At 71.4% G+C, this 57,671-nt stretch carries 53 protein-coding genes (1 of these 53 running past the window's edge); 44 read left to right on the top strand and 9 right to left on the bottom strand.

Translation table 11 applies throughout. The annotated features are described in order from the left end of the window. The 11 genes from pdxS to ACFYX4_RS19575 form a co-directional block, all read left to right on the top strand. Positions 1-783: the 3' portion of a pyridoxal 5'-phosphate synthase lyase subunit PdxS gene (gene pdxS / locus ACFYX4_RS19625; protein WP_389334383.1), read on the top strand. 123 nt of this gene lie to the left of the window's left edge; only the last 783 of its 906 coding nucleotides appear in the window; its start codon lies off the left edge, out of view; its stop codon occupies positions 781-783. A 6-nt stretch (positions 784-789) separates the two neighbouring features. After that, positions 790-1,398: a pyridoxal 5'-phosphate synthase glutaminase subunit PdxT gene (gene pdxT / locus ACFYX4_RS19620; protein ID WP_389334380.1), complete on the top strand. Its 609-nt coding sequence runs from the start codon at positions 790-792 to the stop codon at positions 1,396-1,398. A gap of 48 nt (positions 1,399-1,446) precedes the next feature. Further along, entirely contained in the window at positions 1,447-2,199 is a 753-nt protein-coding gene (locus ACFYX4_RS19615) for a YebC/PmpR family DNA-binding transcriptional regulator (RefSeq protein WP_389334377.1), read from the top strand. Positions 2,200-2,335: 136 nt separating this feature from the next. Then, the gene (gene ruvC, locus ACFYX4_RS19610; RefSeq protein WP_389334374.1) at positions 2,336-2,875 is read left to right on the top strand and encodes a crossover junction endodeoxyribonuclease RuvC; all 540 of its coding nucleotides are present in this window, start codon (positions 2,336-2,338) and stop codon (positions 2,873-2,875) included. Continuing rightward, positions 2,872-3,477: a Holliday junction branch migration protein RuvA gene (ruvA, locus tag ACFYX4_RS19605; RefSeq protein WP_389334371.1), complete on the top strand. Its 606-nt coding sequence runs from the start codon at positions 2,872-2,874 to the stop codon at positions 3,475-3,477. The genes ruvC and ruvA overlap by 4 nt, the downstream gene beginning before the upstream one ends. A 49-nt stretch (positions 3,478-3,526) precedes the next feature. Continuing rightward, positions 3,527-4,597, top strand: a complete 1,071-nt coding sequence (ruvB, locus tag ACFYX4_RS19600; RefSeq protein ID WP_389334368.1) for a Holliday junction branch migration DNA helicase RuvB — start codon at positions 3,527-3,529, stop codon at positions 4,595-4,597. A 220-nt stretch (positions 4,598-4,817) separates the two neighbouring features. Beyond that, entirely contained in the window at positions 4,818-5,360 is a 543-nt protein-coding gene (gene yajC, locus ACFYX4_RS19595; RefSeq protein ID WP_389334365.1) for a preprotein translocase subunit YajC, read from the top strand. A 135-nt stretch (positions 5,361-5,495) separates the two neighbouring features. Then, positions 5,496-7,283, top strand: a complete 1,788-nt coding sequence (gene secD / locus ACFYX4_RS19590; protein WP_389334362.1) for a protein translocase subunit SecD — start codon at positions 5,496-5,498, stop codon at positions 7,281-7,283. Positions 7,284-7,286: 3 nt separating this feature from the next. Next, the gene (gene secF, locus ACFYX4_RS19585) at positions 7,287-8,399 is read left to right on the top strand and encodes a protein translocase subunit SecF (RefSeq protein ID WP_389334359.1); all 1,113 of its coding nucleotides are present in this window, start codon (positions 7,287-7,289) and stop codon (positions 8,397-8,399) included. After that, entirely contained in the window at positions 8,396-8,935 is a 540-nt protein-coding gene (locus tag ACFYX4_RS19580) for an adenine phosphoribosyltransferase (protein ID WP_389334356.1), read from the top strand. The genes secF and ACFYX4_RS19580 overlap by 4 nt, the downstream gene beginning before the upstream one ends. Before the next feature lie 194 nt (positions 8,936-9,129). Next, positions 9,130-11,661: a RelA/SpoT family protein gene (locus ACFYX4_RS19575; protein WP_389334353.1), complete on the top strand. Its 2,532-nt coding sequence runs from the start codon at positions 9,130-9,132 to the stop codon at positions 11,659-11,661. 111 nt (positions 11,662-11,772) lie between these two features. On the opposite strand, the gene ACFYX4_RS19570 is transcribed toward ACFYX4_RS19575, so the two are convergent. After that, a complete protein-coding gene (locus ACFYX4_RS19570) occupies positions 11,773-13,002 on the bottom strand; it encodes a DUF349 domain-containing protein (RefSeq protein ID WP_389334350.1) in 1,230 nt (409 codons plus the stop codon). Between the two features lie 142 nt (positions 13,003-13,144). Then, complete coding sequence (locus tag ACFYX4_RS19565) at positions 13,145-13,960, bottom strand: peptidylprolyl isomerase (protein ID WP_389334346.1); 816 nt, start codon at positions 13,958-13,960, stop codon at positions 13,145-13,147. Between the two features lie 180 nt (positions 13,961-14,140). On the opposite strand from ACFYX4_RS19565, the gene ACFYX4_RS19560 reads away from it, so the two are divergent. Both ACFYX4_RS19560 and hisS read left to right on the top strand, forming a co-directional pair. Further along, positions 14,141-14,851, top strand: a complete 711-nt coding sequence (locus ACFYX4_RS19560; RefSeq protein WP_389334343.1) for an MBL fold metallo-hydrolase — start codon at positions 14,141-14,143, stop codon at positions 14,849-14,851. A gap of 13 nt (positions 14,852-14,864) precedes the next feature. Beyond that, entirely contained in the window at positions 14,865-16,127 is a 1,263-nt protein-coding gene (gene hisS, locus ACFYX4_RS19555) for a histidine--tRNA ligase (protein ID WP_389334340.1), read from the top strand. Between the two features lie 112 nt (positions 16,128-16,239). Here hisS and ACFYX4_RS19550 read toward each other — a convergent pair whose 3' ends face one another. Genes ACFYX4_RS19550 through ACFYX4_RS19535 form a run of 4 tightly spaced genes read right to left on the bottom strand, consistent with a single transcriptional unit; the run spans position 16,240 to position 19,773 of the window. After that, positions 16,240-16,863, bottom strand: a complete 624-nt coding sequence (locus tag ACFYX4_RS19550; RefSeq protein ID WP_389334337.1) for a response regulator — start codon at positions 16,861-16,863, stop codon at positions 16,240-16,242. After that, positions 16,860-18,068 (bottom strand): sensor histidine kinase, encoded by a 1,209-nt coding sequence (locus ACFYX4_RS19545; protein WP_389335194.1) that lies wholly within the window; start codon positions 18,066-18,068, stop codon positions 16,860-16,862. Before ACFYX4_RS19545 ends, ACFYX4_RS19550 begins: the two co-directional genes overlap by 4 nt. Then, entirely contained in the window at positions 18,065-18,910 is an 846-nt protein-coding gene (locus ACFYX4_RS19540; protein WP_389334334.1) for an ABC transporter permease, read from the bottom strand. Before ACFYX4_RS19540 ends, ACFYX4_RS19545 begins: the two co-directional genes overlap by 4 nt. Continuing rightward, positions 18,907-19,773, bottom strand: a complete 867-nt coding sequence (locus ACFYX4_RS19535) for an ABC transporter ATP-binding protein (RefSeq protein ID WP_389334331.1) — start codon at positions 19,771-19,773, stop codon at positions 18,907-18,909. The genes ACFYX4_RS19540 and ACFYX4_RS19535 overlap by 4 nt, the downstream gene beginning before the upstream one ends. Positions 19,774-19,918: 145 nt before the next feature. Between ACFYX4_RS19535 and ACFYX4_RS19530 the strand changes: the two genes are divergently transcribed. From ACFYX4_RS19530 to nusB, 17 genes are all read left to right on the top strand, one after another. Beyond that, on the top strand, positions 19,919-20,578 hold the full coding sequence (locus ACFYX4_RS19530) for a vitamin K epoxide reductase family protein (protein ID WP_389334328.1): 660 nt from the start codon (positions 19,919-19,921) through the stop codon (positions 20,576-20,578). 55 nt (positions 20,579-20,633) lie between these two features. Further along, positions 20,634-21,998: a replication-associated recombination protein A gene (locus ACFYX4_RS19525; protein ID WP_389334325.1), complete on the top strand. Its 1,365-nt coding sequence runs from the start codon at positions 20,634-20,636 to the stop codon at positions 21,996-21,998. Between the two features lie 300 nt (positions 21,999-22,298). Then, positions 22,299-22,913: a 30S ribosomal protein S4 gene (rpsD, locus tag ACFYX4_RS19520; RefSeq protein WP_123987943.1), complete on the top strand. Its 615-nt coding sequence runs from the start codon at positions 22,299-22,301 to the stop codon at positions 22,911-22,913. Positions 22,914-23,076: 163 nt separating this feature from the next. Further along, the gene (locus ACFYX4_RS19515; RefSeq protein ID WP_389334321.1) at positions 23,077-23,562 is read left to right on the top strand and encodes a DUF948 domain-containing protein; all 486 of its coding nucleotides are present in this window, start codon (positions 23,077-23,079) and stop codon (positions 23,560-23,562) included. A 9-nt stretch (positions 23,563-23,571) separates the two neighbouring features. Then, a complete protein-coding gene (locus tag ACFYX4_RS19510) occupies positions 23,572-23,934 on the top strand; it encodes a hypothetical protein (protein WP_389334318.1) in 363 nt (120 codons plus the stop codon). Then, a complete protein-coding gene (gene alaS, locus ACFYX4_RS19505; RefSeq protein WP_389334315.1) occupies positions 23,934-26,603 on the top strand; it encodes an alanine--tRNA ligase in 2,670 nt (889 codons plus the stop codon). Before ACFYX4_RS19510 ends, alaS begins: the two co-directional genes overlap by 1 nt. A 35-nt stretch (positions 26,604-26,638) precedes the next feature. Then, entirely contained in the window at positions 26,639-27,103 is a 465-nt protein-coding gene (ruvX, locus tag ACFYX4_RS19500) for a Holliday junction resolvase RuvX (RefSeq protein ID WP_389335191.1), read from the top strand. Between the two features lie 121 nt (positions 27,104-27,224). Next, positions 27,225-29,102, top strand: coding sequence for an endolytic transglycosylase MltG (gene mltG / locus ACFYX4_RS19495; RefSeq protein WP_389334312.1), 1,878 nt, complete (start codon positions 27,225-27,227; stop codon positions 29,100-29,102). Positions 29,103-29,106: 4 nt separating this feature from the next. Then, a complete protein-coding gene (locus ACFYX4_RS19490) occupies positions 29,107-29,958 on the top strand; it encodes a shikimate dehydrogenase (protein ID WP_389334309.1) in 852 nt (283 codons plus the stop codon). Positions 29,959-30,010: 52 nt separating this feature from the next. Then, positions 30,011-30,514, top strand: coding sequence for a hypothetical protein (locus ACFYX4_RS19485; RefSeq protein WP_389334306.1), 504 nt, complete (start codon positions 30,011-30,013; stop codon positions 30,512-30,514). A 172-nt stretch (positions 30,515-30,686) separates the two neighbouring features. Continuing rightward, a complete protein-coding gene (gene aroC, locus ACFYX4_RS19480; protein ID WP_389334303.1) occupies positions 30,687-31,871 on the top strand; it encodes a chorismate synthase in 1,185 nt (394 codons plus the stop codon). Further along, positions 31,868-32,383 carry a shikimate kinase gene (locus ACFYX4_RS19475; RefSeq protein ID WP_389334300.1) on the top strand — a complete coding sequence of 172 codons (516 nt, stop codon included), beginning with the start codon at positions 31,868-31,870 and terminating at the stop codon, positions 32,381-32,383. The genes aroC and ACFYX4_RS19475 overlap by 4 nt, the downstream gene beginning before the upstream one ends. Beyond that, complete coding sequence (gene aroB, locus ACFYX4_RS19470) at positions 32,380-33,471, top strand: 3-dehydroquinate synthase (RefSeq protein ID WP_389334297.1); 1,092 nt, start codon at positions 32,380-32,382, stop codon at positions 33,469-33,471. Before ACFYX4_RS19475 ends, aroB begins: the two co-directional genes overlap by 4 nt. A 584-nt stretch (positions 33,472-34,055) precedes the next feature. After that, the gene (locus ACFYX4_RS19465) at positions 34,056-35,141 is read left to right on the top strand and encodes an AAA family ATPase (protein ID WP_389334294.1); all 1,086 of its coding nucleotides are present in this window, start codon (positions 34,056-34,058) and stop codon (positions 35,139-35,141) included. Between the two features lie 84 nt (positions 35,142-35,225). Continuing rightward, the gene (locus ACFYX4_RS19460) at positions 35,226-36,338 is read left to right on the top strand and encodes an aminopeptidase P family protein (protein WP_389334291.1); all 1,113 of its coding nucleotides are present in this window, start codon (positions 35,226-35,228) and stop codon (positions 36,336-36,338) included. 58 nt (positions 36,339-36,396) lie between these two features. Beyond that, on the top strand, positions 36,397-36,963 hold the full coding sequence (gene efp / locus ACFYX4_RS19455; RefSeq protein WP_389334288.1) for an elongation factor P: 567 nt from the start codon (positions 36,397-36,399) through the stop codon (positions 36,961-36,963). A 2-nt stretch (positions 36,964-36,965) separates the two neighbouring features. After that, on the top strand, positions 36,966-37,400 hold the full coding sequence (gene nusB, locus ACFYX4_RS19450; protein WP_389334285.1) for a transcription antitermination factor NusB: 435 nt from the start codon (positions 36,966-36,968) through the stop codon (positions 37,398-37,400). Positions 37,401-37,461: 61 nt separating this feature from the next. Here the strand turns inward: nusB and ACFYX4_RS19445 are convergent, their stop codons facing one another. The 3 genes from ACFYX4_RS19445 to bldD form a co-directional block, all read right to left on the bottom strand. Further along, on the bottom strand, positions 37,462-38,220 hold the full coding sequence (locus ACFYX4_RS19445; RefSeq protein WP_389334282.1) for a hypothetical protein: 759 nt from the start codon (positions 38,218-38,220) through the stop codon (positions 37,462-37,464). After that, entirely contained in the window at positions 38,220-41,372 is a 3,153-nt protein-coding gene (locus ACFYX4_RS19440) for a CHAT domain-containing protein (RefSeq protein ID WP_389334279.1), read from the bottom strand. Before ACFYX4_RS19440 ends, ACFYX4_RS19445 begins: the two co-directional genes overlap by 1 nt. A 199-nt stretch (positions 41,373-41,571) precedes the next feature. Next, the gene (bldD, locus tag ACFYX4_RS19435) at positions 41,572-42,072 is read right to left on the bottom strand and encodes a transcriptional regulator BldD (RefSeq protein ID WP_009313753.1); all 501 of its coding nucleotides are present in this window, start codon (positions 42,070-42,072) and stop codon (positions 41,572-41,574) included. A gap of 255 nt (positions 42,073-42,327) precedes the next feature. Between bldD and pyrR the strand changes: the two genes are divergently transcribed. From pyrR to ACFYX4_RS19365, 14 genes are all read left to right on the top strand, one after another. Beyond that, positions 42,328-42,912: a bifunctional pyr operon transcriptional regulator/uracil phosphoribosyltransferase PyrR gene (pyrR, locus tag ACFYX4_RS19430; RefSeq protein ID WP_389334275.1), complete on the top strand. Its 585-nt coding sequence runs from the start codon at positions 42,328-42,330 to the stop codon at positions 42,910-42,912. A gap of 81 nt (positions 42,913-42,993) precedes the next feature. Then, complete coding sequence (locus tag ACFYX4_RS19425; RefSeq protein ID WP_389334272.1) at positions 42,994-43,992, top strand: aspartate carbamoyltransferase catalytic subunit; 999 nt, start codon at positions 42,994-42,996, stop codon at positions 43,990-43,992. A gap of 6 nt (positions 43,993-43,998) precedes the next feature. Beyond that, complete coding sequence (locus tag ACFYX4_RS19420) at positions 43,999-45,294, top strand: dihydroorotase (protein WP_389334269.1); 1,296 nt, start codon at positions 43,999-44,001, stop codon at positions 45,292-45,294. Next, the gene (locus ACFYX4_RS19415) at positions 45,291-45,881 is read left to right on the top strand and encodes a hypothetical protein (RefSeq protein ID WP_389334266.1); all 591 of its coding nucleotides are present in this window, start codon (positions 45,291-45,293) and stop codon (positions 45,879-45,881) included. The genes ACFYX4_RS19420 and ACFYX4_RS19415 overlap by 4 nt, the downstream gene beginning before the upstream one ends. Further along, the gene (gene carA / locus ACFYX4_RS19410) at positions 45,878-47,041 is read left to right on the top strand and encodes a glutamine-hydrolyzing carbamoyl-phosphate synthase small subunit (protein ID WP_389334263.1); all 1,164 of its coding nucleotides are present in this window, start codon (positions 45,878-45,880) and stop codon (positions 47,039-47,041) included. Before ACFYX4_RS19415 ends, carA begins: the two co-directional genes overlap by 4 nt. Then, positions 47,034-50,342: a carbamoyl-phosphate synthase large subunit gene (carB, locus tag ACFYX4_RS19405; RefSeq protein WP_389334260.1), complete on the top strand. Its 3,309-nt coding sequence runs from the start codon at positions 47,034-47,036 to the stop codon at positions 50,340-50,342. Before carA ends, carB begins: the two co-directional genes overlap by 8 nt. A gap of 58 nt (positions 50,343-50,400) precedes the next feature. Continuing rightward, positions 50,401-51,507, top strand: a complete 1,107-nt coding sequence (locus tag ACFYX4_RS19400) for a quinone-dependent dihydroorotate dehydrogenase (RefSeq protein WP_389334257.1) — start codon at positions 50,401-50,403, stop codon at positions 51,505-51,507. Beyond that, a complete protein-coding gene (gene pyrF, locus ACFYX4_RS19395; protein WP_389334254.1) occupies positions 51,504-52,355 on the top strand; it encodes an orotidine-5'-phosphate decarboxylase in 852 nt (283 codons plus the stop codon). Before ACFYX4_RS19400 ends, pyrF begins: the two co-directional genes overlap by 4 nt. Before the next feature lie 322 nt (positions 52,356-52,677). Beyond that, a complete protein-coding gene (locus ACFYX4_RS19390) occupies positions 52,678-53,001 on the top strand; it encodes an integration host factor (RefSeq protein WP_130444535.1) in 324 nt (107 codons plus the stop codon). A gap of 60 nt (positions 53,002-53,061) precedes the next feature. After that, positions 53,062-53,655, top strand: coding sequence for a guanylate kinase (gene gmk, locus ACFYX4_RS19385; protein ID WP_389334251.1), 594 nt, complete (start codon positions 53,062-53,064; stop codon positions 53,653-53,655). A gap of 50 nt (positions 53,656-53,705) precedes the next feature. Continuing rightward, a complete protein-coding gene (gene rpoZ / locus ACFYX4_RS19380) occupies positions 53,706-53,978 on the top strand; it encodes a DNA-directed RNA polymerase subunit omega (protein WP_003977348.1) in 273 nt (90 codons plus the stop codon). Positions 53,979-54,101: 123 nt separating this feature from the next. After that, positions 54,102-55,304, top strand: coding sequence for a bifunctional phosphopantothenoylcysteine decarboxylase/phosphopantothenate--cysteine ligase CoaBC (gene coaBC / locus ACFYX4_RS19375; RefSeq protein WP_389334248.1), 1,203 nt, complete (start codon positions 54,102-54,104; stop codon positions 55,302-55,304). Between the two features lie 263 nt (positions 55,305-55,567). Then, complete coding sequence (metK, locus tag ACFYX4_RS19370) at positions 55,568-56,776, top strand: methionine adenosyltransferase (RefSeq protein ID WP_389334245.1); 1,209 nt, start codon at positions 55,568-55,570, stop codon at positions 56,774-56,776. Between the two features lie 180 nt (positions 56,777-56,956). Continuing rightward, on the top strand, positions 56,957-57,671 hold a 715-nt coding region (locus tag ACFYX4_RS19365; RefSeq protein WP_389334242.1), incomplete at its 3' end, for a transposase.

The following is a 57,671-nucleotide window of genomic DNA, read 5'->3' as shown; positions in this document are numbered from 1 at the left end:
GAGGACGCGGGCGCCGTCGCCGTCATGGCCCTGGAGCGGGTCCCGGCCGACATCCGCAAGGACGGCGGCGTGGCCCGCATGTCCGACCCGGACATGATCGAGGGCATCATCGAGGCCGTCTCCATCCCGGTCATGGCCAAGTCCCGCATCGGCCACTTCGTGGAGGCGCAGGTCCTCCAGTCCCTCGGCGTCGACTACATCGACGAGTCCGAGGTCCTCACCCCGGCCGACGAGGTCAACCACAGCGACAAGTTCGCCTTCACGACCCCGTTCGTCTGCGGCGCCACGAACCTCGGTGAGGCCCTGCGCCGTATCGCCGAGGGCGCCGCGATGATCCGCTCCAAGGGCGAGGCCGGCACCGGCAACGTCGTCGAGGCCGTCCGCCACCTGCGCCAGATCAAGAACGAGATCGCCCGCCTGCGCGGCTACGACAACAACGAGCTGTACGCCGCCGCCAAGGACCTGCGCGCCCCCTACGAGCTGGTCAAGGAGGTCGCCGAGCTGGGCAAGCTCCCGGTGGTGCTCTTCTCCGCCGGCGGTGTGGCCACCCCGGCCGACGCCGCCCTGATGCGCCAGCTCGGCGCCGAGGGCGTCTTCGTCGGCTCCGGCATCTTCAAGTCCGGCGACCCCGCCAAGCGCGCCGCCGCCATCGTGAAGGCGACCACCTTCTACGACGACCCGAAGATCATCGCGGACGCGTCCCGCAACCTCGGCGAGGCCATGGTCGGCATCAACTGCGACACCCTCCCCGAGGCCGAGCGCTACGCGAACCGGGGCTGGTAAGCACCCATGAGCGACACCCCCGTCATCGGCGTCCTGGCCCTCCAGGGCGACGTACGGGAGCACCTCGTCGCCCTGGCCGCGGCCGACGCCGTGGCCAGGCCGGTGCGGCGCCCCGAGGAACTCGCCGAGGTGGACGGCCTCGTCCTGCCCGGCGGCGAGTCCACCACCATCTCCAAGCTGGCCGTCCTGTTCGGCGTGATGGAGCCCCTCCGCGCGCGCGTGCGCTCGGGCCTGCCCGTCTACGGCACCTGCGCGGGCATGATCCTGCTCGCCGACAAGATCCTCGACCCGCGCTCGGGCCAGGAGACCGTCGGCGGCATCGACATGATCGTGCGCCGCAACGCCTTCGGGCGGCAGAACGAGTCGTTCGAGGCCGCGGTCGACGTCAAGGGCGTCGCCGGCGACCCCGTCGAGGGCGTCTTCATCCGCGCCCCCTGGGTCGAGTCCGTCGGCGCCGCGGCCGAGGTGCTCGCCGAGCACGACGGCCACATCGTCGCCGTCCGCCAGGGCAACGCGCTCGCCACCTCGTTCCACCCGGAGCTGACCGGTGACCATCGCGTGCACGCCCTGTTCGTCGACATGGTGCGCGCGAACCGGGCGACCGAGTCCTTGTAGGATTCCTGGCGTTCGTATCTGGATGGGTAACGCGAAGGAGACAGGCAGATGTCCGGCCACTCTAAATGGGCTACGACGAAGCACAAGAAGGCCGTGATCGACGCCAAGCGCGGCAAGCTCTTCGCGAAGCTGATCAAGAACATCGAGGTTGCCGCGCGAATGGGCGGCGTCGACCTCGAGGGCAACCCGACCCTGTACGACGCCGTGCAGAAGGCCAAGAAGCAGTCGGTCCCCAACAAGAACATCGACTCCGCGATCAAGCGCGGCGGCGGCCTCGAGGCCGGCGGCGCCGACTACGAGACGATCATGTACGAGGGCTACGGCCCGAACGGCGTCGCGGTGCTCATCGAGTGCCTCACCGACAACCGCAACCGCGCCGCCTCCGACGTCCGCGTCGCCATGACCCGCAACGGCGGCTCCATGGCCGACCCGGGCTCCGTCTCGTACCTGTTCAACCGCAAGGGCGTCGTCATCGTCCCCAAGGGCGAGCTGGCCGAGGACGACGTGCTGGGCGCGGTCCTCGACGCGGGCGCCGAGGAGGTCAACGACCTCGGTGAGTCCTTCGAGGTCCTCAGCGAGGCCACCGACCTGGTCGCGGTCCGCACCGCCCTCCAGGAGGCCGGCATCGACTACGACTCCGCCGAGGCCAACTTCGTCCCGACCATGCAGGTCGAGCTGGACGAGGAGGGCGCGAAGAAGATCTTCAAGCTGATCGACGCGCTGGAGGACAGCGACGACGTGCAGAACGTCTTCGCGAACTTCGACGTCAGCGACGAGATCATGGAGAAGGTCGACGCCTGACCCGGCGTACGGGGGCGTGGCCCACGCACGCCCACGCGTGACACTCGACGGGCCGACGGGACACACCCGTCGGCCCGTCGCTCTGTCAGTGGTACCCGATAGCCTGCGGGAACAGACCAGCGAAGGGAGAGCGTCGGTGCGCGTGCTGGGGGTGGACCCGGGACTGACCCGGTGCGGTGTCGGCGTGGTCGAGGGCGTGGCGGGGCGTCCGCTCACCATGCTCGGCGTCGGCGTCGTCCGCACGCCCGCGGACGCGGAGCTCGGCTCGCGCCTCGTCGTCGTCGAGCAGGGCATCGAGCGGTGGCTCGACGAGCACCGTCCCGAAGTCGTCGCCGTGGAGCGGGTGTTCAGCCAGCACAACGTACGGACCGTGATGGGCACCGCCCAGGCCAGCGCCGTCGCCATGCTCTGCGCCGCCCGCCGCGGCATCCCCGTCGCACTGCACACGCCCAGCGAGGTCAAGGCGGCCGTCACCGGCAGCGGGCGCGCCGACAAGGCCCAGGTCGGCGCGATGGTCACCCGCCTGCTGCGGCTGAGCGCACCGCCGAAGCCCGCCGACGCCGCCGACGCCCTCGCCCTCGCCATCTGCCACATCTGGCGCGCCCCCGCGCAGAACCGACTCCAGCAGGCCGTCGCCCTGCACCAGGCAACAGCACCGAAAGGCCGTACGGCATGATCGCCTTCGTCAGCGGCACGATCGCCGCGCTCGCCCCCGACGCCGCCGTGGTCGAGGTCGGCGGCATCGGCATGGCCGTCCAGTGCACGCCCAACACGCTGTCCACGCTGCGCCAGGGCCGGCCCGCCAAGCTCGCCACCTCCCTCGTCGTCCGCGAGGACTCCCTCACGCTGTACGGCTTCGTCGACGACGACGAGCGCCAGGTCTTCGAGCTGCTCCAGACCGCCAGCGGCGTCGGACCCCGGCTCGCCCAGGCCATGCTCGCCGTGCACAGCCCCGACGCCCTGCGCCTCGCCGTGGCCACCGGCGACGAGAAGGCGCTCATCGCCGTCCCCGGCATCGGCAAGAAGGGCGCGCAGAAACTCCTGCTCGAACTGAAGGACCGGCTCGGCGAACCCGTCGGCGCGCCCGCGATCGGCGCCCCGGTCACCCAGGGCTGGCGCGACCAGCTGCACGCCGCCCTGATCGGCCTCGGGTACGCCACCCGGGAGGCCGACGAGGCCGTGGCCGCCGTGGCCCCGCAGGCCGAGGCCGCCGAGGGCGCCCCCCAGGTGGGACAGCTGCTGAAGGCGGCCCTCCAGACCCTCAACCGAGCCCGCTGACCCGCCGCCTGCTTCCCCCGAGACCCCCGAGACCTCCGAGGCACACTCCATGAACTGGGACGACACGACCGACGCCACCGCCCCCGAGCGGCTGGTGGGCCCTGTCGCCGACCGTGAGGACCAGGCCGTCGAGGCCGCGCTGCGCCCCAAGGACCTGGGCGAGTTCATCGGCCAGGAGAAGGTCCGCGAACAGCTCGACCTCGTCCTGCGCGCCGCACGCGCGCGCGGGGCGACCGCCGACCACGTGCTGCTCTCCGGCGCGCCCGGCCTCGGCAAGACCACCCTCTCGATGATCATCGCCGCCGAGATGGACGCCCCGATCCGCATCACCAGCGGCCCCGCCATCCAGCACGCCGGCGACCTCGCCGCAATCCTCTCCTCCCTCCAGGAGGGCGAGGTCCTCTTCCTCGACGAGATCCACCGCATGTCCCGGCCCGCCGAGGAGATGCTCTACATGGCGATGGAGGACTTCCGCGTCGACGTCATCGTCGGCAAGGGCCCAGGCGCCACCGCCATCCCCCTCGAACTGCCCCCCTTCACCCTGGTCGGCGCCACCACGCGCGCGGGCCTGCTGCCGCCCCCGCTGCGCGACCGCTTCGGCTTCACCGCCCACATGGAGTTCTACGAGCCGGACGAACTCCGGCGCGTCATCCACCGCTCGGCCCACCTCCTCGACGTGGAGATCGACGCCGACGGCGCCGCCGAGATCTCCGGCCGCTCCCGCGGCACGCCCCGTATCGCCAACCGGCTGCTGCGCCGCGTCCGCGACTACGCGCAGGTCAAGGCCGACGGCGTGATCACGCGCGACATCGCCTCGGCGGCCCTCGCGGTCTACGAGGTCGACGCCCGCGGCCTCGACCGTCTCGACCGCGGGGTCCTGGAGGCCCTGCTGAAGCTGTTCGGCGGCGGCCCGGTCGGCCTGTCCACGCTCGCCGTCGCGGTGGGGGAGGAGCGTGAGACCGTCGAGGAGGTCGCCGAACCCTTCCTGGTCCGCGAAGGCCTCCTCGCCCGCACACCCCGTGGCCGCGTCGCGACGCCCGCCGCCTGGACGCACCTCGGTCTCACCCCGCCCCGCCAGGCCACCCCGGGAAACGGGCAGCAGGGCCTGTTCGGGGCCTGACGGCGGGGGCTCCGGGGCCCGAGGGCGAAGGGCTTCGGGTCCCGAGGGCGCGGGCCGGTGCGACGGATCGGGCGGGGCAGGAACCCTGGTGCCATGCTGAGCGTTGTTCCTTGCGCGCGGACTCGCTTAGACTCCGCCGATGCCGCCCTTGCCGGCAGCACACACACCCCCAACCAGCAGGCCGCTCAGCATCGCGGTCGCGTGAAGGAAGTACCGACCCGTGAGTCTCGTGACCCTCCTCCCGTTCATCGTGCTCATCGGGGCCATGTTCCTGATGACCCGGTCGGCGAAGAAGAAGCAGCAGCAGGCCTCGGACATGCGCAACGCCATGCAGCCAGGCAGCGGTGTCCGCACCATCGGGGGCATGTACGCGACGGTGAAGGAGGTCGACGAGGACACCGTCCTCCTTGACGCCGGCCCGGGGGTGGACCTGCTCTTCGCGAAGAACGCGATCGGCGCCGTCCTGACCGACGACGAGTACAACCGCATCGTCCACGGCGTCGAGCACGACCTGAAGTCCGACTCCGACGTCGTCCCCGACGACGCCTCCTCCCTCACCGACACCGACGGCTCCGCCGACGCTGCCGCCGCCACCGACGCCAAGCCCGTCGACTTCGGCAAGAAGGACGAGACCGTCGACTTCGGCAAGAAGGACGAGCCCGCCGAGAGCGGTGAGCCGACCGCCGAGACCGAGACCAAGGCCGGGGCCGGGGCCGACGAAGAGCCGAAGAAGACCGACGGCGACTCCGACGCGAAGAAGTAGTCACGTCCCGGGGTGCGCGGGCAGGACCCGCGCACCCCGGGTGCGCGCATCTCGCACATAGGGGATCCCGACACCATGTCATGGCCGCCGCCGCGCTGACCCGGCGCGAGGCGGCCCGAGAGGGAGTACGAGAAGGTGGCAGCACCTAAGAAGGGCCGGAGCGCGAATGCCCAGAGCAAGCCGGGGCGCTCGCTGGCCCTGATCCTGATCGCCATCGTGGCGCTCACCGGGGGGATGTTCCTCTCCGGGCACACGACGCCGAGGCTGGGCATCGACCTGGCCGGCGGCACCAGCATCACGCTGGCGGCCAAGGCCGACCAAGGGTCCGCGATCAACAAGGCCAACATGGACACCGCGGTCGAGATCATGAACCGCCGTGTCAACGGTCTGGGCGTCACCGAGGCGGAGGTGCAGACCCAGGGCGACAGCAACATCATCGTGAACATCCCCAAGGGCACCGACTCCGAGGAAGCCCGGGATCAGGTCGGCACCACCGCGAAGCTGTACTTCCGTCCGGTCCTGGCCGCCGAGCCCACCGGCCCCGCAGCCGGCGCCTCGCCGACGCCCTCCGCGAGCGGCTCGTCCAGCGCCTCGCCGAGCCCGTCCGCCAGCGCCCCCGCCAGCGGGAAGCCGTCCGCCGGCACGCCGTCGGGCTCGACGTCCCCGTCCGCCTCCGCGACCTCGCAGGGCCGCGCCGTCACCAACGGTCTGAAGGCCGACGCCACCCCGTCCGCCTCCGCGAGCGCGAGCACCGGCGCCTCCGCCAGCCCGTCGGCCCCCGCGAGCGCCGCCGCCGGCGACTCCGCGACGAAGGCGCAGTCCCAGTACGCCTCCCTCGACTGCTCGAAGGGCGCGGTCCGCGCCAAGGCCGGCGAGAACGCCAAGCCCGGCGACACCACCGTGGGCTGCGGCGAGATCCAGGGCGTCTGGTACAAGTACCTGCTCGGCCCGGCCGCCGTGGACGGCACCGAGGTCGACAAGGCCCAGGCCGTCTTCGACACCCAGACCGCCGCCGGCTGGCAGGTCACCATGGAGTTCAACTCCAAGGGCGCGAAGAAGTTCGCCGACATCACCGGCAAGCTGGCGCAGAACCAGGACCCGCAGAACCAGTTCGGCATCGTCCTCGACGGCGAGGTCGTCTCCAGCCCGTACGTCAGCTCCTCCATCACCGGCGGCCAGGCCCAGATCTCCGGCAGCTTCACCCAGGACGAGGCCCAGGGCCTTGCCAACATGCTGTCCTACGGCGCCCTCCCGCTCTCCTTCCAGGAGCAGAGCGTCACCACGGTGACCGCCGCGCTCGGCGGCGACCAGCTGCGCGCCGGTCTCCTCGCCGGCGCCATCGGCCTCGCCCTCGTCGTGATCTACCTGGTGGCCTACTACCGCGGCCTGTCGGTCATCGCGATCGCCTCGCTGCTGGTGTCCGCGGCACTGACCTATGTGCTCATGTCGCTGCTCGGCCCGGCCATCGGCTTCGCGCTGAACCTGCCGGCCGTCTGCGGTGCCATCGTCGCCATCGGCATCACAGCGGACTCGTTCATCGTGTACTTCGAACGCGTACGGGACGAGATCCGGGAGGGCCGCTCCCTGCGCCCCGCCGTCGAGCGCGCCTGGCCGCGCGCCCGGCGCACCATCCTGGTCTCCGACTTCGTGTCGTTCCTCGCCGCCGCGGTGCTCTTCGTGGTCACCGTCGGCAAGGTCCAGGGCTTCGCGTTCACGCTGGGCCTGACCACCGTGCTCGACGTCGTCGTGGTGTTCTTCTTCACCAAGCCGCTGATGACCCTGGCCGCGCGCCGCAAGTTCTTCTCCGGCGGACACAAGTGGTCCGGCCTCGACCCGAAGAGCCTGGGCGCCCAGCCGCCGCTGCGCCGTACCCGCCGTCCCGCCGGTTCCGCGGCCGGCCCCGTCGAGACGAAGGAGGCCTGAGCGATGTCGAAACTCGGCAACCTCGGTGCCCGACTGCACCGCGGCGAGGTCAGCTACGACTTCGTCGGCCACCGCAAGCTCTGGTACGGCATCTCGATCCTGATCACCATCACGGCCATCGTCGGCCTGGCGGTGCGCGGCCTGAACATGGGCATCGACTTCCAGGGCGGCGCCGTCTTCACCACCGCCAAGGGCACCTCCGTCTCCGTCTCCGAGGCGCAGACAGCCGCCGAGGAGGCGGCCGGCCACGAGGCGGTCGTGCAGAAGCTCGGCGACGGCTCGCTGCGCATCCAGATCGCCGGCATGGACACCCAGCAGTCCGACAAGGTCAAGCAGGCCCTCGCCGAGGACTTCAAGGTCGACTCCGAGGCCATCGCGGCCGACCTGGTCGGCCCGAGCTGGGGTGACCAGATCGCCGACAAGGCCTGGCAGGGCCTGGCGATCTTCATGGTCCTGGTCGTGATCTACCTGGCGATCGCGTTCGAGTGGCGTATGGCCATCGCCGCGCTCATCGCCCTGATCCACGACATCACCATCACCGTCGGCATCTACGCCCTGGTGGGCTTCGAGGTCACCCCGGGCACGGTGATCGGTCTGCTGACCATCCTCGGCTACTCGCTGTACGACACGGTCGTCGTCTTCGACTCCCTCAAGGAACAGACGAAGGACCTCACCAAGCAGACCCGCTTCACCTACAGCGAGATCGCCAACCGGTCGATCAACGGCACCCTGGTCCGCTCCATCAACACCACGGTCGTCGCGCTGCTGCCGGTCGCCGGCCTGCTGTTCATCGGCGGCGGCTTCCTCGGCGCGGGCACGCTCAACGACATCTCGCTGTCGCTGTTCGTCGGTCTCGCGGCCGGCGCCTACTCCTCGATCTTCATCGCCACCCCGCTCGTCGCCGACCTCAAGGAGCGCGAGCCGCAGTACAAGGCCCTGAAGAAGCGGGTCCTCGCCAAGCGCGCCCAGTCCTTGGCCGGCGAGGAGTCCGCCGAGTCCCACGGCGGCGACGCGCACGGGGCCGAGCCGGAGGACGCCGCCGCGGTCGTCGGCCCGCGTTCCCAGGCCGCGTCCCGCACCCGGGGCCGCGGCCGACCCTCGGGGAAGCGCCGATGACCGACGTGAAGGAGCTGCTGCTCAGCCGCATCCGTGACGTGGCCGACTACCCCGAGCCCGGGGTGATGTTCAAGGACATCACCCCGCTGCTCGCGGACCCGGCGGCGTTCACCGCGCTCACCGACGCGTTCGCCGAGATCGCCGAGCGCACCGGCGCCACGAAGATCGTCGGCCTGGAGGCCCGGGGCTTCATCCTGGGCGCCCCGGTCGCCGTCCGCGCCGGAATCGGCTTCATACCGGTCCGCAAGGCGGGCAAGCTCCCCGGAGCCACCCTCGCCCAGGCCTACGACCTGGAGTACGGCTCGGCGGAGATCGAGATCCACGCCGAGGACCTCACCGCCGACGACCGCGTCCTGATCGTCGACGACGTCCTCGCCACCGGAGGCACCGCCGAGGCGTCGATCCAGCTCATCCAGCGCGCGGGCGCGCGGGTGGCGGGCGTCGCCGTCCTGATGGAGCTCGGCTTCCTCGCCGGCCGGCCCCGCCTGGAGCCGGCCCTCGACGGAGCGCCCCTGGAGGCGCTGCTCACCGTCTGACGGACGGCCGCACCCACGCCGTGCGAACGCGATACGAACACAGGGCGGGCCCGGAGGAATCCGGCGCCCGCCCCTCGTGTTGCACGAGTAGACGGCTCTCACATCGGACTGAAGGCGATCCCGGGGCCGGGCATCGCTACGATGGGTGTTCCGGAGCCTGACCGGGGGACCCGGATCGCGCACGAGGAGTCCTCTTGCCAGACGAGGCCCAGCACCTGACCGCCGCCAAGCCCGAGTCCGCCTCGGCGCCCGCGGCCACGCCCGCGTCGCAATCGCAGAACGACGCCCGCGGGCCGGTCGAGCACGACCGCTCCGCGCCCGTCGACAAGCCGGCCGGAGAGTCCCGCCCCAAGCCGGCCCCGGCCGAGCGCCCCGCGGCCACGCCGGTCTCCCGGCAGACGGCCGCGCAGCCGTCCGCCCGCTCCGGCTCCTCCAACCGCGTCCGCGCCCGCCTGGCCCGTCTCGGCGTCCAGCGCGCGAACCCGTACAACCCGGTGCTGGAACCGCTGCTGCGGATCGTGCGCAGCAACGACCCCAAGATCGAGACGGCCACGCTCCGCCAGATCGAGAAGGCCTACCAGGTCGCCGAGCGCTGGCACCGCGGCCAGAAGCGCAAGAGCGGCGACCCGTACATCACGCACCCCCTCGCGGTGACCACGATCCTCGCCGAACTCGGCATGGACCCGGCCACCCTCATGGCGGGCCTGCTCCACGACACCGTCGAGGACACCGAGTACGGCCTGGAGGACCTGCGCCGCGACTTCGGCGACCAGGTCGCCCTCCTCGTCGACGGCGTCACCAAGCTGGACAAGGTCAAGTTCGGCGAGGCCGCGCAGGCCGAGACCGTGCGCAAGATGGTCGTCGCCATGGCCAAGGACCCCCGTGTCCTGGTCATCAAGCTCGCCGACCGCCTGCACAACATGCGCACCATGCGCTACCTCAAGCGCGAGAAGCAGGAGAAGAAGGCGCGCGAGACCCTGGAGATCTACGCGCCGCTCGCCCACCGCCTGGGCATGAACACCATCAAGTGGGAGCTGGAGGACCTCGCCTTCGCGATCCTCTACCCCAAGATGTACGACGAGATCGTCCGGCTGGTGGCCGAGCGGGCGCCGAAGCGTGACGAGTACCTGGCCATAGTGACCGACGAGGTCCAGGCCGACCTGCGCGCCGCCCGCATCAAGGCGACTGTCACCGGCCGTCCGAAGCACTACTACAGCGTCTACCAGAAGATGATCGTCCGCGGCCGTGACTTCGCGGAGATCTACGACCTGGTGGGCATCCGCGTCCTCGTGGACACCGTCCGCGACTGCTACGCGGCCCTCGGCACGGTGCACGCGCGATGGAACCCGGTCCCCGGCCGGTTCAAGGACTACATCGCGATGCCCAAGTTCAACATGTACCAGTCGCTGCACACGACGGTCATCGGCCCCAACGGCAAGCCGGTCGAACTCCAGATCCGCACCTTCGACATGCACCGCCGCGCCGAGTACGGCATCGCCGCGCACTGGAAGTACAAGCAGGAGGCCGTCGCCGGCGCCTCCAAGGTGCGTTCGGACGCGCCGAGGACCACCGGCAAGGACGACCACCTCAACGACATGGCCTGGCTGCGGCAGCTGCTCGACTGGCAGAAGGAGACCGAGGACCCGGGCGAGTTCCTGGAGTCCCTGCGCTTCGACCTCTCCCGCAACGAGGTCTTCGTCTTCACGCCTAAGGGCGACGTGATAGCGCTGCCCGCCAGCGCCACCCCCGTCGACTTCGCCTACGCGGTCCACACCGAGGTCGGCCACCGCACCATAGGAGCGCGGGTCAACGGCAGGCTCGTCCCGCTCGAATCGACCCTGGACAACGGCGACCTGGTCGAGGTCTTCACCTCCAAGGCCCCCGGCGCCGGCCCCTCCCGCGACTGGCTGGGCTTCGTCAAGTCGCCGCGCGCCCGCAACAAGATCCGGGCCTGGTTCTCCAAGGAGCGCCGCGACGAGGCGATCGAGCAGGGCAAGGACGCCATCGCGCGCGCGATGCGCAAGCAGAACCTGCCGATCCAGCGGATCCTCACCGGCGACTCGCTGGTGACGCTGGCGCACGAGATGCGCTACCCGGACATCTCCTCGCTGTACGCGGCGATCGGCGAGGGCCATGTGGCCGCGCAGAACGTCGTGCAGAAGCTGGTGCAGGCGCTCGGCGGCGAGGAGGCGGCCACCGAGGAGATCGACGAGGCGGTCCCGCCGTCCCGCACCCGCGGCCGCAAGCGGCGCAGCAACAACGATCCCGGTGTGGTGGTCAAGGGCGTCGACGACGTCTGGGTCAAGCTGGCCCGCTGCTGTACGCCCGTGCCCGGCGACCCCATCATCGGCTTCGTCACGCGCGGTAGTGGCGTATCGGTTCACCGCAGCGACTGCGTCAACGTGGAGTCACTGTCGAGGGAGCCGGAGCGCATCCTCGACGTGGAGTGGGCGCCGACCCAGTCCTCGGTCTTCCTGGTCGCCATCCAGGTCGAGGCCCTGGACCGCTCCCGGCTGCTGTCGGACGTCACCCGGGTCCTGTCCGACCAGCACGTCAACATCCTCTCCGCGGCCGTCCAGACCTCCCGCGACCGGGTGGCCACCTCCCGCTTCACCTTCGAGATGGGCGACCCCAAGCACCTCGGACACGTCCTGAAGGCCGTACGCGGCGTCGAGGGCGTCTACGACGTCTACCGGGTCACCTCGGCGCGCAGGCCGTCCGAGTAGCCCGCAGAAGCGCGCACAGAGGCGCGCAGGTCGGAGCGCACAGGGCGGAGCACACAGGGAGAGGCCCCCGTACTTCCCGTACGGGGGCCTCTCCCTGTGATCGGTGAATCCTCAGCCGCCGAACTCCTGAAGACCCTTCAGCGCCTGGTCCAGCAGCGCCTGCCGGCCCTCGAGCTCCCGCTCCAGCTTGTCCGCCTTCGCGGAGTTGCCCTGGGCGCGCGCCTGCTCGATCTGGCCCCGCAGCTTGTCCACGGCGGCCTGGAGCTGACCGGTCAGACCCTCGGCACGCGCACGCGCCTCCGGGTTCGTCCGGCGCCACTCGGCCTCCTCGGCCTCCTGGATCGCCCGCTCCACCGCGTGCATCCGGCCCTCGACCTTCGGCCGGGCGTCGCGCGGCACATGGCCGATGGCCTCCCAGCGCTCGTTGACCGAGCGGAACGCGGCCCGCGCCGACCTCAGATCCGTGACCGGGAGGATCTTCTCGGCCTCCTCGGCCAGTTCCTCCTTCAGCTTCAGGTTCTCCGACTGCTCGGCGTCCCGCTCAGCGAAGACCGAGCTGCGGGCGGCGAAGAACACGTCCTGGGCGCCGCGGAAGCGGTTCCACAGATCGTCCTCGTGCTCGCGCTGCGCGCGGCCCGCCGCCTTCCACTCCGCCATCAGCTCGCGGTAGCGCGCCGCCGTCGGACCCCAGTCCGTCGAGCCGGACAGCGCCTCGGCCTCGGAGACCAGCCGCTCCTTCGTGCGGCGGGCCTCCTCGCGCTGCGCGTCCAGCTGCGCGAAGTGGCCCTTGCGCCGCTTGGAGAACGCCGAGCGCGCGTGCGAGAACCGGTGCCACAGCTCGTCGTCCGACTTGCGGTCCAGACGCGGCAGACCCTTCCAGGTGTCCACCAGCGCGCGCAGCCGCTCACCGGCGGCCCGCCACTGGTCGGACTGCGCCAGCTGCTCCGCCTCCGCGACCAGGTCTTCCTTGGCCTTGCGGGCCTCGTCGGACTGCTTCGCGCGCTGCTGCTTGCGCTCCTCGCGGCGCGACTCGACCGTCTTCACCAGCTTGTCCAGCCGGGTCCGCAGCGCGTCCAGGTCGCCGACCGCGTGATGCGCGTCGACCTGCTCGCGGATGTGGTCGATGGCGACCTGAGCGTCCTTCGCCGACAGGTCGGTGGTCTGCACTCGCTTCTCGAGGAGGCCGATCTCGACAACCAGGCCCTCGTACTTGCGCTCGAAGTAGGCCAGCGCCTCCTCAGGGGAGCCGGCCTGCCAGGAACCGACGACCTGCTCGCCGTCGGCCGTACGCACGTACACGGTCCCCGTCTCGTCGACGCGGCCCCACGGGTCGCTGCTCACAGCGCCTCCTCCACATGATGCCGACGAGGGGATTCAGGCCCCCGGGCATCGTCCACAGTTTCGTCACGGCCAACATAGGCGACCGGCGGGCCGCCTGTCCGCATCCAGCGCCACCGAAATTCCGCAGATGGCCGCCTTGCGGTCAGGACTTCGAGACTGTCGCTTTGTTGATCACGACCGTCGCGTTCGGGGCGCCGTCACCGGCTCCCGTGCTCTCGCCGGCGCCGACGATCTTCTTCAGCACCGCCATGCCCGATTCGGACACGGTGCCGAACGGTGTGTAGCTGGGCGGCAGCGGACTGTCCTGGTAGACCAGGAAGAACTGGCTGCCGCCGGTGTTGGGCTGCGAGGTGTTCGCCATGGCGACCGTGCCCGCCGGATAGACGTTGTTCTTCAGGCTCGCGTCCTTCAGGTTCTCGTCCGGGATGGTGTAGCCCGGACCGCCGCTGCCGCTGCCCGTCGGGTCGCCGCACTGGAGCACGTAGATGCCGTTGGTGGTCAGACGGTGGCACTTGGTGTGGTCGAAGTAGCCCTTGCCGGCGAGGAAGTTGAACGAGTTCACCGTGTGCGGGGCCGCCGACGCCTTCATCGCGATGTCTATCGCGCCGCAGGTCGTGTCCAGCTTCATCGTGTACTTCGCCGACTTGTCGATGGTGACCGCCGGCTCCTTCTTCCAGGTCTCCGTCTTCACCGAGCCCGCGGCGGCCTTCTCGCACGGGTCCTTGACCGCGCTGGGCGTGGGGGACGGGCTCGTCTCGGAGCTCGCCTTCGCCTTGTCGTCGCCCTTGAGGGCGTCCGTGGTGTAGAGCGTCAGACTGCCCACCACGATCACGCCGAGGACCGACGCGATCACCGAGTTGCGCATGCGCGTCTTGCGCCGCGCCGCCGTGCGGCGCTGCTGCTGCCGCAAGAACTTCTCCCGGGCGAGCTGTCGCTTGCGCTGTTCCTGGGTGACCACCGGGTTCTCTCCTCATGCGTCTCGTACGTCGACGGGTACGCGTGCGTCTTGTGAGCCGTCCGCCTGCGTGTGCCCCGTACCGTATATGGGTTCGCTGAGGAATCGGCAGCGCCGGTAGGCTCTGACGACGGGCGCAGTCGCTCGCAAGCCCACCCGTACCGCTACAAACGAAGGACGATCGTGCTCATTGCCGGGTTCCCCGCCGGGGCCTGGGGGACGAACTGTTATCTCGTCGCCCCCGCCGCCGGTGAGGAGTGCGTGATCATCGACCCGGGCCATCAGGCGGCCCCCGGAGTCGAGGAAGCGATCAGGAAGCATCGGCTCAAGCCCGTCGCCGTCGTCCTCACCCACGGCCACATCGACCACGTGGCCTCGGTCGTCCCGGTGTGCGGCGCGCACGAGGTGCCCGCCTGGATCCACCCCGAGGACCGCTACATGATGAGCGACCCCGAGAAGGCGCTCGGCCGGTCCATCGGGATGCCGCTGATGGGCGAGCTGACGGTGGGGGAGCCGGACGACGTCCGGGAGCTGGCCGACGGCGCGAAGCTGGACCTGGCGGGCCTGGAGCTGTCCGTCGCGCACGCGCCGGGGCATACCAAGGGGTCGGTGACCTTCCGGATGCCCGAGACCGCGGACGTCCCGTCCGTGTTCTTCTCGGGCGACCTGCTGTTCGCCGGCTCCATCGGACGCACCGACCTGCCCGGCGGCGACATGGCCGAGATGCTCGACTCGCTGGCACGCGTGTGCCTGCCGCTCGACGACTCGACCGTGGTGCTGTCCGGCCACGGCCCCCAGACGACCATCGGCCAGGAGCGCGCCGCCAACCCGTATCTGCGACAGGTGGCGGCCGACGGCCAGGGAGCACCCCGGGCTCCCCGACGAGGAATGTGACGAGAGACCTTCCGTGAGTACCTTTCAGGCCCCCAAGGGCACGTACGACCTTCTGCCGCCCGAGTCCGCGAAGTACCTCGCCGTCCGTGAGGCGATCGCCGCGCCGCTGCGCAACTCCGGCTACGGCTACATCGAGACGCCCGGCTTCGAGAACGTGGAGCTCTTCGCGCGCGGTGTCGGCGAGTCCACCGACATCGTGACCAAGGAGATGTACGCCTTCGAGACCAAGGGCGGCACCAAGCTGGCCCTGCGTCCCGAGGGCACCGCCTCCGTGCTGCGCGCCGCGCTGGAGGCCAACCTCCACAAGGCCGGCAACCTGCCGGTCAAGCTCTGGTACTCCGGCTCGTACTACCGCTACGAGCGCCCGCAGAAGGGGCGTTACCGCCACTTCTCCCAGGTCGGCGCCGAGGCGATCGGCGCGGAGGACCCGGCGCTGGACGCCGAGCTGATCATCCTGGCCGACCAGTCCTACCGCTCGCTCGGGCTCCGGAACTTCCGGATCCTGCTCAACAGCCTCGGCGACAAGGAGTGCCGGCCGGTGTACCGGGCCGCGCTCCAGGACTTCCTGCGCGGGCTGGACCTCGACGAGGACACGCTGCGCCGGGCGGACATCAACCCGCTGCGCGTCCTCGACGACAAACGGCCGGACGTCCAGAAGCAGCTGACGGACGCGCCGCTGCTGCGCGACTACCTCTGCGACGCCTGCAAGGCGTACCACGAGGAGGTCCGTGAGCTGATCACCGCGGCGGGCGTCGCCTTCGAGGACGACCCGAAGCTGGTCCGCGGCCTGGACTACTACACGCGCACCACCTTCGAGTTCGTCCACGACGGTCTGGGGTCGCAGTCCGCGGTGGGCGGCGGCGGGCGCTACGACGGGCTGTCCGAGATGATCGGCGGGCCCGCGCTGCCGTCCGTGGGGTGGGCGCTGGGCGTCGACCGTACGGTGCTCGCGCTTGAGGCGGAGGGTGTCTCGCTCGAACTCCCCGCGTCCACGAGCGTGTTCGCGGTGCCGCTGGGGGAGGAGGCCCGGCGGGTGCTGTTCGCCAAGGTGACCGAGCTGCGCAAGCTCGGTGTCGCCGCCGACTTCTCCTACGGGGCGAAGGGGCTCAAGGGGGCGATGAAGAACGCCAACCGCAGTGGGGCGCGCTACACGATCGTCGCCGGTGAGCGGGATCTCGCCGAGGGCGTCGTCCAGTTGAAGGACATGGAGTCGGGGGAGCAGCGGGCGGTCGGCGTGAACGAGATCGTGGCGGAGCTGGAGTCGAGGCTGGGCTGAGGTCCCCGGGGGCTGCGTCCCCGGGCTTGATTGGGCTCACCCTTTTCCAACCGAGTCGGGTGGTGGGTGGGCATAGGCCCGGGGGTCTGGGGGCGGAGCCCCCAGGGGCGGGTCAGTCCAGCAGGCCGTGGCGCATCGCGCTCGTCACCGCCGCTGTGCGGTCGTCCACCCCCAGCTTGGTGAAGACCCGCAACAGGTGGGTCTTCACCGTCGATTCGCCGATGTACAGGCGCCGCCCGATGTCCGCGTTGGTGCAGCCCTCCGCGACGAGTCGCAGTACCGACGTCTCGCGGGCAGACAGCCGGGGCCGTTCCGGCCTCGTGCGGAGCTGGTCGACCAGGCGGGCCGCCACCGACGGCGCGAGCACCGTCTCGCCCCGCGCGGCGGCCCGTACCGCCTCCGCCAACTGCCCCCGGGGCAGGTCCTTCAACAGGTAGCCCGCCGCCCCCGCCTCCACGGCCCGCAGGATGTCCCGGTCCGTCTCGTACGTCGTCAGGACGATCACCCGGCACGGCAGCGCCGCCTCCGTCATCCGCACGATGGAGTCCACGCCCCCGCCCCCCGGCATCCGCAGGTCCATCAGCACGATGTCCGGCCGCAGTTCGGCGGCCAGCGCCTCCGCCTGCGGCCCGCTGGACGCGTCGGCGACGACCTCCAGGTCCGGTTCCGCGCTCAGCATGGCCCGCAGGCCCTCCCGTACGACGGGATGGTCGTCGGCCAGGATGATCCGGATCACGATGAGCTCCTCGCGGGCGGTACGGGCAGGCGGACGGTCACGGTCGTGCCGTCGCCGGGGGCGCTGCGGATCAGGGCGGTGCCGCCGACCTCGGTGGCCCGGGCCCGCAGCCCCGCCAGTCCGTAGCCGCCGGCGCCGACGACGGCGGACGCGGGCTCGAAGCCGCGGCCGTCGTCGCGCACCGCCACGGTGAGCGTGTCGTCGGCGTACGCCAGCGTGATGCCGACCGCCGACGAAGCCCCCGCGTGCTTACGGGCGTTCGCCAGCGCCTCCTGGCAGGCGCGCAGGGCCACCACCTCCGGTCCGGCGGGCAGCGGACGCACCGGACCGGTCACGTCGAGCGTCGCCTCGTGACGGGCGGCCAGCCGGCGCAGGGCGTCCGGCAGGGAGGCCCCCTCCAGGTCGGCGGGCGCGCCCCCGGCGACCAGGGCGCGGGCCTCGGCGAGGTTCAGCCGGGCCGTCTCGTCCATCAGCGCCAGATGACGGCGGGCCTGCGCCACGTCGTGGTCGAGCTCGGCCTCCACCGCCTGGACCAGCATCAGCAGACTGGTGAACCCCTGGGCGAGGGTGTCGTGGATCTCCCGCGCCATCCGCTCCCGCTCGGCCAGGGCGCCGTGCGCGGCGGACAGCCGCGACACCTCGTGCCGGCTCTCGTCCAGCTCCGCGATCAGCTCGGCGCGCTCCTGGCTCTGCTCGATGATCCGGATGACCCAGGTGCCGACGGCCACCGAGAAACCCAGGGTGACCACCGCGAACATGCCGTTGAAGAAGACCGTCTCGTCGTCCGGCCACCACAGCAGCGCCCAGCCCAGCACCGGCGCCAGGTTGACGAAGGCCACCGCCGCCAGCGCCCACCGCATCCGCAGCGTCATGAAGCACTGCGGGACGAGCGCGAAGGTCATCAGCCGGGTCTCGCCGACCAGGACCGCCGACGGCAGGAACAGCGCCATCGCCGCCAGCAGATAGCCGAGGGCCCGGCGCGCGTCGGGCGGGTCCTGCCGCAGCAGCGGACGTCCCACCCACACGAACAGGGGCACCAGCGGCACCAGCAGCCCCGCCGCGGCGGCGCGCACCGGCCACCCCGGCGTGCCCGCGCCGAGCACGAACACCAGGGTGGCCAGCCAGATCAGCGCGAAGTAGGAGTCCCACAGCCGGAACGAGCGGTCCCAGGTGTACGCACCGCCCGTCATGGCCGGACCGCTCATCCGTCGCGCCGGTTCTTCCAGCGGAAGGTCAGCAGACACAGGAGCAATCCTCCGACGCACCACGCCCCGAGCACCAGGGCGATCCGGCCGAACTCCCAAGCCCCGGCCTGTTCCAGGACCCGCGCCGAGTCCGGCAGGAACACCCCGCGCAGCCCCTGGCACATCCACTTCAGCGGGAACAGCGCGCCGATGTTCAGCATCCAGTCCGGAATGGTGTTGATCGCGATGTACACCCCGGAGATGAACTGGAGCACCAGGAACGGCAGGACGACCACGGAGGACGCGCTCTTGCTCGACTTGGGGACCGAACTGATCGCGATGCCGAGCAGCGCGCACGCCGTCAGACCCAGCACGAAAATCCAGGCGAAGGCGAACCAGCGGCCCGGGTCCGACGGCAGGTCGATGTCGTAGAACGCCGTCCCGACGACCAGCAGGAGCGCCGTCTCCAGGACGCCGGTGACCAGCACCAGCCAGATCTTGCCTAGGAAGTACCCCGCCGCCGGCATCGGCGTGCCGCGCAGCCGCCGCAGCACCTTCTCGTCCCGCTCGATCGCGATGGAGATGCCGAGGGACTGGAAACTCGTCGACATGATGCCCGCGGCCATCATCGCCGGGACGTACAGCTGCGAGGCGTTGATGCCGGCGCCCCGCACGTCGTCCCGGAAGATCGACGCGAACAGGAACAGGAACACCACCGGGAAGGCGAAGGTGAACACCACCTGGTCGCGCTGCCGGAAGAACTGCTTCAGCTCCAGGGCGCCCCGCTGGAGGCCGATGCCCCAGGCGCCGGGCAGCTTCTCGGCGAGGGCGTCCGTGCGGGCGCGTACGGCGGTCGTGGTCATCGGGCGTCCTCCTGTCCGGTCAGCCGGAGGTAGACGTCCTCCAGCGTGGGACGGCTCACCCGCAGCCCCGGGATCTCGCCGTCGAAGCGGCGCGCCAGCTCGGCGACGGTCCTGGTCGGCGTGTCCGTGCGTGCCGAGCGCGGGGCGCCGTCCTGCTCCGTCCACTCCACGACGGCGCCGGTGCCGTAGCGCTTCCGCAGGCCGCCCGGATCGCCCTCGGCGACGATCCGGCCCTGGGCGACGACGGCCAGCCGGTCCGCGAGCGCCTCCGCCTCCTCCAGGTAGTGCGTGGTCAGCACGATGGTCGTGCCCTCGTCCGACAGCTTGCGGATCAGGTCCCAGAACTGGCGGCGGGCCGCCGGGTCGAAACCCGTGGTCGGCTCGTCCAGGAGCAGCAGGTCGGGGCCGCCGATCACGCCGAGCGCCACGTCGAGACGGCGGCGCTGCCCGCCGGAGAGCGCCTTGATCCGGCTGTCCGCCTTCGCCTCCAGACCGACCAGCCCGATGACCTCCGCCGGGTCCCGCGGCCGCGGGTAGTAGCCCGCGAAATGCCGCACGGTCTCGCGGACCGTCAACTCGGCGGGCGCGGATTCGTCCTGCCAGACGATCCCGACCCGCGAGCGCCACGCGCGTGTGCCGTGCGCCGGATCCGAACCCAGGACGGACACCTCGCCCGCGTCCCGGGAACGGTTGCCCTGGAGGATCTCCACCGTCGTGCTCTTGCCCGCCCCGTTGGGCCCCAGCAGGCCGAACACCTCGCCCCGGCGGATTCCCAGATCGATGCCGTCGACCGCGGTCACGTCGCCGTACTGCTTGCGCAGCCCCCGCACGTCCACCGCGAGTTCGTTCGCGTGTGCTGTCATGCCGATCAGACTCGTCCGGAACCGCACGTTCAGGGACGACCGGGTGTCCTTCCTTATGTCCACCGAACGGTGGACACACGGGTGCGTGCGGCACAATGAGCCGTGTCCGGGGAACGCCCAACTCTCAAGTGACGGAATCGGCGTGATGAGCAAGACGACAGTCAGAGACGTCTCCACCGAACCCGAGCCGGAGCGCGCCGACGCGGCCGCGCCGGGGACGGCGGGCGGCAGCCGCGCGTTCGCCCTGCTGCTGGTGATCACCGGCGCGGCCGGTCTGCTCGCCGCGTGGGTCATCACGATCGACAAGTTCAAGCTGCTCGAGGCCAAGGTCGCCGGCGAGACGTTCACGCCCGGTTGCAGCCTCAACCCCGTGGTCTCCTGCGGCAGCGTCATGGAGAGCAAGCAGGCCGCCGTCTTCGGCTTCCCCAACCCGATGCTCGGCCTCGTCGCCTACGGCATGGTCGTCTGCGTCGGCATGAGCCTGCTCGCGCGGGCCCGCTTCCCCCGCTGGTACTGGCTCACCTTCAACGCCGGCACCCTGTTCGGGGTCTCCTTCTGCGCCTGGCTGATGTTCCAGTCCCTGTACCGGATCAACGCCCTGTGCCTGTGGTGCTGCCTGGCCTGGGTCGCGACGATCTTCATGTTCTGGTACGTGACCTCGTTCAACGTGCGCAACGGCTTCATCCCCGCGCCGAACTGGCTGAAGAGCTTCTTCGGCGAGTTCACCTGGGTGCTGCCGGTGCTGCACATCGGCATCATCGGCATGCTGATCCTCACCCGCTGGTGGGACTTCTGGATCAGCTGAGCCCGCGGTCCATGGGCCCGGCGGGATTGTCAGTGCCGTGATTTAGGGTTTCGGTGTGGAGCCCGACCTGTTCACCGCCGCAGCCGAAGACCGCCAGGAGAAGGAGCCCGCCGGCAGCCCCCTGGCGGTCCGGATGCGCCCGCGCGCCCTCGACGAGGTCGTGGGCCAGCAGCATCTGCTGAAGCCCGGATCGCCCCTGCGCCGTCTGGTCGGCGAAGGCACGGGCAGCCCCGCCGGCCCCGCCGGGCCCTCCTCGGTGATCCTCTGGGGCCCGCCCGGCACCGGCAAGACCACCCTGGCCTACGTCGTCTCCAAGGCCACCGACAAGCGTTTCGTCGAGCTCTCCGCGATCACCGCCGGCGTCAAGGAGGTCCGCGCGGTCATCGACGGCGCGCGCCGCGCCACCGGCGGGTACGGCAAGGAGACCGTCCTCTTCCTCGACGAGATCCACCGCTTCAGCAAGGCCCAGCAGGACTCCCTCCTCCCGGCCGTCGAGAACCGCTGGGTGACGCTGATCGCCGCGACCACCGAGAACCCCTACTTCTCGGTGATCTCCCCGCTGCTGTCCCGCTCGCTGCTGCTCACCCTCGAACCCCTCACCGACGACGACGTGCGCGGGCTGCTCCGGCGGGCCCTGGCCGACGAACGCGGCCTCAAGGGCGCCGTCACCCTCCCGAAGGACACCGAGGACCACCTCCTGCGCATCGCCGGCGGCGACGCCCGCCGGGCCCTGACCGCCCTGGAGGCCGCCGCCGGGGCCGCCCTGGACAAGGGCGAGGCCGAGGTCTCGTTGGAGACGCTGGAGGAGACGGTCGACCGGGCGGCGGTGAAGTACGACCGCGCCGGCGACCAGCACTACGACGTCGCCAGCGCCCTCATCAAGTCCATCCGCGGCTCCGACGTCGACGCCGCCCTGCACTACCTGGCCCGCATGATCGAGGCCGGCGAGGACCCCCGGTTCATCGCCCGCCGGCTGATGATCTCCGCCAGCGAGGACATCGGCCTCGCCGACCCGAACGCCCTGCCGATCGCGGTCGCCGCCGCCCAGGCCGTCGCCATGATCGGCTTCCCCGAGGCCGCCCTCACCCTCAGCCACGCCACCATCGCCCTCGCCCTGGCCCCCAAGTCGAACGCCGCGACCACCGCGATCGGCGCCGCCCTGGACGACGTCCGCAAGGGCCTGGCCGGGCCGGTGCCCGCGCACCTGCGGGACGGGCACTACAAGGGCGCGGCCCAGTTGGGGCACGCCCAGGGCTATGTGTACCCGCACGACCTGTCCGAGGGGATCGCCGCGCAGCAGTACGCGCCGGACGCGATCAAGGACCGCGAGTACTACACCCCGACCCGGCACGGCTCCGAGGCCCGGTACGCGGACGCCGTGGAGTGGACCAGGAAGCACCTGGGTCGGAAGCGGTCGTGACCACCCTGTAGACTTCCCGAAGCGCTGCGTCCCGTGTCCGGCTCCGGTCGGCGCCTCAGGCGGGACATCCAGCCGGATCTGTTGATCCAGGAGCGTCGCGCACCGTCGTAGGTGTCGCGGGCAGCCCACCACCGCCCGGAGTCCCGGGACCGGTCGGTGGGCCGTTCGTGTGCTGCACGTATGTGCCCAGACCAGGGGAGCGGCTGCCTGACGAGTCCCTCGTGGCCCGTCGGGAATTCCCCGGCTGCGGATGCGACCTCCCGTAACCCTGAGGCAGCCGAAACGGAAAAGGAAAAAGAAGTGGCGAACCAGTCCCGCCCCAAGGTCAAGAAGTCGCGTGCCCTCGGCATCGCGCTGACCCCGAAGGCCGTCAAGTACTTCGAGGCCCGCCCCTACCCGCCGGGCGAGCACGGCCGCGGCCGCAAGCAGAACTCGGACTACAAGGTCCGTCTGCTCGAGAAGCAGCGTCTGCGCGCGCAGTACGACGTGTCCGAGCGCCAGCTCGTCCGCGCCTACGAGCGTGCCTCCAAGGTCCAGGGCAAGACCGGTGAGGCCCTGATCATCGAGCTGGAGCGTCGTCTCGACGCCCTGGTCCTGCGTTCGGGCATCGCCCGCACGATCTACCAGGCCCGCCAGATGGTCGTCCACGGCCACATCGAGGTCAACGGCCAGAAGGTCGACAAGCCGTCGTTCCGCGTCCGTCCCGACGACGTCGTGATGGTCCGCGAGCGCAGCCGCGAGAAGACCCTCTTCTCCATCGCCCGTGAGGGCGGCTTCGCCCCCGACGGCGAGACCCCGCGCTACCTCCAGGTGAACCTCCGCGCCCTGGCCTTCCGCCTGGACCGTGAGCCGAACCGCAAGGAGATCCCGGTGATCTGCGACGAGCAGCTCGTCGTCGAGTACTACGCCCGCTGATCCTCAGCCGGCCGTAGGACCTCCGCGCCCTGGCCCGTCGTCTCCCTGCCCCTCGGGGCGGGCGGGACGACGGGCCTTCGCGCATCCCCGAGCGGACTCCCGAGCGGCGCGTTATCCGGTACGGACCGGCGGTGTCGGCGCGATAGGCTCGGAACCCGAATCGATGTCGTCGATGTCGCCGAAGAGCGGAAGCAGGTGCACGGTGTCCGGTGGAGAGGTGGCCGGGATCCTGGTGGCCGTGTTCTGGGCGATCCTGGTCTCGTTCCTCGCCGTCGCGCTGGCGAGGCTGGCCCAGACGCTCAGGGCGACCACCAAACTCGTCGCGGACGTGACCGAACAGGCCGTCCCGCTGCTGGCGGAGGCCTCTTCGGCGGTGCGCTCCGCGCAGACCCAGATCGACCGGGTCGACGCGATCGCATCCGACGTCCAGGAGGTCACGTCGAACGCGCACGCGCTGTCCACCACGGTCGCCTCCACCTTCGGCGGCCCGCTCGTGAAGGTCGCCGCCTTCGGCTACGGCGTCCGCCGGGCCCTCGGCGGCCGCAAGGACGACGCACCCGCCAAGGAGTCCCGTCGGACCGTGATCGTGGGCCGGACCGTCCCGGCGTCGCGGCGGAGCCGGTGGAACCCCCGTGGAAGTAGGGACTGAGACCCAGCGATGTTCCGTCGTACGTTCTGGTTCTCCACCGGTGTCGCCGCCGGTGTGTGGGCCACCACCAAGGTCAACCGCAAGCTGAGGCAGCTGACCCCCGAGAGCCTCGCCGCGACCGCGGCCAACAAGGCCCTCGAGACGGGAGCGCGCCTCAAGGACCGCGCGGTGGGCTTCGCGCTCGACGTCCGCGACAACATGGCCCAGCGGGAGGCCGAACTCGAGGAGGCCCTCGGCATCCACGAGGACCCCGAACTCCCGGCCCCCCGGCGGTTCGCCGCCATCGAGAACGACCGCAGCCACCCGAAGCACGTCGAGGCTCCGACGTCTTCGCCAACGAAGCACTCGTACAACCGGAATGAGGACCACTGATGGAGTCGGCCGAGATTCGCCGCCGCTGGCTGAGCTTCTTCGAGGAGCGCGGGCACACCGTCGTCCCTTCGGCGTCGCTCATCGCGGACGACCCGACTCTGCTCCTCGTCCCGGCCGGCATGGTGCCCTTCAAGCCCTACTTCCTGGGTGAGGTCAAGCCGCCCTTCGCGCGCGCCACCAGCGTGCAGAAGTGCGTGCGCACGCCCGACATCGAAGAGGTCGGCAAGACCACCCGCCACGGCACGTTCTTCCAGATGTGCGGCAACTTCTCCTTCGGCGACTACTTCAAGGAAGGCGCCATCCAGCACGCCTGGGAGCTGCTCACCAGCCCCCAGGACAAGGGCGGTTACGGCCTCGACCCCGAGCGTCTGTGGATCACCGTCTACAAGGACGACGACGAGGCCGAGCGCATCTGGCACGAGGTCGTCGGCGTGCCGACGGAGCGCATCCAGCGCCTGGGCAAGAAGGACAACTACTGGGACATGGGCGTCCCCGGCCCCTGTGGTCCCTGCTCCGAGATCAACTACGACCGCGGCCCCGAGTTCGGAGTCGAGGGCGGCCCCGCCGTCAACGACGAGCGGTACGTGGAGATCTGGAACCTCGTCTTCATGCAGTACGAGCGGGGCGAGGGACCGGGCAAGGACTATCCGATCCTCGGCGAGCTGCCGAGCAAGAACATCGACACGGGCCTCGGCATGGAGCGCCTCGCCATGATTCTGCAGGGCGTGCAGAACATGTACGAGATCGACACCTCCATGGCCGTCATCAAGAAGGCCACCGAGCTGACCGGCGTGGCCTACGGCGACGCCCACGACTCGGACGTCTCCCTGCGCGTGGTCACCGACCACATGCGCACCTCGGTGATGCTCATCGGTGACGGCGTCACCCCCGGCAACGAGGGCCGCGGCTATGTGCTGCGCCGCATCATGCGCCGCGCCATCCGCAACATGCGCCTGCTCGGCGCCACCGGCCCGGTCGTCAAGGACCTCGTCGACACCGTGATCGCCATGATGGGGCAGCAGTACCCGGAGCTGGTCACCGACCGCGAGCGGATCGAGAAGGTCGCCGTCGCCGAGGAGAACGCCTTCCTCAAGACGCTGAAGGCCGGCACCAACATCCTCGACACGGCCGTCACCGAGACCAAGCAGGCCGGCGGCGCCGTCCTCTCCGGCGACAAGGCCTTCCTGCTCCACGACACCTGGGGCTTCCCGATCGACCTCACCCTGGAGATGGCCGCCGAACAGGGCCTCTCCGTGGACGAGGACGGCTTCCGCCGTCTGATGAAGGAGCAGCGGGAGCGCGCCAAGGCCGACGCCCAGGCCAAGAAGACCGGCCACGCCGACCTCGGCGCCTACCGCGCGATCGCCGACCGGGCCGGCGAGACCGACTTCATCGGCTACAGCGACACCGAGGGCGAGACCACCATCGTCGGCATCCTCGTCGACGGGGTGTCCTCCCCGGCCGCCACCGAGGGCGACGAGGTCGAGATCGTCCTCGACCGCACCCCGTTCTACGCCGAGGGCGGCGGCCAGATCGGCGACACCGGCCGCATCAGGGTGGACTCCGGCGCCGTCATCGAGATCCGCGACTGCCAGAAGCCGGTTCCGGGCGTGTACGTCCACAAGGGTGTCGTCCAGGTCGGCGAGGTCACCGTCGGCGCCACCGCCCACGCCTCGATCGACAACCGCCGCCGCAAGGCCATCGCCCGCGCCCACTCGGCCACCCACCTCACCCACCAGGCCCTGCGCGACGCCCTCGGCCCGACGGCCGCCCAGGCCGGTTCCGAGAACCAGCCCGGCCGCTTCCGCTTCGACTTCGGCTCGCCGTCCGCCGTCCCGACGGCCGTGATGACCGACGTCGAGCAGCGGATCAACGAGGTGCTCGCCCGCGACCTGGACGTCCAGGCCGAGGTCATGGGCATCGACGAGGCCAAGAAGCAGGGCGCCATCGCCGAGTTCGGCGAGAAGTACGGCGAGCGCGTGCGCGTGGTCACCATCGGCGACTTCTCCAAGGAGCTGTGCGGCGGCACGCACGTCCACAACACCGCCCAGCTGGGACTGGTGAAGCTGCTCGGCGAGTCGTCGATCGGCTCGGGCGTGCGCCGTATCGAGGCCCTCGTCGGCGTCGACGCCTACAACTTCCTCGCCCGGGAGCACACTGTCGTGGCCCAGCTCCAGGAGCTGATCAAGGGCCGCCCGGAGGAGCTTCCGGAGAAGGTCTCGGCCATGCTCGGCAAGCTGAAGGACGCCGAGAAGGAGATCGAGAAGTTCCGCGCGGAGAAGGTCCTCCAGGCCGCCGCCGGTCTCGCCGGGTCCGCCAAGGACGTCCGCGGCGTCGCGCTCGTGACCGGTCAGGTGCCCGACGGCACGACCGCCGACGATCTGCGCAAGCTGGTGCTGGACGTGCGCGGTCGCATCCAGGGCGGGCGGGCCGTCGTCGTGGCCCTGTTCACCGTCGCGGGCGGCAAGCCGCTCACGGTCATCGCCACCAACGAGGCCGCCCGTGAGCGCGGCCTCAAGGCCGGTGACCTCGTGCGGGCCGCCGCCAAGACCCTCGGCGGCGGCGGTGGCGGCAAGCCGGACGTCGCCCAGGGCGGTGGCCAGAACCCGTCGGCCGTCGGCGAGGCCGTCGACGCCGTGGAGCGCCTCGTGGCGGAAACGGCCAAGTGAGCGACTCCACACAGGCGAGCGGGGACGGCCGGGGCATGCGCCGCGGCCGTCGCCTCGCCATCGACGTCGGGGACGCCCGTATCGGGGTCGCCTCCTGCGACCCCGACGGGATCCTCGCCACGCCGGTCGAGACGGTTCCCGGCCGTGACGTCCCGGCGGCTCACCGGCGGCTGCGTCAACTGGTCGAGGAGTACGAGCCGATCGAGGTCGTCGTCGGTCTGCCCCGCTCCCTCAAGGGCGGCGAGGGCCCGGCCGCGGTGAAGGTCCGGGCGTTCGCGCAGGAGCTGGCCAGGGGCGTCGCACCGGTGCCGGTCCGGCTCGTCGACGAGCGGATGACCACCGTGACGGCCAGTCAGGGACTGCGCGCCGCGGGGGTGAAGAGCAAGAAGGGACGTTCGGTCGTCGACCAGGCAGCCGCTGTGATCATCCTTCAGCAGGCGCTGGAATCCGAACGGGTGTCAGGTACAGCACCGGGCGAGGGCGTCGAAGTGGTCATCTGATCGCGATACGGTAACGTTCCGCGCGATGCGGAGGTGTTCGAACAGTCTCCGCACAGGCAGAGGCGGAACGGTAGCCTGGCCCACCAGCCGCGCGACCGCCCGCCGCGGCTCTAGGGGATCGATGACTGAGTATGGCCGGGGCCCAGGCTCCGAACCGTGGCATCCGGAGGACCCGTTGTACGGGGACGGCGGATGGGAAGGGCAGCAGGCCCACGCCGGCCATCAGCCTGCCTACGGCGGCCAGCCGCAGCACTACCCGCAGCAGCCGCAGCAGCCCGGGTACGGCGGCGACTGGGGCGACGGACAGGCGCAGCAGTACGACCCGCAGCAGTACCAGCAGCAGCCCTACGACCAGCAGCACTACGCCGGTCAGGGCCAGCAGTACGCCGGTCCGGGCCACACCGGCCACCCGGGCCAGCCGGGACACACCGGCCACCCGGGGCAGCAGTACCCGGACCACGACCAGCAGCAGTTCGCCCACCAGGGCGGGCAGCAGGCGTACCACGAGGGCGGCTGGGACGGCACGGGCACGCACGCGCACATGCCCTACGCGGCCGACCCCGGGGATCCGTACGGCCAGCAGGCAACCGCTTACGGCGCCGAGCAGCCCGACCTCTACGGCACCCCGGACGCCTATCCGCCCCCGGAGCCGCCCGCGCGCAGGCGCGCCGAGCCCGAGCCGGAGGAGCAGCGGCCCGAGTGGGCCGCGGACCCGGAGCAGGAGGAGCACCCCTTCTTCGCGGGCGACGGCGCGGATCCGGCGGAGCGGGGCGGCGAGCCCGGCAGAGGCGGCCGGGCCGCCCAGGACGAGCCGGGCGACGACGCCTACGAGGACGACGACGAGGCGGAGGGCCGGGGCGGTCGCGGGCGGGGGCGCGGCGGCAAGGAGCCCAGGGGCAAGGACGCCAAAGGCAAGAAGCGCCGCAACGGGTTCGCCTGCCTGGTGGTCGTGCTCGTGTTCGGCGGCGGCATCGGCGGCGTCGGCTATTTCGGTTACCAGTTCTACCAGAATCGTTACGGCACGGCTCCGGACTACGCGGGCGGCGGCACCGGCCAGACCGTGAGCGTCGAGATCCCCAAGGGCGCGGGCGGCGCGGACATCGGCCGCCGGCTGAAGGAGGCGGGCGTCGTCAAGAGCGTGGACGCGTTCGTCTCCGCGATGACGCAGAATCCCGAGGGCGGCAGTATTCAGGCGGGCGCGTACATCCTGAAGAAGGAGATGTCCGCGAGGAGCGCCGTCGCCATGATGCTCGATCCCAAGAGCCAGGCGAATATGATCGTCGCGCCCGGTCAGCGCAATATCCAGGTCTACAAGGCCATCGACGAGAAACTCGGTCTCGCCGCCGGCACGACCAGGAAGGTCGCCGAGAAGGAGTACGAGAGTCTCGGACTGCCCGATTGGGCGAACAGCGACCCCGACATCATGGACCCGCTGGAGGGCTTCCTCTACCCGGGCACCTACGCCGCGGCGAAGGGCATGAAACCGGCGGTCGTGCTCAAGGAGATGATCGAGCGGGCCGAAGGGGCGTACGGCAAGATCGACCTCAAGGGCAAGGCCGCCGCGCTCGACCTGGAGAACCCGTTGCAGGTCATCACGGTCGCCAGCCTCGTCCAGGCCGAGGGCAAGACCGACGACGACTTCCGCAAGATGGCGGAGGTCATCTACAACCGGCTGAAGCCGACGAACACCGAGACCAACCAGAAGCTCCAGTTCGACTCGACCTTCAACTACCTGAAGAACGAGAGCAACATCCACATCAGCGAGTCCGAGATCAACAGCAATCAGGACCCGTACAACACGTATACGCAGCGGGGTCTGCCGCCCGGACCGATCGGGAATCCCGGGGCCGACGCACTCGCGGCGACGCTGAATCCGACGAGCGACGGCTGGATCTACTTCGTGGCGACCGACGGCGCCAACAAGACGGAATTCGCCAAGACGTACGCCGAGTTCGAGCGGCTCAAGGACAAGTTCAACGAGAGCGCCAAGAAGAACTGAGGCCATGAGCGACACAGCCGGGACGCACGACGTCCGCCGACACCGGGCCGCGGTGCTGGGCAGCCCCATCGCCCACTCCCTGTCCCCCGTGCTGCACCGCGCCGCCTACCGGGCGCTGGAGCTCACGGACTGGACGTACGAGCGCTTCGACGTCGACGAGGCGGCGCTGCCCGCCTTCGTCGACGGGCTCGGCGCGGAGTGGGCGGGGCTGTCGCTGACCATGCCGCTCAAGCGGGCGGTCATCCCGCTGCTCGACGAGGTCAGCGAGACCGCGGCCTCCGTCGAGGCGGTCAATACCCTGGTGTTCACCGAGGACGGCCGCCGCCTCGGCGACAACACGGACATCCCCGGCATGGTCGCCGCCCTGCGCGAGCACGGCGTCGAGCAGGTGGACTCCGCCGCGATCCTCGGCGCCGGCGCCACCGCCTCCTCCGCGCTGGCCGCGCTGTCCCGGGTCTGCGCCGGCGAGGTCGTCGCCTATGTGCGCAGCGAGTCCCGCGCCGCCGAGATGCGCGAGTGGGGGGAACGTCTCGACGTGGCAGTCCGGGTCGCGGACTGGGCGGACGCGGCCGAGGCGCTGCGCTTCCCGCTCGTCGTCGCGACCACCCCGGCGGGGGCCACGGACGCCCTCGCCGCCTCGGTGCCGGAGCGGCCCGCCACCCTCTTCGACGTGCTCTACGAGCCGTGGCCGACCGAACTGGCCGCCCGCTGGTCGATGTTCGGCGGCGCGGTCGTCAGCGGGCTGGACCTTCTCGTGCACCAGGCGGTGCTTCAGGTGGAGCAGATGACCGGCCGGGTGCCGGCTCCGCTGGACGCGATGCGAAAAGCGGGGGAGCACGCGCTCGCGGCCCGCTAGTATCCGCTGAGTTCCGCAGGGGGCGGAGCGCGGTCCAGGGGGAGTCAGGTACATGTCCAACGTGTCCGACGGGGTGCCGGTGGCGTCCGGCAAGAGCGAGATCTTCGAGTTCTTCCTCCGGTTCATGCCCGAGTGGGTGCAGATCACGGTCATCGCACTGGTCGTGCTCGCCGTGGTCGCCTCGTGGATCCTCAAGCTGAAGCGCAAGATCGCCTACCGGCGCGCGGTGCGGTCCGGCGTTGCCGTGCACGCGGCCGCGCAGCACGGCCAGGGCTGGGGCGCGGACTACCTGGGCGCGTACGCCCCGCAGAACCAGGGGGCCCCGGCCTCGCAGGGCGCGGCTCCGCAGGCCTCGGCTCCGCAGGGCGCGGCGGCCGGTCAGCCCAGTGGCGCGGACTTCCTCGGTCCGTACGCCCCGCAGAACCGGCAGGCCCCGGCCTCGCAGGGCGCGGCTCCGCAGGCCTCGGCTCCTCAGGGCGCGGCGGCCGGTCAGCCCAGCGGCGCCGACTTCCTCGGCGCGTACGCCCCGCAGCAGGGGCGCGACGGCTCGCGGTGAGCCCGTGCCCGGCCGTCCGCCGTCCGTCTGCTGGACCGGCGGCCGGGGCCGGGCCCCGGACGTGGGAGGATCGTAGGTGGCGGACCTGGGTCGCGCACCCGGTCCCGCCGTTGCCGTACGCGAGGACCCGCGTACGCAGGGCAGTACCAGGCGCGAGCACTGAGGAGCACCGTTGAGCAGGTTGCGCTGGCTGACCGCGGGGGAGTCCCACGGTCCCGCACTCGTGGCGACGCTGGAGGGCCTTCCCGCCGGCGTGCCGATCAGCACGGAGATGGTCGCCGACCATCTGGCGAGGCGCCGGCTCGGCTATGGGCGCGGTGCGCGGATGAAGTTCGAGCAGGACGAGATCACCTTCCTCGGCGGAGTCCGGCACGGGCTCACCCTGGGCTCCCCGGTCGCGATCATGGTGGGCAACACCGAGTGGCCCAAGTGGGAACAGGTCATGTCGGCCGACCCGGTCGACCCCGACGTGCTCGCCGGGCTCGCCCGCAACGCGCCGCTGACCCGCCCGCGCCCCGGCCACGCCGACCTGGCCGGCATGCAGAAGTACGGCTTCGACGAGGCCCGCCCGATCCTGGAGCGCGCCTCCGCGCGCGAGACCGCCGCCCGCGTCGCGCTCGGCGCCGTCGCCCGGTCGTACCTCAAGGAGACGGCCGGCATCGAGATCGTCTCCCACGTCGTGGAACTGGCCGCCGCCAAGGCGCCCTACGGCGTGTACCCGACCCCCGCCGACGTCGAGAGGCTGGACGCCGACCCGGTGCGCTGCCTCGACGCCGACGCGTCGAAGGCGATGGTCGCCGAGATCGACCAGGCCCACAAGGACGGCGACACCCTCGGCGGCGTCGTCGAGGTGCTGGCCTACGACGTGCCCGTGGGCCTCGGCTCGCACGTGCACTGGGACCGCCGGCTGGACGCCCGGCTCGCCGCCGCGCTCATGGGCATCCAGGCGATCAAGGGCGTCGAGGTCGGCGACGGCTTCGACCTCGCGCGCGTGCCCGGTTCGAAGGCGCACGACGAGATCGTCACCACCGACGACGGCATCCGGCGCGCCACCGGCCGCTCCGGCGGCACCGAGGGCGGCCTGACCACCGGCGAGCTGCTGCGGGTGCGGGCCGCCATGAAGCCCATCGCCACCGTGCCGCGCGCCCTGCGGACCGTCGACGTCTCCACAGGCGAGGCCACGCAGGCCCACCACCAGCGCTCCGACGTGTGCGCGGTGCCGGCCGCCGGCATCGTCGCCGAGGCCATGGTCGCGCTGGTCCTCGCGGACGCCGTCGCGGAGAAGTTCGGCGGCGACAGCGTGACCGAGACCCACCGCAACGTGCGCTCGTACCTCGACAACCTGCACATCCGATGAGCGGGCCGCTGGTCGTCCTGGTCGGACCGATGGGCGTCGGCAAGTCCACCGTCGGACAGCTGCTGGCCGAGCGGCTCGGGGTCGCCTACCGGGACACCGACGCCGACATCGTCGCCGAACAGGGCCGCGCCATCGCCGACATCTTCGTCGAGGAGGGCGAACCCGCCTTCCGCGCCGTGGAGAAGCGGGCCGTGCACCGCGCCCTCGCCGAGCACGACGGCGTCCTGGCGCTCGGCGGCGGCTCGATCCTCGACGCGGACACGCGCGGCCTGCTGGCCGGGCAGCGCGTGCTGTACCTGTCGATGGACGTCGAGGAAGCCGTCAAGCGCACCGGCCTCAACGCGGCCCGGCCGCTGCTCGCCGTCAACCCGCGCAAGCAGTGGCGCGAGCTGATGGAGGCACGCCGGCACCTCTACGAGGAGGTCGCGACGGCCGTCGTGCCGACGGACGACCGCACCCCCGAAGAGGTCACCCGGGCCGCCCTGGACGCACTGGAGTTGAAGGAAGCATGAGTGAGGCAGTGACGCGGATCGCGGTCGGCGGCAGCGCGGGCTCCGAGCCGTACGAGGTGCTGGTCGGCCGTCAACTGCTCGGGGAACTCGCCGGGCTGATCGGCGAGAAGGCCAAGCGGGTCGCCGTCATCCACCCCGAGGCCCTCGCCGAGACCGGCGACGCGCTCCGCGCCGACCTGGCCGAGCAGGGCTACGAGGCCGTCGCCATCCAGGTGCCCAACGCGGAGGAGGCCAAGACCGCCGAGGTCGCCGCCTACTGCTGGAAGGCGCTCGGCCAGTCCGGGTTCACCCGCACCGACGTCGTCGTGGGCGTCGGCGGCGGCGCGACCACGGACCTCGCCGGGTTCGTCGCCGCGACCTGGCTGCGCGGGGTGCGCTGGATCGCCGTCCCGACCACCGTGCTCGCCATGGTCGACGCGGCCGTCGGCGGCAAGACCGGCATCAACACCGCCGAGGGCAAGAACCTCGTCGGGGCCTTCCACCCGCCGGCCGGCGTCCTGTGCGACCTGGCCGCGCTGGAGTCCCTCCCGGTCAACGACTATGTCTCCGGGCTCGCCGAGGTCATCAAGGCCGGCTTCATCGCCGACCCGGTGATCCTCGACCTCGTCGAGGGCGACCCCGAGGCCGCCCGCACCCCGGCCGGCCCGCACACCGCGGAGCTGATCGAACGCTCCATCAGGGTCAAGGCGGACGTCGTCTCCTCCGACCTGAAGGAGTCCGGCCTGCGGGAGATCCTCAACTACGGGCACACGCTCGGCCACGCCATCGAGAAGAACGAGCGCTACCAGTGGCGGCACGGCGCGGCCGTCGCCGTCGGCATGCACTTCGCCGCCGAACTGGGCCGTCTCGCGGGCCGGTTGGACGACGCCACGGCGGACCGGCACCGTACGGTGCTGGAGTCGGTGGGCCTGCCGCTGCACTACCGGTACGACCAGTGGCCGAAGCTGCTGGAGGCGATGAGGGTCGACAAGAAGTCGCGCGGCGACCTCCTGCGGTTCATCGTCCTCGACGGCCTCGCCAAGCCCACCGTCCTGGAGGGGCCCGACCCGGCGGTCCTGCTCGCCGCCTACGGCGAAGTGGGCGAGTAGTCCGCGGGATCCCGTTCCGCCCGATTCGCTTGCCCCGCCGGGCACTTCGGACCGCCCCCGGCCGTTCACCAAACGACGGCCAGGGGCGGTACCGTTCGGTAGCGAAGCGGGGGTTCCGCGCCCCCTACGCCAGCGCCCATTGCCTGTACGAGACGGAGTGGCACCGGATGCAGCACGCAGTGGGTTCTCCGCTGCCGCCGCCCCACCAGCCGGGGCACGGACCGGCCCCCGACCGGCCCCCGGCCGCGCACCCCCCGGTTCTGCCGCCGACCCCACCGGCCGGGCAGCCCCAGCCGGGCGCCGCAGCGGTCGCACCGCACGCGACGCAGGGCGGCGCGGGCGCGCCGGGCGTCCCCGGACTCCAGCCGGCCGCCGGTGCGCCCGTGCCCGCGCCTCAGTCGGCGGGCGCGATGCCTGCGCCGGGTGGCATCGGTGTCGCGGCCCCGATCCGGTCGGCTGCGCAGTACCCCGGCGCACATCAGCCAGGCGCTCCCGTTCCCCCACCGCACCCGGCGGCGCCGGGCTACACCGGGGGACCGCCACCCGGGCCGATCCCGCCCACGCAACAGCCACCGATGCCGCCGATGCCACAGGCGTCGGTGCCGCAGGCTCAGCAGCCGCCTGTCCCGCAGTCCCCGGTGCCCCCGGCTCAGCAGCCGCCGGTTTCCCATCCGTCGGTGCCGTCGGCTGCCCAGCCGCCTGTCCCGCAGTCCCCGGTGCCGCCGGTTCCGCAGTCCTCGGTGCCTCCGGCTCAGCAGCCGCCTGTTCCGCGGCCCTCGGTGCCGCAGGCTCCCCAGCCTGCCGTGCCGCAGTCGCCGGTGCCGTCGGCCCCCCAGCCGCCGCTGCACTCCACGCCCCAGCCCCCCGTGCCTCCGCCGGTCCCGCAGTCGCCGGTGCCGTCGGCCCCCCAGCCTCCGCTGCACTCCACACCCCAGCCCCCCGTGCCTCCGCCGGTCCCGCAGTCCCCGGTGCCGCCCGCCCCCCAGCCCCCCGTCCCCCCGCACGCCCCCGGTTCGCATGGCTCCGAGGTCACCGGGCATCTTCCGTTGCCGCCCGGTGGGCCCGTGCCCATGCCCAGCGTGCCGCCGGCCGCGGTCGCCCCAGATCCGGCGGCGACCACGCTCGCGGTGCTGCTCATCGGGCCCGCGGGGGCCGGGAAGACCAGCGTCGCCAAGTTCTGGGCGGATCACCGGCGGGTGCCCACCGCTCACATCAGCCTCGACGACGTCCGCGAGTGGGTCCGCTCGGGCTTCGCCGACCCCCAGTCGGGCTGGAACGACCACTCCGAGGCCCAGTACCGCCTGGCCCGCCGCACCTGCGGCTTCGCCGCGCGCAACTTCCTCGCCAACGGCATCTCGTGCATCCTCGACGACGCGATCTTCCCCGACCGCCCCGCCGTCGGCCTCGGCGGCTGGAAGCGCCACGTCGGCCCCGGGCTCCTGCCGGTCGTCCTCCTCCCCGGCCTGGAAGTGGTCCTGGAGCGCAACGCCGAACGCTCCGGCAACCGCCGCCTCACCGACGAGGAAGTCGCCCGCATCCACGGCCGCATGGCCGGCTGGTACGGATCCGGCCTCCCGATCATCGACAACTCCCAGCTCGACGTGCCGACCACGGCGCGAGTCCTGGACGACGTACTGGCGAGGGCGATCGCGAGCCCGCCGAAGTGGTAGCGGGCTGAGGGCCGGGCCGGGGGCGCGACCCCGCTCGGCGCAGCCCAACCGGCGGGATCCGGCCACCGCTCCTACGCTCGACACATGTCAGAGGTGTACGCGACCCGCCGCACACGGCTGAAAGAACGCTGCCACGCGTCCGGCAACGCGGCAGCGCTCATCTCCCGGCCCGCCAACGTCAGATACCTCGCCGGCGCGGCCCCGCAGGGCGCCGTCCTGCTGCTGGGCAGGGACGAGGACCTCCTCGTCTGCACGGGCCCGCCCGACGACCGCCCCGCCGAGGGCCGCCCGGACGAGAGCCTGAAGGCTCACACCCTCCCCGGCGCGTGGGGCGACCCCGTCGTGGCCGCCGCCGGCCTCCTCGTGGCCATGGGCGCCGGCGCCGACTCCCTCGCCGTCGAGGAACACGACCTCACGGTGACCCGTCACCGGGCCCTGCGCTCGGTCGCCCCGCGCGTGCGCCTCGCGGACCTCGGCGGCGCGGTCGAGCAGCTGAGGGTGGTGAAGGACGAGGAGGAGATCTCCTGCCTGCGCATCGGCGCCGAGATCGCCGACCAGGCCCTGGGCGAGCTGCTGGAGTCCATCCTCGTCGGCCGCACCGAACGCCATCTCGCCCTCGAACTGGAGCGCCGCCTCGTCGACCACGGCGCCGACGGGCCCGCCTTCCCCACCTCCGTGGGCACCGGCCCGAACTCCGGCCGGCGCGGGCACCGGCCCACCGACCGGCGGGTGGAGGAGGGCGACTTCCTCTCCGTCTGCCTCGGGGCCGCCTACCGCGGCTACCGCTGCGAGATCGGCCGCACCTTCGTCATCGGCACCTCGCCGGCGGACTGGCAGATCGAGCTGTACGACCTGGTCTTCGCCGCTCAGCGGGCCGGCCGCGAGAGCCTCGCGCCGGGCGCCGCCTACCGGGACGTGGACCGCGCGGCCCGCCAGGTCCTGGACTCCGCGGGGTACTCGGAACGGCTTCCGGCGCTCACCGGGCACGGGGTCGGGCTCGAAATCGACGAGGACCCGCAGTTGGCTCCCGCGGCCATGGGTAAACTGGACGCTTGTGTGCCGGTCACCGTCGAACCGGGGGTCCACCTCCCGGGCCGGGGCGGTGTCCGGATCGATGACACGCTCGTCGTGCGCCCCGAGGCGGACGGCGGACCCGAGCTACTCACCATCACGACCAAGGAGCTGCTCGCGCTCTAGCCTCGAGCTGTGCGCCCGCCCCGGGGTCGTCCACGTCAGTCCAGGAGATTCCGCAACCGTGGCTTCCACGAACGACCTCAAGAACGGCCTGGTGCTCAAGCTCGAAGGCGGCCAGCTCTGGTCCGTCGTCGAGTTCCAGCACGTCAAGCCCGGCAAGGGCCCCGCCTTCGTGCGCACCAAGCTCAAGAACGTGCTGTCCGGCAAGGTCGTCGACAAGACCTTCAACGCCGGCGTCAAGGTCGAGACGGCCACTGTCGACAAGCGCGACATGCAGTTCTCGTACATGGACGGCGACTACTTCGTCTTCATGGACATGGAGACCTACGACCAGCTGATGGTCGACCGCAAGGCCGTCGGCGACGCCGCCCACTTCCTGATCGAGGGCTTCACGGCCACCGTCGCGCAGCACGAGGGCGAGGTGCTCTTCGTCGAGCTGCCGGCCGCCGTCGAGCTCGTCGTGCAGGAGACCGAGCCGGGCCTCCAGGGCGACCGCTCCACCGGCGGCACCAAGCCCGCCACCCTGGAGACCGGTCACCAGATCCAGGTCCCGCTCTTCATCACCACCGGTGAGAAGATCAAGGTCGACACCCGCACGAGCGACTACCTCGGCCGGGTGAACAGCTAACCGTGGCCGCCCGCAACACGGCCCGCAAGCGCGCCTTCCAGATCCTCTTCGAGGGCGACCAGCGCGGCGTCGACGTCCTGACGGTCCTGGCGGACTGGATCCGGCTCTCCCGGGCCGACACCCGGCAGCCGCCGGTGAGCGAGTACACGATGCAGCTGGTCGAGGGCTACGCCGAGCACGCGAAGCGCATCGACGAGCTGATCGCCCAGTACTCCGTCGGCTGGACGCTGGACCGGATGCCCGTCGTCGACCGCAACATCCTGCGGCTCGGCGCCCACGAGCTGATCTGGGTGGACGAGACGCCGGACGCCGTCGTCCTCGACGAGATGGTGCAGCTGGCGAAGGAGTTCTCCACGGACGAGTCTCCGTCCTTCGTCAACGGCCTGCTCGGCCGCCTGAAGGAGCTCAAGCCGACCCTGCGCCGGGACGGGGTGTGACGTTCCGTCGCCCGATGGCGTGTCCAGGGCCCGCGGACCGGAGTCCGCGGGCCCTCGGCATCTACTGACCCGCCGACCCCGCCGACCCCGCCGACCCCGCCGGCAGTTCGCCGGCGGGAGCGGCGAACAGGGCAGGCGTGGCCGCCGCCCGCAGGTCGATGGTGTGCAGCCGGGACGGCAGGTCCGCCCGGCTGCGCAGCACCATCAGCTTCCGCAACGTGGCCGCCACGATGACCTCCGCCACCACGGCCGCACCGGCCGGAGCGCGCACCACCACGGCGAGCAGGACGTCCCCGCTCAGCGGCTGCCGCGCGACGTCGCGCAGCAGCCACTCCGGGTCGCTGCTGCCCAGGCCGTAGGCGGTGATGTACCGCTCCTCCTGCGAGCCGTCCGTCGCGAACTCGACCGAGGGCTCGACCACGACGAGCGGAACCGACAGGGCGAAACTCAGGCTGTGCCCGCTCGCCGCGCTCGCCGTGTCCGGGGACAGCGCCAGCGCCACCGGCTGCGGCCCCCCGCCCGGGACACTGAGCCTGATCCCGACGCGCGCCTCCTTGAAGGGCGCGTCGTCCCCGTCCGCGGCCGGACGGAACGTGCACACGAAGGCCACCACGAAGTAGTCGTCGGCGGGCGACAGCGAGGACAGCAGGGCGGGGTTCACGTTCAGCTCCGGCAGCTGCTCGGGCAGCAGCCGGGTGACGTACGGTTCGGTGACCGTCAGCCGCCGGGCGATGCGCTCCTCGGTGGTGTTGCCCTGGAGCGTCGCGGGGACGACGAGGTCGACGTCGTGTCCCGTGAGCGGCGGCACGGTGAGCGGCATCAGGCGCTCCTCTCGTCGGGGCGGCTCCAGCCGCCGTGATAGGTGAAGGCGCCCCAGTCCCGGTACTGCGGAAACCTGCCGCGGGTGACGGTCTGGGCATGACGGAACGCCCGGAGGGTGTCGTGGTGGCCGGCGAGGTGCCGGTGCAGCTCGCCGAAGAAGTACGTGGCCGCCTCCGTCCGCACCGGCCACAGACAGCCCACCACCGCGCGTGCCCCGGCCAGGAGGAACGCCGCCGGCAGCCCCCGGAGGTTGTCGGCGAGGTCGAATCTGCCGAGCCCCGACTCGCAGGCACTGAGGGTGACGAGGTCCACGCCGCGCAGGTCGGCGGTGAGCACGTCATGGCCGAACAGCCGCCCGTCCTTCCCGTCGCCGGGCGGATTGAGGTAGAGGCACTGGAACCAGGAGGCCTCCTGGCTGTGCGCCCCGTGCGCCGCCACATGGAGGTAGCGGGCGCCCTCGGCGTGCGCCAGCAGGGCCGCCGGCGTCGCGTCGGCGCCGGTCAGGGGCGTCCCGCCGGCCAGCGCGGCGACGGCCGTGGCGTGCTCGTCAAGGACGGGTTCGGACCGAAGCCCCCACGGGGTGCCGCCGTGCGCGGCCCCCAGCGAGACGAGTCCCTCGCCGACGCGGGGCCGGTCCCGTTCGAGGCCGGTGGCGCACAGCGGGCTGGGCACGGTGGTGACGGTCCAGTCGTCGGCCAGGGGACGCCCGTTTTGGTGCAGCAGCGGGAACGGCAGGAAGTGCAGGGGACCGTTGGCCCAGAAGCACAGATGCCGCTTGCCCTCGTCGTGCAGGCGGGTCAGGACCTCGGCCAGGCCGCCCAGCAGCCGCGGGAGGTCGAGGTGCTCGGCCGCGTCCCGGGCCACCGCGCGATGCAGGGGGTCGGTCCGTACGGCGGCCCGCACCGACTCCACCGTCAGGGCGAAGGGGTGCAGGGAATGGGTGTAGCCGTCCCTGCTCATCTGGATCACCGCGGCCGGCATGCCGCCGAACGGCAGCACGCGGATGTCCTGGACGTCCTCGCTGGTGATCGTCATCAGATGCAGGGCGGCGGCGGGCTGCCCGTCGGGCCCGGCGGCCTCCATCCGGCTCGGCTGCTGCCCGATCCACAGGGAGACCAGCACGGTGTCGGACGGCAGGGCCGCGACGATGTCGCTCAGCTCCGGGTGCCGCGAGGACCGGGCCGTGGAGCCCGGTGTGTACAGACGGCGGGACAACTGACGGTCGAAGGACCGCCGCAGGTTGCCGAGCATCTCGTCCTCGACGGCGCCGGACGTGACTTCCTGCGGACCGGCGTAGCAGAGCATCTCGAGATCCTCGCCCACGTCGTCGAGGCGGGGCGCGGCAGCCGCGCCCAACCGACTCTCGAGTGCGCCGATGCGGTCGCGAAGCTCCTCGAGGGCCTCGGCGGGCTGCCGAGGCCCCGGCTGCGCCAGGGCACGGGAGAAGTCGAGGCCCTTGGCGGCCGTGTGCAGCATCAGCAGCGCGGCGGGCGACGACGGTCCCGCGGCCGTCTGCGCCCCGAGTCCCTGCGCCGCCGCGAAGAGGGCGAAGGCCGACTCCTCGAAGACCCCGGCATGCAGTCGCGGAGCCACCACGGTGCGCAGCATCGCGATCGCGAGCAGGGCGTCGTCCCGGTCGCCTTCGACCGCGCACTCCACCATCAGCTCCAGCTCGCGCAGGGCCAGGTCCAGGAGGAAGAGGCCCGCGTAGTGCCGCGCGGCCATGGCGTGCCGGCCGATCGCCTCGGAGAGATCGCCCGCACGCCGGCAGTCGGCGGCGGCAGCCGCGGAGGCGTTGCCGAACAGGTGGCGGACCGCCGCGGAGACCTCGCGTTCCGCGTCCGGCAGCGGGTCGGGCAGCAGGTCCAGCAAGGTGCACGCCGTCCGGGCCCGGTCGCGCGCGCAGAGGTGGGCGGCCAGATGCAGCACGGCCGCCGCATCGGGCTCGGGTGCGTCGACCATGGCGGTCGCCGTCCGCTCGAGTTCCTCGGCGGTGGTCCGCTCGCCGGGGCAGGGGGTGGTGTCGCCGGGCAGGACGTGGACGTGGCTGTGCCAGGTCTCCCGGAGCTGCTCGGGCTGCTCCGCGTCGGGCAGTTCCCGGTAGACGGCCGACACGAGGTCGCGCAGCTGGTCCCGCTCGCCCGTCTCCCGTAACAGGCACAGCGCCTGGTCCACCGTGGCCCAGGTCTCCCGCGCGCCGTGCCGGCTCAGCGACTCGGCCAGGGGCAGCGGCAGAAGCTCCTCAAGGGTCGCCGGAGGCCGCTCGCCGTCGTAGTGGGCGAGAACGCGACGCAGGCGGACAGCGGTGACGGGATCGAGTGCGGGGTCGATGAGGCCGGCGGCGGTCCGGCTGTTCGCCAGCCAGGCGTCCGACAGCCAACCCTCGGCGGCGGAGTCGCTCATCAGGATGGCCAGCGCCTCGTTCACCGCGCTCAGGCACCGGGCGCGCTGGTGGCCCTCGCTGAGTCCCACCGCTCCGTAGAGGTAGGGGAGCGCTTCGAGGGCGGCGTCGACCGGGTGGGGGAGGGCGTCGAGGGTGTCGCCGTCGCCGTCGCCGTCGCCGTCGCCGTCGCCGTTGCCGTTGCCGTTGCCGTTGCCGTCGTCGCCGGAGCGGGCGGCGAAGAGGCGGGTGCGCAGCAGCCCGCGGACATGCCGGTCCTGGAGGAGCGGCGACGCGTCGAGGGGCGGGCGCCCGATGTGCGGGTGGACGCGGAGGATGCCGGCCGCGAACATGGTTTCGGCCAGCTCTTCGAGATCTCCGGTCCGGCGCAGCGTCTCGATCTGCTCGTCCGCGACGGCACAGGCCATGCGCAAGCGGTCACGGCTCGGGCGCTCGATCAGATCGAACCGCACCGACTCCACCAGGAGATCGGCCGCGTGCCACCAGGGCGAGGCCGTACCGCGTCCCCACCGGACCTCCGCCGCCGCGAGCGTCAGCCGCGCCAGGAGGTAGGCGGTGGCGGGCATACCCGTCCGCACGTGCCGGAAGCTGAGGTACACCAGCGACCGAGCCGCGTCCTCCGTCAGCGCCCAGTCGGGAGACCGGACGAGCCGCTCCGCGGCCTCCTCGCTCAGATGCCCGGCGTGGATGTCGCGCACCAGGCCGATGACGGTGTCGACCGCCTCGTCCCGCTGGTCATGTGCCGCCATGACCGTCCCCCGTCCCGTGATCGACGCAGCCAGGCAGGATCGTGACACAAGCGGCTGCCCGGTGAGAGGGGATCTGTCAGGATGAGGAAGAGCCGCGACAGCAGCGAGGGGCAACGCAGCGAGGGGCGGAACCGGGTCGGTTCCGCCCCTCGGGGCTGTGACGTTTCTGCGCGGTCGTCTCCGCCGGCCGAAGGAGCCGTCAGCTCTCCTCGTGGGAGACCGCGCGGCGCGCGTCCGCGTCCAGCACGCCCCAGCTGATCAGCTGCTCGGTGAGGACCGAGGGCGACTGGTCGTAGATGACGGCGAGCGTGCGCAGGTCGTCCTGGCGGATCGAGAGCACCTTGCCGTTGTAGTCGCCGCGCTGCGACTGGATCGTCGCCGCGTACCGCTGGAGGGGGCCCGCCTTCTCGACCGGGACGTGGGCCAGCCGCTCCAGGTCCAGGACCAGCTTCGGCGGGGGCTCCGCCGCGCCGCCGGGGGTGGTGCCGGGAAGGAGCTCCTGCACCGGGACGCCGTAGAAATCGGCCAGCTCCGCGAGGCGCTGCACGGTCACGGCACGGTCGCCGCGCTCGTACGAACCGACCACGACCGCCTTCCAGCGTCCCTGGGACTTCTCCTCGACACCGTGGAGGGAAAGGCCCTGCTGGGTGCGGATCGCCCGGAGCTTGGCCCCGAGCTGTTTGGCGTATTCGCTGGACATATGGCTCCCCGGCACTGGGTCGACGCGGCCTGGGCTTCAATTCCATGCCGCGCGGTTGGTAACTCACTGTGAGGTTACGCAGCGTGATTCTTCTGCGTCAAGCCGAATGGTCCACACCGACGCTTCCGTGGTATCGATGGCTGATTACGCCAAGGGGGTGAACAAGGGTGTCGTCCCCGCCTGCTACGGTGGATGGCGCAATTCCGACGTCCTTTAAGGTCCGTCCCGTGAGGCGGAGAAGGAGGTCCGTTTCGTATGGACACGCAAGCGAACACGCAGGAGTCAGAGCCGAGGCCCGTCCTCGAAGGCCCTGACATCGCGCGGGTGTTGACCCGCATCGCCCACGAGATCGTCGAGCGCGCCAAGGGCGCCGACGACGTGGTGCTCCTCGGCATCCCCACCCGGGGCGTCTTCCTCGGCCGGCGGCTCGCCGACAAGCTCGAGGAGATCACCGACCGCAAGATCCCGGTCGGCTCGCTCGACATCACCATGTACCGCGACGACCTGCGCATGCACCCGCCGCGTGCGCTGGCCCGCACGGAGATCCCCGGTGACGGCATCGACGGCAAGCTCGTCGTCCTCGTCGACGACGTGCTCTTCTCCGGCCGCACCATCCGCGCCGCCCTCGACGCCCTGAACGACATCGGGCGCCCCCGCGCGGTGCAGCTTGCGGTCCTCGTCGACCGCGGCCACCGCGAACTGCCCATCCGCGCCGACTACGTCGGCAAGAACCTCCCCACGTCGTTGCGGGAGACGGTCAAGGTCCAGCTCGCCGAGGAGGACGGTCGCGACACCGTGCTGCTCGGTGTGAAGCAGACCGCCCCGGGCGCGCAGCAGTAGCAGTCCGGCGTACGCCACCCGTGCGCGCCCCTGTGCGCCCGCATGCCCGAAATCTCCCACATGTCTTACGGAGCCTGACAGATGCAGCGTCATCTCATCTCGGCCGCCGACCTCACCCGCGACGACGCCGTCCACATCCTCGACACCGCCGAGGAGATGGCCCGGGTCGCCGACCGGCCCATCAAGAAGCTGCCGACCCTGCGCGGCCGCACCGTGGTGAACCTCTTCTTCGAGGACTCCACGCGCACCCGGATCTCCTTCGAGGCCGCCGAGAAGCGCCTCTCCGCCGACGTCATCAACTTCTCCGCGAAGGGCTCCAGCGTCTCCAAGGGCGAGTCCCTGAAGGACACCGCCCAGACGCTGGAGGCCATGGGCGTCGACGCCGTCGTCATCCGGCACGGCGCCTCCGGGGCCCCCTACCGCCTGGCCAACTCCGGCTGGATCGACGCGGCCGTCATCAACGCCGGCGACGGCACCCACCAGCACCCCACCCAGGCCCTGCTGGACGCCTTCACCATGCGCCGCCGGCTCGTCGGGCGGGACGCGGGCCTCGGCCAGGACCTGTCCGGCCGGCGCATCACCCTCGTCGGCGACGTCCTGCACAGCCGCGTCGCCCGCTCCAACGTCGACCTGCTGCACACCCTCGGCGCCGAGGTCACCCTCGTCGCCCCGCCCACCCTGGTCCCGGTCGGCGTCGAGACCTGGCCCTGCGAGGTCTCCTACGACCTCGACAGCACGCTGCCCAAGTCCGACGCGGTGATGATGCTGCGCGTGCAGCGCGAGCGGATGAACGCGGCGTTCTTCCCGACCGAGCGCGAGTACTCCCGCCGCTACGGCCTCGACGGCGACCGCATGGCGCGGATGCCCGAGCACGCCATCGTGATGCACCCCGGCCCGATGGTCCGCGGCATGGAGATCACCGCCGAGGTCGCCGACTCCGACCGCTGCACCGTCGTCGAGCAGGTCGCCAACGGAGTGTCGATCCGGATGGCCGTCCTGTACCTGCTCCTGGGCGGGAACGAACCCGCCGTCAGCCACGCCCGTACCGCCGGCGCCACCGGTCTCACCGAGGAGAAGTAACCGACCATGAGCAAGATCCTGATCCGTGGTGCGAAGGTGCTCGGCGGCGAGCCGCAGGACGTCCTGATCGACGGCGAGGTCATCCAGGCGGTCGGCGCCGGCCTGTCCGTCGAGGGAGTCGAGGGCGCGGAGGTCGTCGAGGCCGACGGCAAGGTGCTGCTGCCGGGGCTCGTCGACCTCCACACCCATCTGCGCGAGCCCGGCCGCGAGGACTCCGAGACCGTCCTCACCGGCACGCGCGCGGCGGCGAGCGGCGGCTACACCGCCGTGTTCGCCATGGCCAACACCTTCCCCGTCGCCGACACCGCCGGCGTGGTCGAGCAGGTCTACCGGCTCGGACGGGAGCACGGCTACTGCGACGTGCAGCCCATCGGCGCGGTCACCGTCGGCCTGGAGGGCCGCAAGCTCGCCGAACTCGGCGCCATGCACGAGTCGGCCGCCGGGGTCACCGTCTTCTCCGACGACGGCAAGTGCGTCGACGACGCCGTGATCATGCGGCGGGCGCTGGAGTACGTGAAGGCCTTCGGCGGGGTCGTCGCCCAGCACGCGCAGGAGCCGCGGCTGACCGAGGGCGCCCAGATGAACGAGGGGATCGTCTCCGCCGAGCTGGGCCTCGGCGGCTGGCCGGCGGTCGCCGAGGAGTCGATCATCGCCCGGGACGTCCTGCTCGCCGAGCACGTCGGCTCCCGCGTCCACATCTGCCACCTGTCGACCGCCGGCTCCGTCGAGATCGTCCGCTGGGCCAAGTCCCGCGGCATCGACGTCACCGCCGAGGTCACCCCGCACCACCTCCTCCTCACGGATGAGCTGGTGCGCTCCTACAACCCCGTCTACAAGGTGAACCCGCCGCTGCGCACCGAGCGTGACGTGCTCGCCCTGCGCGAGGCGCTCGCCGACGGCACGATCGACATCGTCGCCACCGACCACGCCCCCCACCCGCACGAGGACAAGGACTGCGAGTGGGCCGCGGCCGCCATGGGCATGGTCGGCCTGGAGACCGCGCTGTCGGTGGTCCAGGAGACGATGGTGGACACCGGGCTCCTCGACTGGGCAGCGGTCGCCGACCGCATGTCCTTCACGCCGGCCCGCATCGGTCGGGCCGGCGGCCACGGGCGTCCCGTCTCGGCAGGTGAGCCCGCCAACCTCACGCTCGTCGACACGGCATACCGTGGGTCGGTGGACCCCGCGGGCTTCGCCTCGCGCAGCCGGAACACCCCGTACGAGGGGCGTGAGCTGCCGGGCCGTGTCACGCACACCTGGCTCCGGGGCAAGGCCACGCTCGTCGACGGGAAGCTCACGTGACACCTGTAATCCTGCTGGCGGCCGAGAAGGAATCGGCCGAAGTGACCGACTGGGCCGCCCGCGCCGGCTGGGTCGTCGGCCTCGCCCTGTTCGTCGCGCTCCTCTACTGGCTGATGCGCGAGGGCTGGAAGTGGCGCGGCACGCTCCAGGGCGACCTGCCCGAGCTGCCCGCCGCGCCCGATGAGCCCGGTGCGGTCAGACTGACGATGAGCGGCCGCTACCACGGCTCCACCACCGCCGGGCAGTGGCTCGACCGCATCGTGGCGCACGGTCTGGGCGCGCGCAGCCGCGTCGAGCTCACCCTGACGGACGCGGGACTGGACGTCGTACGGCCCGGCGCGACCGACTTCTTCATCCCGGCCGGCGCGCTGCGCGAGGCGGTGCTCGGCAAGGGCATCGCCGGCAAGGTCCTCACCGAGGGCGGACTGCTCGTGGTGACCTGGGCGCACGGCGACAAGCTGATCGACTCCGGATTCCGCTCGGACCGCGCGGCCGAGCACAACGAGTGGGTCGACGCCGTCAACACCATGATCGACAAGACGGCAAGCAACACGGAAACCAAGACGGAAACGGAAGGCGCACGATGACGACCTCCACAAGGGGAGCCACAGCCACCAAGGTTCCCGCCGTACTCGTCCTGGAGGACGGCCGGACCTTCCGCGGCCGCGCCTACGGGGCCGTGGGGGAGACCTTCGGGGAAGCGGTGTTCTCCACCGGCATGACCGGCTACCAGGAGACCCTGACCGACCCCTCCTACGACCGGCAGATCGTCGTCGCGACCGCCCCGCAGATCGGCAACACCGGCTGGAACGACGAGGACGACGAGTCCCGCCGCATCTGGGTCTCCGGCTACGTCGTGCGTGACCCCGCGCGCGTGCCGTCCAACTGGCGCTCCCGGCGCTCCCTGGACGACGAACTGGTCGCCCAGGACGTCGTCGGCATCTCCGGCATCGACACCCGCGCGCTCACCCGCCATCTGCGCGAGCGCGGCTCCATGCGCGCCGGGATCTTCTCCGGCGAGGCGATCGCCCCCGAGGCCGAGCTCCTCGCGCGCGTGCAGGCCCAGCCGCAGATGAAGGGCGCGAGCCTCTACGAGGAGGTCGCCACCCAGGAGGCGTACGTCGTCCCGGCCGTCGGCGAGAAGCGGTTCACCGTGGCCGCGATCGACCTCGGCATCAAGGGCATGACCCCGCACCGCATGGCCGAGCGCGGCATCGAGGTGCACGTGCTCCCGGCGACCGCCACCGTCGAGGAGGTCTACGCCGTCAACCCCGACGGCGTGTTCTTCTCCAACGGCCCCGGCGACCCGGCCACGGCCGACGGCCCGGTGGCCCTGATGACCGCCGTCCTGGAGCGGAGGACGCCGCTGTTCGGCATCTGCTTCGGCAACCAGATCCTCGGCCGCGCCCTCGGCTTCGGCACCTACAAGCTGAAGTACGGCCACCGCGGCATCAACCAGCCGGTCCAGGACCGCACCACCGGCAAGGTGGAGGTCACCGCGCACAACCACGGCTTCGCCGTCGACGCCCCGCTCGACCGGGTCAGCGACACGAAGTTCGGCCGCGCCGAGGTGTCCCACGTCTGCCTCAACGACGACGTGGTGGAGGGCCTCCAGCTGCTCGACCAGCCCGCCTTCTCCGTCCAGTACCACCCCGAAGCGGCGGCCGGCCCGCACGACGCCGCCTACCTGTTCGACCGCTTCACGTCTTTGATGAGCACAGTTCCGATGGAGGGCCAGCGTGCCTAAGCGCACCGATATCCAGTCCGTCCTGGTCATCGGCTCCGGCCCGATCGTCATCGGCCAGGCCGCCGAGTTCGACTACTCCGGCACCCAGGCGTGCCGCGTCCTGCGGGCCGAGGGCCTGCGGGTGATCCTCGTCAACTCCAACCCGGCGACGATCATGACCGACCCGGAGATCGCCGACGCCACCTACGTCGAGCCGATCACCCCGGAGTTCGTCGAGAAGATCATCGCCAAGGAGCGCCCCGACGCCCTCCTGCCCACCCTGGGCGGTCAGACGGCCCTCAACACGGCCATCTCGCTGCACGAGAACGGCGTCCTGGAGAAGTACGGCGTCGAGCTGATCGGCGCCAACGTCGAGGCCATCAACAAGGGCGAGGACCGCGACCTGTTCAAGGAGGTCGTGGAGGAGGTCCGCAAGAAGATCGGGCACGGCGAGTCCGCCCGCTCCGTGATCTGCCACACCATGGACGAGGTCGTCGCCGGCGTCGACACGCTCGGCGGCTACCCCGTCGTCGTCCGCCCCTCCTTCACCATGGGCGGCGCCGGCTCCGGCTTCGCCCACGACGAGGAGGAGCTGCGCCGCATCGCCGGCCAGGGCCTCACGCTCTCCCCGACCACCGAGGTGCTCCTGGAGGAGTCCATCCTCGGCTGGAAGGAGTACGAGCTGGAGCTGATGCGCGACAAGAACGACAACGTCGTGGTCGTCTGCTCCATCGAGAACTTCGACCCGATGGGCGTCCACACCGGCGACTCGATCACCGTCGCGCCCTCGATGACGCTCACCGACCGCGAGTACCAGACCCTGCGCGACATCGGCATCGCCGTGATCCGCGAGGTCGGCGTCGACACCGGCGGCTGCAACATCCAGTTCGCGGTCAACCCCGAGGACGGCCGGGTCATCGTCATCGAGATGAACCCGCGCGTGTCTCGCTCCTCGGCCCTCGCCTCCAAGGCGACCGGCTTCCCCATCGCCAAGATCGCCGCCAAGCTCGCCGTCGGCTACACCCTCGACGAGATCCCCAACGACATCACTCAGGAGACCCCGGCCTCCTTCGAGCCCACGCTCGACTACGTGGTCGTCAAGGCCCCGCGGTTCGCCTTCGAGAAGTTCCCGAGCGCCGACTCCACCCTCACGACCACCATGAAGTCGGTCGGCGAGGCCATGGCCATCGGCCGCAACTTCACCGAGGCGTTCCAGAAGGCGATGCGCTCGCTGGAGAAGAAGGGCAGCCAGTTCACCTTCGTCGGCGACCCCGGCGACAAGACCGCGCTGCTCGAGGCGTCGGTGCGCCCCACCGACGGCCGGATCAACACCGTCATGGGCGCCATCCGCGCGGGCGCCACGCCCGAGGAGGTCTTCGCCTACACGAAGATCGACCCCTGGTTCGTCGACCAGCTCTTCCTGATCAAGGAGATCGCCGACGAGCTGGCCGCGGCCGACCGCCTCGACGCCGGCCTGCTCGCCGAGGCCAAGCGGCACGGCTTCTCCGACCAGCAGATCGCCGAGATCCGCGGGCTGCGCGAGGACGTCGTACGCGAGGTGCGGCACGCGCTGGGCGTGCGCCCGGTCTACAAGACCGTCGACACCTGCGCCGCCGAGTTCGCCGCGAAGACGCCGTACTTCTACTCCTCCTACGACGAGGAGAGCGAGGTCGCCCCGCGCGAGAAGCCGGCCGTCATCATCCTGGGCTCCGGCCCCAACCGCATCGGCCAGGGCATCGAGTTCGACTACTCCTGCGTCCACGCCTCCTTCGCGCTCAGCGACGCCGGCTACGAGACCGTGATGGTCAACTGCAACCCGGAGACCGTCTCCACCGACTACGACACCTCCGACCGCCTGTACTTCGAGCCGCTGACGCTGGAAGACGTGCTGGAGATCGTCCACGCGGAGGAGCAGGCCGGCCCGATCGCCGGCGTCGTCGTCCAGCTCGGCGGCCAGACCCCGCTGGGCCTCGCGCAGGCGCTCAAGGACAACGGCGTGCCGATCGTCGGCACCCCGCCCGAGGCCATCCACGCGGCCGAGGACCGGGGCGCCTTCGGACGCGTCCTCGCCGAGGCGGGCCTGCCGGCCCCCAAGCACGGCACGGCCACCACCTTCGCCGAGGCCAAGGCCATCGCCGACGAGATCGGCTACCCCGTCCTGGTGCGGCCCTCGTACGTCCTCGGCGGACGCGGCATGGAGATCGTCTACGACGAGACCCGGCTGTCCGCCTACATCGCCGAGTCCACCGAGATCAGCCCCACCCGGCCGGTCCTCGTCGACCGCTTCCTCGACGACGCCATCGAGATCGACGTCGACGCCCTCTACGACGGCGAGGAGCTGTACCTCGGCGGCGTCATGGAGCACATCGAGGAGGCCGGAATCCACTCCGGCGACTCGGCGTGCGCCCTCCCCCCGATCACCCTGGGCGGCTTCGACATCAAGCGGCTGCGCGCCTCGACGGAGGCCATCGCCAAGGGCGTCGGCGTCCGCGGCCTGATCAACATCCAGTTCGCCATGGCCGGCGACATCCTCTACGTCCTGGAGGCCAACCCGCGCGCGTCCCGCACGGTCCCCTTCACCTCGAAGGCGACCGCGGTGCCGCTGGCGAAGGCCGCCGCCCGGATCTCCCTGGGCGCGACCGTCGCCCAGCTGCGCTCCGAGGGGATCCTCCCGGCGACCGGCGACGGCGGCGAACTGCCGCTGGACGCGCCGATCTCCGTCAAGGAGGCCGTGATGCCGTGGACCCGCTTCCGGGACACCTCCGGACGCGGCGTCGACACCGTCCTCGGCCCGGAGATGCGCTCCACCGGCGAGGTCATGGGCATCGACACCGTCTTCGGCACGGCGTACGCCAAGTCGCAGGCGGGCGCGTACGGCCCGCTGCCCACCAAGGGCCGCGCCTTCATCTCCGTCGCCAACCGCGACAAGCGCTCGATGATCTTCCCGGCGCGCGAGCTGGTCGCCCACGGCTTCGAACTGCTCGCCACCTCCGGCACCGCCGAGGTCCTCAAGCGCAACGGCATCAACGCCACCGTCGTGCGCAAGCAGTCCGAGGGCACCGGCCCCAACGGTGAGAAGACCATCGTCCAGCTCATCCACGACGGCGAGGTCGACCTCATCGTCAACACCCCGTACGGCACCGGCGGCCGGCTCGACGGCTACGAGATCCGCACGGCGGCCGTGGCGCGGTCCGTGCCGTGCCTGACGACGGTCCAGGCGCTCGCCGCGGCCGTCCAGGGCATCGACGCCCTCAACCACGGCGACGTGGGCGTCCGCTCGCTCCAGGAACACGCGGAACACCTGACCGCGGCCCGCGACTAGCAGCCCACGAGGGGGACACCGGAAACGGTGTCCCCCTCTTCATGAGAAGACCTGGGACATGTACAAGATTCTCTTCCGACTGGTGTTCCGGCGGATGGACCCCGAGAACGCCCACCACCTCGCCTTCCGGTGGATCCGCCTCGCCGCCCGCGTCCCCGTGCTGCGCACCTTCCTCGCGGCCGCCCTCGCCCCCCGGCACAAGGAGCTGCGCACGGAGGCCTTCGGGTTGCGCATGCACGGTCCCTTCGGGCTCGCCGCCGGCTTCGACAAGAACGCGGTCGCCGTCGACGGCATGGCGATGCTGGGCTTCGACCACGTCGAGATCGGCACCGTCACCGGCGAGCCGCAGCCCGGCAACCCCAGGAAGCGGCTGTTCCGCCTGGTCGCCGACCGGGCGCTGATCAACCGCATGGGCTTCAACAACGAGGGCTCGCTGACGGTCGCCGCGCGCCTGGCCTCCCGCGAGCCCGTCTTCAAGACGGTCGTCGGCGTCAACATCGGCAAGACCAAGGTCGTACCGGAGGGGGAGGCCGTCCTCGACTACGTGAAGTCGACCGAACGGCTCTCGCCGTACGCCGACTACCTGGTCGTCAACGTCTCCTCCCCGAACACGCCCGGCCTGCGCGACCTCCAGGCCACCGACGCGCTGCGTCCGCTGCTGCGGGCCGTCCGCGACGCCGCCGACCGCACGGTGCTCGACCGCCGCGTCCCGCTGCTGGTGAAGATCGCCCCGGACCTGGCCGACGAGGACGTCGACGCGGTCGCCGACCTCGCCGTCGAACTCGGCCTGGACGGCATCATCGCCACCAACACCACCATCGCGCGCGAGGGCCTCGGCCTGACCTCCGCGCCCTCGCTGGTCAAGGAGACCGGCGGCCTGTCCGGCGCCCCGCTGAAGGCCCGCTCCCTGGAGGTGCTGCGCCGCCTCTACGCGCGCGTGGGCGACCGGATCACCCTGGTGGGCGTCGGCGGCATCGAGAACGCCGAGGACGCCTGGCAGCGCATCCTCGCCGGCGCCACCCTCGTCCAGGGCTACAGCGCCTTCGTCTACGAGGGGCCCTTCTGGGGCCGCGCCGTCCACAAGGGGCTCGCGGCGCGCCTGCGCACCAGCCCGTACGCCACGCTGGCCGACGCGGTCGGCGCCGACGTCAGGAGGACCGTATGACCCTGGAGCCCTTCGGCGCGCGTCTGCGCCGGGCCATGGACGAGCGCGGCCCGCTGTGCGTCGGCATCGACCCGCACGCCTCCCTGCTCGCCGAGTGGGGGCTGAACGACGACGTCGCAGGGCTGGAGCGGTTCAGCCGGACCGTCGTCGAGGCGATGGCCGACCGGGTCGCCGTCCTGAAGCCGCAGAGCGCCTTCTTCGAACGCTTCGGCTCGCGCGGCATCGCCGTCCTGGAGCGGTCGGTGGAGGAGGCGCGGGCGGCCGGCGCGCTCGTCGTCATGGACGCCAAGCGCGGCGACATCGGCTCGACCATGGCCGCGTACGCCGAGACCTTCCTGCGCAAGGACGCCCCGCTGTTCTCCGACGCCCTCACCGTCTCGCCGTACCTCGGCTACGGCTCGCTCTCGCCGGCGGTGGCGCTGGCGCGGGAGAGCGGCGCCGGGCTGTTCGTGCTGGCGCTGACCTCCAACCCGGAGGGCGGCGAGGTGCAGCACGCGGTGCGCGTCGACGACCACGCCGGGCGGAACGTGGGCGCGACGATGCTGGCGCACCTGGCCGCCGAGAACGCGGGGGAGGAGCCGCTCGGTTCCTTCGGCGCGGTCGTCGGCGCCACGCTGGGCGACCTGTCGACGTACGACCTCGACGTCAACGGCCCGCTGCTGGCGCCCGGCATCGGGGCGCAGGGGGCGACGCCGGCCGATCTGCCGCGGGTCTTCGGCGCCGCGGTGCGCAACGTCGTGCCGAACGTCAGCCGCGGTGTGCTGCGCCATGGTCCCGACGTCGTCGCGCTGCGTGAGGCCGCGGAGCGGTTCGCGCGGGAGATCCGGGCCGCCGTGACGGCCGGCTGACCCTCTTCGGCCGCCCCGGCCGGGGGCCCGACCGGGGCCCGGTCGGGCGGCCGTGGGGCGACTTGAGTCTGGATACATCCTCAAATCCGGGGCACTTTGCCCCATATGTCCGGCCTGACGGAGGCTGACCAGGACTTTTCCTCTGTTCTCGCTGACTCTGGCGGAGTTGGCCGCTAGTCTCCGACGGGTGGGGACACCTCCCACACCCTTTAGGTAGTGGGGGAGAATGGGCAAGCGTGTTGCTCGTAGCTCCCCTGGTGTGGGGCGACTAGGTTCCTCACCGGTCCGTATCCGACAGTTCGACATCCGAGGTGACGTAGGCGTGGCTCTTCCGCCCCTTACCCCCGAACAGCGCGCAGCCGCGCTCGAAAAGGCCGCCGCGGCTCGCCGGGAGCGGGCCGAGGTCAAGAATCGACTCAAGCACTCCGGCGCCTCCCTTCACGAGGTCATCAAGCAGGGCCAGGAGAACGACGTCATCGGCAAGATGAAGGTCTCCGCCCTGCTCGAGTCGCTCCCGGGCGTGGGCAAGGTCCGCGCCAAGCAGATCATGGAGCGTCTCGGCATCTCCGAGAGCCGCCGCGTGCGTGGTCTCGGTTCCAACCAGATCGCCTCCCTGGAGCGCGAGTTCGGCGAGACCGCCAAGTGAGTCCCGGGCGTTCCGGGAGGGCCGTCCCGGACGCCGTGGGATAGCTGGAATAATCGCTGTATGGCTGCAACACCCCGGGGGACGACCCCCGTACCCCCGGACGCACGTCCGCGGCTGACCGTGCTCTCCGGCCCCTCCGGTGTCGGCAAGAGCACGGTCGTCGCGCATATGCGCAAGGAACACCCCGAGGTCTGGCTCTCGGTGTCGGCGACGACCCGCAAGCCCCGCCCCGGCGAACAGCACGGAGTCCACTACTTCTTCGTCACGGACGACGAGATGGACAAGCTGATCGCCAACGGCGAGCTGCTGGAGTGGGCCGAGTTCGCCGGCAACCGCTACGGCACCCCGCGGGCCGCCGTGCTGGAGCGGCTGGAGGCGGGCGAGCCCGTGCTCCTGGAGATCGATCTCCAGGGCGCGCGGCAGGTCCGCGAGTCCATGCCCGAGGCCCAGCTGGTGTTCCTGGCCCCTCCCTCCTGGGAGGAGCTGGTGCGCCGGCTCACCGGCCGGGGCACCGAGCCGCCCGAGGTGATCGCACGCCGGCTGGAGGCGGCGAAGGTCGAACTGGCGGCCGAGCCGGAGTTCGACGAGACCCTGGTCAACACCTCTGTCGAGGACGTGGCGCGTGAGCTGCTAGCCTTGATGGATGTCGTGTGATCACGATTGTGATCAACGTCCGTCTTTTCCCATCCATCGGAAGGTAGAGCGTGTCCTCTTCCATCTCCGCGCCCGAGGGCATCATCAACCCGCCGATCGACGAGCTCCTCGAGGCCACCGACTCGAAGTACAGCCTCGTGATCTACGCGGCCAAGCGGGCCCGCCAGATCAACGCGTACTACTCGCAGCTCGGTGAGGGCCTCCTCGAGTACGTCGGTCCGCTCGTCGACACCCACGTCCACGAGAAGCCGCTCTCGATCGCGCTGCGCGAGATCAACGCGGGGCTGCTGACCTCCGAGGCCATCGAAGGCCCCGCTCAGTAGTATTTTCAGCTCGCAGGTGGTTTTTCCACAGGCCCGGCAGCACGGCTGCCGGGCCTGTGGTGTCTGATGGACTGTGCACGCCGGGAGCCGCGGTGTGCTCATGCCGAGGTCCGGGGAGAGACGGTGGACAAGCCGAAGGTCGTTCTGGGGGTCAGTGGCGGCATCGCCGCCTACAAGGCCTGTGAGCTGCTGCGCAGACTGACGGAGTCCGGCCATGAGGTGCGGGTCGTCCCCACCGCCTCCGCCCTCCGCTTCGTCGGCGCCCCCACCTGGTCCGCCCTCTCCGGCAACCCGGTCTCCACCGAGGTCTGGGACGACGTCCACGAGGTCCCGCACGTCCGCATCGGCCAGCACGCCGACCTGGTGGTCGTCGCCCCCGCCACCGCCGACCTGCTGGCCAAGGCCGCCCACGGCCTCGCCGACGACCTGCTGACCAACACCCTGCTCACGGCCCGATGTCCGGTCGTCTTCGCCCCCGCGATGCACACCGAGATGTGGGAGCACCCGGCCACCCAGGAGAACGTGGCGACGCTGCGCCGCCGGGGAGCCGTCGTCGTGGAACCGGCCGTGGGCCGTCTCACCGGCGTCGACACCGGCAAGGGCCGGCTGCCCGACCCGGCCGAGATCTTCGAGGTCTGCCGCCGGGTCCTCGCCAGAGGAGTGCGCGAGCCCGACCTCGCCGGACGGCACGTCGTGGTCAGCGCCGGCGGCACCCGTGAGCCCCTCGACCCCGTCCGCTTCCTCGGCAACCGGTCCTCCGGCAAGCAGGGCTACGCCCTCGCCCGCACCGCCGCCGCCCGCGGCGCCCGGGTCACCCTGCTCGCGGCCAACACCGGGATGCCCGACCCCGCCGGCGTCGACGTCGTCCAGGTCGGCACGGCCGTGCAGCTGCGCGAGGCCGTCCTCAAGGCCGCCGCGGACGCCGACGCGGTCGTCATGGCCGCTGCCGTCGCCGACTTCCGCCCCGCGGTCTACGCGACCGGGAAGATCAAGAAGAAGGACGGCCAGGAGCCGGCGCCCGTCGCCCTCGTCAGAAATCCGGACATCCTCGCCGAGGTCTCCGCCGAACGCGCCCGCCCCGGCCAGGTGGTCGTCGGCTTCGCCGCCGAGACGGACGACGTGCTGGCCAACGGCCGCACGAAGCTGCGCCGCAAGGGATGCGATCTGCTCGTGGTGAACGAGGTGGGGGAGCGCAAGACCTTCGGCGCCGAGGAGAACGAGGCGGTCGTCCTGGGCGCCGACGGCAGCGAGACGCCCGTGCCGCACGGCCCCAAGGAAGCCCTCGCCGACACCGTGTGGGACCTGGTGGCGCAACGCCTGGGGTGAATTTGCGGGCGGATGTCCCGTACGCTCACCGAATGGCCTCGAGCCCCGCTGGAATCCGCGGGATCGGGGCGTGGCCCCCTGGCCAACGGCGCTCCGCATTGGGCAGAATGCGCGTGCCGCAGGTCACAGTGCTCCCGAGTGGCGAGACACGAGGGCCGATGGCCGAGCTCGACCGATAAACTGTTCCTCGGATGACGCCGGGCGCAGCCCCCGACGCGTCCGCCCATGATCAGCCAGCAGCCGCTGCAACCCCAGGGAGCGTTGTGTCCCGTCGCCTGTTCACTTCGGAGTCCGTGACCGAGGGTCACCCCGACAAGATCGCTGACCAGATCAGCGACACCATTCTCGACGCGCTTCTGCGCGAGGACCCGACCTCCAGGGTCGCGGTCGAGACCCTGATCACGACCGGTCTGGTGCACGTGGCCGGTGAGGTCACCACCCAGGCCTACGCACCGATCCCGCAGCTGGTCCGGGAGAAGATCCTGGAGATCGGCTACGACTCCTCCAAGAAGGGCTTCGACGGCGCCTCCTGCGGTGTCTCGGTGTCCATCGGCGCGCAGTCCCCGGACATCGCCCAGGGCGTCGACACGGCTTACGAGTCCCGGGTCGAGGGCGACGAGGACGAGCTGGACCGGCAGGGCGCCGGCGACCAGGGGCTGATGTTCGGCTACGCGTCCGACGAGACGCCGACGCTGATGCCGCTGCCGATCTTCCTCGCGCACCGTCTGTCCAAGCGCCTGTCGGACGTCCGCAAGAACGGGACCATCCCCTACCTGCGCCCCGACGGCAAGACCCAGGTCACCATCGAGTACGACGGCGACAAGGCGGTCCGCCTGGACACGGTCGTCGTCTCCTCGCAGCACGCGTCGGACATCGACCTCGACTCGCTGCTCACGCCGGACATCCGCGAGTTCGTCGTGGAGCCGGAGCTTCAGGCGCTCCTCGGCGAGGGCATCAAGCTCGACACCGAGAACTACCGTCTGCTGGTCAACCCCACCGGCCGCTTCGAGATCGGCGGCCCGATGGGCGACGCCGGCCTGACCGGCCGCAAGATCATCATCGACACCTACGGCGGCTTCGCCCGCCACGGCGGCGGCGCCTTCTCCGGCAAGGACCCGTCCAAGGTCGACCGCTCCGCCGCCTACGCGATGCGCTGGGTCGCCAAGAACGTGGTCGCCGCCGGTCTGGCCGCGCGCTGCGAGGTCCAGGTCGCCTACGCGATCGGCAAGGCCGAGCCCGTCGGTCTCTTCATCGAGACCTTCGGCACCCACAAGATCGACCCCGAGAAGATCGAGAAGGCCATCGACGAGGTCTTCGACCTCCGTCCGGCCGCGATCATCCGCGACCTCGACCTGCTCCGCCCGATCTACGCCCAGACCGCCGCGTACGGCCACTTCGGCCGTGAGATCCCCGACTTCACGTGGGAGCGCACGGACCGCGTGGACGCGCTGCGGGAGGCGGCGGGGCTGTAAGGGGTCCCTGCACCCTCACTCCCTGCGGTCGACGCCGTCGCGTCGACGCCCTTCGGCTGACGTGCGAGGCCCGGTCCCCTCTGGGGATGCTGTTGGTTTATTCGGGCCTGTGCGTGACGTTGGCCTTCAAGACCCGGTTGTGGTCTTGAAGGCCGACGTTGTCGTATGGGGTGGGTGCGGATGTCGATGCAGCCGAAGGGGTCTGGGGAGATCCCGGCGGAGACGGTGCGGGTGGCACAGGCCGCGTTCCCGAAGGGGAGCCTGGCGATCCGTGTGAGGGACGAGCTGGGGCCGTTGTTCAGCGACGAACAGTTCGCCGACTTGTTTCCAGCGCGGGGGAAGCCTGCCTGTTCGCCGGGGCGCCTCGCGATGGTGCTGGTGCTGCAGTTCGTGGAGGGGCTGACCGACCGGCAGGCGGCGGAGGCGGTGCGGGCCCGGATCGACTGGAAGTACGCACTCGGGCTGGAGCTCGCCGATGCCGGCTTCGACTACTCGGTGCTCTCGGAGTTCCGCGACCGGCTCGTCGGAGCCGGCGGGGGCCGGGAGATCCTGGACTCGGTCCTGGCGGCCGCCCGGCGGCAGGGGCTGGTCACCGCCCGGGGCCGGGCACGGACCGACTCCACCCACGTGCTGTCCGCGGTGCGCGAGCTGAACCAGCTGGAACTGGTCGCGGAAACCCTGCGCTCCGCGCTGAACGCCGTGGCCCTGGCCGAGCCGGGCTGGCTGAGCGCGCGCGCCCGGCCGGAATGGTTCAGGCACTACGCCACCCGGGCCGAGGACTCCCGGTTCCCCAAGGACCAATCCCGCCGGGACCAGACGTATCGGCGGGTCGGCGATGACGGCATGCACCTGCTGCGGAACATCTGGGCCCAGGACGCGCCGCCGGGACTGCGGG

This window comes from Streptomyces sp. NPDC002328, from assembly GCF_042890065.1.
Taxonomy (GTDB): Bacteria; Actinomycetota; Actinomycetes; order Streptomycetales; family Streptomycetaceae; genus Streptomyces.
Note: the sequence above shows the minus strand (reverse complement) of the source record. Positions and strands in the feature narration are given on the sequence as shown.

Coding starts and splice junctions, on each gene's coding strand:
- pdxT (WP_389334380.1), top strand. CDS start 790: ATGAGCGACACCCCCGTCATCGGCGTCCTGGCCCTCCAGGGCGACGTA.
- ACFYX4_RS19615 (WP_389334377.1), top strand. CDS start 1,447: ATGTCCGGCCACTCTAAATGGGCTACGACGAAGCACAAGAAGGCCGTG.
- ruvA (WP_389334371.1), top strand. CDS start 2,872: ATGATCGCCTTCGTCAGCGGCACGATCGCCGCGCTCGCCCCCGACGCC.
- ruvB (WP_389334368.1), top strand. CDS start 3,527: ATGAACTGGGACGACACGACCGACGCCACCGCCCCCGAGCGGCTGGTG.
- secF (WP_389334359.1), top strand. CDS start 7,287: ATGTCGAAACTCGGCAACCTCGGTGCCCGACTGCACCGCGGCGAGGTC.
- ACFYX4_RS19580 (WP_389334356.1), top strand. CDS start 8,396: ATGACCGACGTGAAGGAGCTGCTGCTCAGCCGCATCCGTGACGTGGCC.
- ACFYX4_RS19545 (WP_389335194.1), bottom strand. CDS start 18,068: ATGAGCGGTCCGGCCATGACGGGCGGTGCGTACACCTGGGACCGCTCG.
- ACFYX4_RS19540 (WP_389334334.1), bottom strand. CDS start 18,910: ATGACCACGACCGCCGTACGCGCCCGCACGGACGCCCTCGCCGAGAAG.
- ACFYX4_RS19535 (WP_389334331.1), bottom strand. CDS start 19,773: ATGACAGCACACGCGAACGAACTCGCGGTGGACGTGCGGGGGCTGCGC.
- ACFYX4_RS19530 (WP_389334328.1), top strand. CDS start 19,919: ATGAGCAAGACGACAGTCAGAGACGTCTCCACCGAACCCGAGCCGGAG.
- ACFYX4_RS19515 (WP_389334321.1), top strand. CDS start 23,077: ATGTCGTCGATGTCGCCGAAGAGCGGAAGCAGGTGCACGGTGTCCGGT.
- ACFYX4_RS19510 (WP_389334318.1), top strand. CDS start 23,572: ATGTTCCGTCGTACGTTCTGGTTCTCCACCGGTGTCGCCGCCGGTGTG.
- alaS (WP_389334315.1), top strand. CDS start 23,934: ATGGAGTCGGCCGAGATTCGCCGCCGCTGGCTGAGCTTCTTCGAGGAG.
- ruvX (WP_389335191.1), top strand. CDS start 26,639: ATGCGCCGCGGCCGTCGCCTCGCCATCGACGTCGGGGACGCCCGTATC.
- mltG (WP_389334312.1), top strand. CDS start 27,225: ATGACTGAGTATGGCCGGGGCCCAGGCTCCGAACCGTGGCATCCGGAG.
- ACFYX4_RS19490 (WP_389334309.1), top strand. CDS start 29,107: ATGAGCGACACAGCCGGGACGCACGACGTCCGCCGACACCGGGCCGCG.
- ACFYX4_RS19485 (WP_389334306.1), top strand. CDS start 30,011: ATGTCCAACGTGTCCGACGGGGTGCCGGTGGCGTCCGGCAAGAGCGAG.
- ACFYX4_RS19475 (WP_389334300.1), top strand. CDS start 31,868: ATGAGCGGGCCGCTGGTCGTCCTGGTCGGACCGATGGGCGTCGGCAAG.
- aroB (WP_389334297.1), top strand. CDS start 32,380: ATGAGTGAGGCAGTGACGCGGATCGCGGTCGGCGGCAGCGCGGGCTCC.
- ACFYX4_RS19465 (WP_389334294.1), top strand. CDS start 34,056: ATGCCACAGGCGTCGGTGCCGCAGGCTCAGCAGCCGCCTGTCCCGCAG.
- ACFYX4_RS19460 (WP_389334291.1), top strand. CDS start 35,226: ATGTCAGAGGTGTACGCGACCCGCCGCACACGGCTGAAAGAACGCTGC.
- ACFYX4_RS19445 (WP_389334282.1), bottom strand. CDS start 38,220: ATGCCGCTCACCGTGCCGCCGCTCACGGGACACGACGTCGACCTCGTC.
- ACFYX4_RS19440 (WP_389334279.1), bottom strand. CDS start 41,372: ATGGCGGCACATGACCAGCGGGACGAGGCGGTCGACACCGTCATCGGC.
- bldD (WP_009313753.1), bottom strand. CDS start 42,072: ATGTCCAGCGAATACGCCAAACAGCTCGGGGCCAAGCTCCGGGCGATC.
- pyrR (WP_389334275.1), top strand. CDS start 42,328: ATGGACACGCAAGCGAACACGCAGGAGTCAGAGCCGAGGCCCGTCCTC.
- ACFYX4_RS19425 (WP_389334272.1), top strand. CDS start 42,994: ATGCAGCGTCATCTCATCTCGGCCGCCGACCTCACCCGCGACGACGCC.
- ACFYX4_RS19420 (WP_389334269.1), top strand. CDS start 43,999: ATGAGCAAGATCCTGATCCGTGGTGCGAAGGTGCTCGGCGGCGAGCCG.
- carA (WP_389334263.1), top strand. CDS start 45,878: ATGACGACCTCCACAAGGGGAGCCACAGCCACCAAGGTTCCCGCCGTA.
- ACFYX4_RS19400 (WP_389334257.1), top strand. CDS start 50,401: ATGTACAAGATTCTCTTCCGACTGGTGTTCCGGCGGATGGACCCCGAG.
- pyrF (WP_389334254.1), top strand. CDS start 51,504: ATGACCCTGGAGCCCTTCGGCGCGCGTCTGCGCCGGGCCATGGACGAG.
- gmk (WP_389334251.1), top strand. CDS start 53,062: ATGGCTGCAACACCCCGGGGGACGACCCCCGTACCCCCGGACGCACGT.